Source organism: Chryseobacterium formosense (assembly GCF_900116415.1).
Taxonomy (GTDB): Bacteria; Bacteroidota; Bacteroidia; order Flavobacteriales; family Weeksellaceae; genus Chryseobacterium; species Chryseobacterium formosense.
Genome location: NZ_FPAP01000007.1, coordinates 1 through 57,671 on the forward strand (window position 1 = coordinate 1; position 57,671 = coordinate 57,671).

The following is a 57,671-nucleotide window of genomic DNA, read 5'->3' on the forward strand; positions in this document are numbered from 1 at the left end:
TATGTTTATAATGAATATAACCAGCTTGCCTTTGTTATTCCGCCTTTGGCTTCAATTGCTTCACTTGACGAAACCACACTTAATAATCTTTGCTACCAGTACCGTTACGACGGTAGAAACCGTCTGGTGGAAAAAAAGCTTCCGGGCAAAGGCTGGGAATACATGGTGTATGATAGGCAGGACAGGTTAGTCTTAACGCAGGATGCCAATTTGAGAGAACAGGGAAAATGGCTTTTTACAAAATATGACCAATTTTCAAGGTCTATATATAGCGGAATTCTTGATAGTCCTCCTGGAAGAGTCCAGCAACTAGCTGCTGTTGAATCTTTTGGGCCAAATAATGAAACAAGATCATCCTTTAGTTGGAATAACAATAATATGGATGTCTTTTATACAACCGGTTCAGCTTATCCTGGTGGTAATTTTAAACTTCTTTCAGTAAATTACTACGACACTTATCCGGCAGGAACACCAGGTTTTACCCCGACACTTCCAGGCAATGCAGCAATCACGGATAATTTTACGCAAAACGTAAATACCAAAAGTTTACCTGTAGCTTCTTATGTAAAAAACATTGAAGACGATAACTGGACGAAGAACTACACCTGGTACGACAATAAAGGAAGAGCCATTGCAACCCATTCGATCAATCATTTGGGAGGTTACACGAAGACAGAATCCCAGCTTGACTTTTCGGGAACTCCGAAACAGGTTGTAACAAGGCATAAAAGGCTTGATACCGATGTTGAACGTTTGATTACAGAAAATTTCACGTATGATCATCAAAACAGATTGTTAACGCATACGCATCAGGTTGATGGAAATACTGTGGAATATCTAGCCCAAAACGAATACAACGAACTTTCACAGCTAAAAAGCAAGAAAGTAGGCGGAACAAGTGCAGGAAACGAACTTCAGACGGTAGATTATACCTATAACATCCGAGGCTGGATGACAGGAATCAACAATCCGAATGATTTAAGCGGAGGTGATTTGTTCGGATATAAAATTAAATATAACAACCCTGAAAATACAGGTATCTCCGCAGGAAGATTCAACGGAAACATTGCCGAGATCGATTGGGCAAAGAACCATGCGAGTTCTCCCAATGTAAGACGATATAATTATGATTATGACGGTCTTAACCGACTAAAACATGCCGGATTTTCGGAACCTTCCAGTTATAATCTTTCAGAAAAATTTTACGATGAAAAAATTACGTACGATCTGAATGGAAATATTCTCTCATTATCCAGAAATGCACCATCACATTATAATACACCGGAACAGATAGACGATCTTACTTATGAATATGGAGGAAACCGGCTTATCAGCATTAATGATGGGACAACAAATCCTTCGGGCTATGAAGGCGGAGGAAATACTGTTGATTACGATGACAATGGCAATATGATCAAAATGCCAGATAAGATGATTGAAGAAATTCATTACAACCACCTTAATCTTCCTAATAAATTCATAATTAATAATCAATCGACGAGTAACAGTTACCTTTATCGTGCGGATGGAACAAAACTTCACAAAGCTTACATCTCAAGCTCAAATGGTGTAATGTATGCGACATCCACAGAATACCTTGACGGATTTCATTATGCAACCTCCAATGGCAATGAACTTGGGGCGATGTATGCAGAAGCCGGCGGCACGGCTTACGAACCCGAAGCATTTATGCAAATTTTACAAGAAATAGGATATGCAAATGAACTAAAATTTGTACCCACAGCTGAAGGCTTTTATGATTTCGAAAATAATGAGTACATTTATCAGTATAAAGATCATTTAGGAAATGTGAGAATAAGCTACAAGAAGGAGGGGAACGATCTCTTGGTTACCGACAGTAATGATTATTATCCTTTTGGGATGAGTTTCATCAGAAATGAAGAGGAGGAAGCATATTTTGGTACTGGAAGTTATAAAAATTACAAGTACAATGGGAAGGAACTCCAAGAGACTGGAATGTATGATTATGGCGCAAGATTCTATATGCCCGATATTGGTAGATGGGGTGTGGTAGATCCGCTGGCGGAAAAATACCGTCGATGGTCACCTTATAATTATGTGGTGAATAATCCAATTAGATATATTGATCCTGATGGTAGATTTATAATCGATTCAAAAGCTACCAAAGAGCAAAGGGTAATTATTCAAAAAGCTATTGAACTTGCAAGATCTTTTTTGAAAGATAATCAGGTATTAAATAGTGTTATGAAAAGAGGTAATTTATCTTATAGTCAATTAAAGAGAGATTTTACAAATGGAAAGGGACCTACGATAACATTAGACAAATCTCTCAATGGTTATGCTTTTGGAGAGTATGCAACCAATGGGTTAGGTACAAATAATTTAACACTAAATGAAATCACAGTTGATAACGCTTCCGATTATGATGGTGAAGACAAAGCAGATTTGATTTTCAAAATTGCAATGACCATTCTTCACGAAGATATTCATAGAGGAAATGATGAAGCAAAGGTGATTGAAAAACAAGATCACGGTGACCTTTTTGAGTTAGATATATTTAAAGAAGATCTTCAATATTCTAATGTTAGAAAACATCGAAAGGCTGCTGAAAAACGGTTGGATAGAATTATTGAAAAAATGGTGAAAGACTCATTTAAGATGAAGCAGGAGAAAGATAAATATGAAGAATTCAAAAAAGTAATTGATAATGTTCGAGTTAAAAAACAAAAAGATGAAGAAATTAAATAAACAGTTACTGTATTTGTTATTTGTTTCGTTTTTTTTGATAATCTGTTGCCAAAAAAAGAAAAGATTAGACAATTATAACAAAATAGAAAAGAGTCGAGAGCTAACTGAAATAATAGAGGTTGCTTTTAATATATGTGAGGAATCTAAAAAAAAATATTTTTTTGAAAATGAAGATTCTAAAATAAACATTATAATTGGAAAAAAAAATGATCCCTTTACCAGAAGTATCAAAATTTTTAATCACACTACTACAATCAATCACTCACAGTTAAAAGAAAACGGTATTTGGGTAATAATATGGACTTATCAATTCAATGAAAACTTTGATAAGTTTTATATGCTTTACAAAATAAAAAGCTCGGAAACTTTTGTAGAAGTTAATATGAAAAAGATAAATAATAAATGGCATGCTAGTAAGTGCAAAATTACAAGTGAAACTCCTCACGCTGGTGCGAGCTTTTAGCTCCTGTCAGTAGATACCTACACTACCGCACGATTTAATCATGTGACAGATAAAATAAGTAACCTCGTATTTTATGAGGTTACTTACATTATAAGTACAACGGAAAGGAACTTCAAGAAACGGGAACGTATGATTACGGCGCAAGGTTCTACATGCCGGATATTGGGAGATGGGGAGTGATCGATAATAAGGCTGAAAAATATAATTTTATGTCGCCTTACAATTACGCAGCAAATAATCCCATAATGTTTGTTGATCCAGGTGGAAATGAAATTATTTTTGTATTAACCAATTCAAAAGGAGAGACTACGGGACAGCTTCAATATTGAAAAGGAAATTTCTATTACATGAATGGAGATAGAAAAGGTCAAAAGTATGATGGTCGAAACCAAAAAGCGAGTGCTAATTTATTTAGGCTTGCAAAAGTATATAGAAAAATTGAACATTCAAACAATGCAATTTTAAAAGATAGATTACATACACTTGAAAATAGCGAAATAAGCATTATATATTTGATCCTCAAACTCCAGATCAACCTTCGGGAATGGAAGGACTTCCGGGAGGTGGCTCAAAAAGTATATATAATTTTGGGAATAAAAGTGAAAAAGAAAGGTTTGAAGATGTAGAAGGAGTTCCGCTTAGTGATTTAAGTTTAGTTGCTCATGAAATGGAACACCAATATGATAAAGAAAAAGGTAATCAATCTGACGCTACAGATTCTAATAATGCAGATGATCCATCGGAACAAAGAGCTGTTAAAACAGAAAATGAAGCAAGAAAATTAGAAGGATTACCTTTAAGAACCACTTATGGCGGAAGAAAAGTACCTACAAATCCTCAGAATTATATAATGCCAACTCCACAACCAAAAGAAAACAAGATTAAAAAAAAGTAATATGAAAAATTATTTAAAAAAAATAGCTTTATTAGTTTTGTTTATATTCTCTTTTTCTTGCAAACAAGAAGTTAGAAATAAAAATTTTATAGATAGACTATCATCAATTCAAAATGGTTTACCTTCTCTATATTTTAATTATTATTTATATTTTAAAGTGAATAATGGAAAAATATTAGAAACTAATATTGATTTAGTATATGAAATATATAAAAATTATTATTCTGAAGATTACAAAAATTTTAACAGCTACCTAAAAAATCTATTTAATGAAAAAGAGACTATAAAAGCTGAACACATAAGTACTCTTAAGAAGAAAGGAGATGTTTTAGCGAATATGAGTGTCATTGATAATGGTATTGCAATAATGTCTATTGAGAATTTAGAAAAACAATATTTAAATTTAGAACAACAAAATACTTTTATATTAAGAACGGGTAAAATAGAACCCATAAAAGTAAAAACAATACTTTATAAAATGTTTATTAATGATTATATAATTACTTTTAGTGATTATGGTGGATATTACATTATAAAAAAATATAATGAAAAAGATTTTAAATAGCTTTTCCTCGCTGCTGATTGTATCGTGTGGCAGATTACAAATACAACGGTAAAGAACTTCAGGAGACGGGAATGTATGACTATGGAGCAAGGTTCTTTATGCCAGATATTGGAAGATGGGGTGTTGTAGATCCATTGGCGGAAACTTCGAGAAGATTTAATCCTTACCTCGCTACCGCACGATTGTATCGTGTGGCAGATAATAAGAAAACCCACCGTAATTGCGATGGGTTTTGTTTTTTATAGAGCAGCTACATTTTTATTAAAAAAAGTCTTTGAATTTTTTATGGGTGAGCATTTTATCGATGATTTTAAAGACAATGCTTTTATCTTCTTCGTCCCGTCGCTTCACATGATTGTATCATGTGGCATAAATTATACCGTCGCTAAAGTGTGGTTATTTTTTTACCCTAATGACACGTTGCCGGATCATGCCTATGATTCGGATCCGTATTATGACAATCAATATCATGTCCCGGCGAAATTTTCATGGCTTCGGCTCTTGGAGAAATGTAAGGAATACCTAATTCTAAACCTCTTAATATAAAAAGTCCGCCCAAAAGGATCATGAGAACAGGGATGGCTTTTAAAATTTTTGTTCTAAATGCCTGATTAACGAGATTTCCGACCAAAACAATGGCAAACATGAATGGAAGTGTTCCCAATCCGAATAATGCCATGTAAGAAGCGCCCTGCCAGATTCCTCCACTTGCAAGACTTGCGGTGAGAGCCATGTAGACCATTCCACAAGGAAGAAATCCATTCAGAATTCCGGTGGTGAATCTTGAGCGGTAATCAGACTTCTGAAGCAATTTTCCTAAATTGGATTTAACCTTAAAAAGAAATTTAGAAATAAAAGGAATTTTTGAGGCAAAATCTTTTCCACCAAAAGAAAATAATGCCATAATGATCAGTAAAACGCCCACTGCAATGGTAAGATATTGCTGGAAACCTGCCATTTCAAATCCTTCGCCGATAATTCCCAAAACTGCTCCCAGAAATGCATAGGTGAAAATTCTTCCGAACTGATAGGTAAGATTCTGAAGATAATAATTGGTAGCCTGTTTTTTGGTTAACCCCATCGACAGCGCAATAGGACCACACATTCCGATACAGTGAAAACCGGATGCGAAGCCTAAACCAACGGCCGATATGATGAGTGCTATTTCCATATCACATCATAGTCGAGACGGTAGTCGGTTTTATCTTTTTTCCAGGTCAGTCTTAGCGTATAATTTCCATTCTTCAGAACTGCTGCCGGAATGGTGAAAGAATTGGCTGCATCCAGAGTGATCTCTTTTTTGATGTCTAAATTCTGGTCATCCGAACGGTTCAGCACGAAGCTTACTTTTGTGTTGGTATTGTTGATTTCTGCAGGAAATTTGATAGTAATTCCGGAAGTGCTTTGAGAGTAAACAGGCTTTTCTTCAAGATCGTCTGCTCGCTTTTTAGCATCAATTACACTTTGATACTGAAGTTCTTCTTCGTAATATTTGTCGGTAACCATTTCAGAATTTTTCTGTCCGTTTGGAAAAAGAAAAACCATCGACAAAATAAATATAATAAATGAGGCAAGTGCTAAAAAAATACCGTGTCCCCAAGTGAAATTTTTCATAATTGATAAGATTGATGTTGTATGAAGTGTTTAATTAAATTAATAAAACAATTCATTTTAGATTTAATTTTTAAAACTGAAGCTTGAAAGGTCCTTCAAAATAGGTTTGATAAGAATCAATTAACTTCCCTTTCATATCGTAAACTCCGATGGTGATATTCTGTTTTGATAAATTCATTTCAGCTTCCGGGAAACTGATATTGATCGTTCCTTTTGAGATTTTATCACGATCTACCGTAATTTTACTTGAAGAACTGAATCCGATTTCAGCATGAGCCGGATCAATGACTTTAATGGTTACAATTTTCTTGTCGTTGGTTTTGTTTAAGAAAGTGTAATTGTACGTATTGATAATTTTTCCGTCTCTTACAAAGAATGTACTTCCTGCGGGTTTGATGAATTTTGCTTCCATTTCGCCACGGCTGGAAAGCAGAAATCCTAAAAATCCTACCAGTAAAACAAGAACAACGGCAAAACCTTTCATTCTTCCGGTAAATTTATATGGAGCTCCGGTTTCAATTTCTTTTTCGGATGCATAACGAATCAATCCTTTCGGAAGACCCACTTTCTCCATTACTTCATCACAGGCGTCAATACACGCTGTACAGTTTACACATTCTAATTGCTGTCCGTCTCTGATGTCGATTCCGGTCGGACAAACCACTACACACTGATAACAGTCTATGCAATCACCTTTTCCAACTGCTTTTCTGTCTTCACCTTTTCTCCATTTTGAACGGTTTTCACCTCTTTTAAAATCATAAAAAACATTAATCGTTTCTTTATCAATTAAAACACCCTGTAATCTTCCGTATGGACATACCAATGTACAAACCTGTTCTCTGAACCATGCAAATACAAAATAAAATGCCGCCGTAAAGAGAATCATCACCATAAAATTGGTGGGGTTGGCAAACGGACCTTGTGACACGATATTCAATACCTCTTCATACCCGACAATGTACATAAACATAAAATGGGTAATGATTAGCGAAATAACAATGTAAACCGACCATTTCAGACTTCGTTTCCAGATTTTTTCGGTATTCCATTCTTGTCTGTCCAGCTTCATTTGCTTATTACGGTCTCCTTCGATCAGGTATTCTATTTTACGAAATACAGATTCCATAAAAATTGTCTGAGGGCAGATCCACCCGCAGAAAATTCTTCCGAATGCTATCGTAAACATGATAATGAAAATAAGAGATGCAATAGCGCCTAAAGTAAGGATGAAAAAATCCTGTGGATAAAAAGGCTGTCCTACGATGAAAAATTCTCTGTCGATGACATTGAACATAAAGAACGGATTTCCGTTGATCTTGATAAACGGAACAGCAAAATATACGATAAGCAAGATATAGCTTACCAGATTTCGGTAATTGGTATATTTTCCTTTTGGTTTTCTTGGAAAAACCCATTTTCTTTTTCCGGATTGTTCCATTGTTCCTATAGAATCTCTATAGGTTTCAGGGTCTAAAACCTGTCCCTGTCCGCCGCGAGCGGCTTCTTCGTCTATTTTTGACATTTTCTCTAGGTTTTAAAAACGAAAAAACATAATTCGTTACTATTTTATTTAATAACAAATTATGTTTTTTCATATACTTTTCTATTTTTTTAATTACTGTTTTTCCCAATGCGCTTCGTCACCGTATGGAGGTGCACCGCCTTCAGCCGGAGTAATTGGTTTTTTCATCTGGTTGATCGAGTAAACGTAAGCTGCAACTTTCTCGATATCGCTTCCGGTTAAGACTCCGTTTTTACCCCAAGCCTGCATTGCCGTTCCTGTTACCCCATTTTCAACAACGTGGAATACGTTTTTGAATAATGTTTTTTCAGGCTGATTGTGCCAGAAATTATCGGTAAGGTTAGGACCAATACCTCCTTTACCTCCATCTGAGTGACAAGATACACAGTTTGATTTGAAGATTTCTTCACCTGCTGCAATATTGTCTTCAGAAAATTTCGCCGATTCTATAGTCACCGGTGGCTGTTCTGCAAGATACTTCGCAATGGCAGCTTCCTGTGTTTTATATTCCTGGTCATATTCGCTTAGCGGATGTGCAAAATCTGTAAATGAATAAGCACAGATATATACGATACAGAAAACCGTACCAAAGTAGAATAAACCGACCCACCATTTTGGCAACTGGTTATCCAGCTCCATAATTCCGTCAAAACCATGGTCGATAAGAATATCTTTCTCTTCCGTATCAGACTGCTTTTTGAAAGCTGCTGAATATAATCTTGTGAAATAAGAAATCTTTTTCTCAGCCAAATATGCTGATTTCTCTTCAGCAGTTAGCTTTTTAAATTTATTGTTTTCAATTAAATCTCCGATTGCAGAGTGGATGTATGCTAAAACCGCACTGATCACCACCGTACCCCAGAAATAAGGAGAAGTTAAAAACGAATAGCTTTGTACAAACAAATAATAAAAAATTACTAATAGTACCGTAATTATTAAGATGTTTACAAAAACCGGTGTTCTTTGTCTCATAATAAATAGTTTAATTTTTTAAATTAAAATCATCTTCATCATCCTCAAGCGGAGCGTGTTCTTCTTCTCTGTAGTATTTTTTAGGTCTGCTGAAGACATAAATTAACAGTGCTACGAAGAACAGCATAAAGAATATCAGAGCCAATGTCTGGTAAAAACCTGCGTTTTCGGTATTGGATAATATGTCTTTAAAGTTTTGAGGAATCATCGGAAACTTTTAATAATTTTAGTTAGTACTTGCTGTTTTAATTTCAGTTGTTTTAATATCTGTACCCAATCTCTGAAGATAAGAGATCAATGCTACGATTTCTTTTTTCTCCAATTCTCCTTTTGGTCTCTTTGCATAAGCATCTTTCAAATCAGCTGCTTCTACAAAAATATCTTTTACGATTTTCGCTGCCTGATTGTCTGCCCATTGATCTGCAGAGTCAATTTGCGCTTTTGTATAAGGTACATCGTAAGTATTCTTCATGAATTTCAGCTTGTCGACCATTTTAGATCGGTCAAGATTATTTGAAATCAACCAAGGGTAACGAGGCATGATAGAACCTGCAGAAGTTGATCTTGGGTTATACATGTGCTTGTAGTGCCAAGAACTTGGGTTTTTACCACCTTCTCTGTGCAAATCTGGTCCTGTTCTCTTAGATCCCCAAAGGAAAGGTCTGTCGTAAACGAATTCACCTGCTTTAGAGTACTGTCCGTTTTTACCGTTAAATCTTACGATCTCATCTCTGAATGGTCTTACCATCTGAGAGTGACAAGCGTTACATCCTTCTCTGATATATAAATCTCTACCTTCAAGTTCCAGTGGTGAATAAGGCTTCACTGCAGAAATTGTCGGAACACTTTTCTTTAATGATAAAGTAGGAATAATTTCTACCATACTTCCGATCGAAATCGTTAAGAAAGATAAAACTCCTAATAATAAAGGCATTCTTTCCAACCAAAGGTGAGTACCTTCTCCTTCTTTTCTCTTGTTGCTGATGTTTGCCAATGCAGGTGCTTCAGCAGGAACTTCTTTCTGGAATGATCCTTTCTTGATTGTCATGTAAAGGTTTACCACCATAAACAGACCTCCGGTAAGATAGAATAAACCTCCTACGAATCTCATTTTAAAATAAGGAATGATCGCCGTAACGGTATCCAACCAGTTTTTCCATAATAAGGTTCCGTCCGGGTTGAATTGCTTCCACATCAAACCTTGTGTAAATCCTGAAATATACATCGGAACTGCATAGAAAATGATTCCTAAAGTACCTAACCAGAAATGCCAGTTAGCCATTTTTACAGACCAAAGTTTTGTTCTCCACATGATCGGTACCAAATAATAGATCACACCGAATGCCATGAAACCATTCCATCCTAATGCGCCTAAATGTACGTGACCAATTACCCAGTCGGTAAAGTGACCGATTTTGTTGATGTTTTTTGTTGCCAATAATGGTCCTTCGAAAGTTGCCATACCATAACATGTAACTGCAACCACAAAGAACTTAAGAATAGGATTCTCTCTTACTTTATCCCAAGCTCCTCTCAAGGTAAGAAGTCCGTTTAGCATTCCTCCCCAAGATGGTGCGATAAGCATGATCGAAAAACCTGTTCCCACTGCTTGTGCCCAAGCTGGTAAAGCGGTATACTGAAGGTGGTGAGGACCAGCCCAGATATATACGAAAATTAAAGACCAGAAGTGAATAATTGATAACTTGTATGAGAATACAGGTCTGTCTGCCGCTTTTGGTAAGAAATAGTACATCAAACCTAAAACCGGAGTCGTTAATACGAAAGCAACCGCATTGTGACCATACCACCATTGAACGATAGCGTCTTTTACACCGGCATACGCTGAATAAGACTTCCATCCGCCGAATGATAACGGCACTTCAAGATTGTTGAAAATATGAAGCATCGCAACCGCAATCCACGTTCCGATATAGAACCAAATCGCAACGTAAAGGTGACGAACTCTTCTTTTCCCAATGGTAAGGAACATATTAATTCCAAAAATAATCCATGAGAATGCAATTAAAATATCAATTGGCCACTCGTGCTCAGCATATTCTTTTGAAGTATTGATCCCCATAAAGAATGTGATGAAGGTAGCTACAATCATGATTTGCCACGTCCAGAAATGAATCCAAGATAACGTGTCGCTGTACATTCTTGTTTTTAAAAGTCTCTGTAAAGAGTAATAAACTCCCACATAAACGATGTTACAAACGAATGCAAAGATTACCGTGTTGGTGTGTAGCATTCTGATTCTACCAAAGCCTAGTGCACCGTTGGTATTGATTAAACCTTGTATGTTTCCTGATGCCAGACTGTTGATTGTTGTATCATCGGTCCCGAACAAAAATTCAGGAAGCTCAGGATAGAAAAGCATCAATGCTGCCGTAAGTCCAAACACGAAACCGATAATTCCAAAAACTATGGTAGCGTATAGGAATGCACGAACAATACTGTTGTCATAACTAAACTTTTGTGTCTCCATATTAACTATTCACTTTTTTCTTCAAATTTATTATTATCTCCTTTTTTCTCTTCGTCTTTGTTGCCAGTTTCTTCTTTTTCCTTTATTTCATCGGAGTCAAAGAGAATTCTTACAGCTGGTGATTCATCATCTTCAAACTGTCCTTTTCTGGCGAAAACTATAAATACGACCAGAAAAACCGCAGCCAAAGAAACGCTGCAAAGGATCATTAAATATAGAATATCCATTTGACAACAAAATTAACCTATTTTCGGGGTTCAAATTTAGTGAAAAATAATGACATTCATCACGAAATAAGGTTTTCAGCTAATTTAAAATCAGTCTAAATAAGGGCTTTTACGCCTGTTTTTTGAAATATTTCTTCCCGAGGATCCAGGTTGAAACTGTTGTGAAAGAAATGACAGTGATCGAACTTGCTGGCATAATTAAAGCGGCAAAAAGAGGATTCATATTTCCAGATACAGCATAGGTTAAACCCACAACATTGTACAGGAAGCTGATCAAGAATGTTAATTTTACGATGGTAATCGAACCTTTACATACATTCAGATAACGGTCAAGCTGAGAAACTTTTTCGCCATTCATAATAACATCGGAAGAAGGTGTAAAGCTGTTGCTGTCGTCAGAAATTGCAATTCCCACGTTGCTCTGTTTTAAAGCTCCTGCATCATTCAATCCGTCTCCAAGCATGATTACTTTTAAGCCTTGATTTTGAAGGTTCTGGATGTAGTTCAGTTTGTCTTCCGGGTTTTGGTTAAATGCCATTGAGCTGTAGTTCGGAATGATGTCTTTAAGCTGATTTTCCTCAGAAGAATTGTCACCACTAAGAATGAAAATTTTATAGTTCAACAGCTTTTTGAAAAGATCTTTCAGGTTTTCCCGGTATTCGTTTTTGAAGATGAATTTACCAATAAATTCATTGTTTTTACTGATGTAAACAGCGGTCTCGAGATTTTTAGACTCCTGATTATTGTATTTTGCCGAACCAATCTTGTACATATTTCCTCTTACGGTTGCTTCGTAGCCTTTACCTGAAATTTCCTCAAAATGATCAACAGGGAAATATTCATCCTGAACTTCCAAAAATTCATATAAAGATTTTGAAAGCGGATGATTGGAGTTTTTAACCAGACTTTTAATGTTCAATAAATCAAATTCCTGAATTTCAGAACCTTCGTATTTGATGTTTGATTTTTTTCTATGGGTAATGGTTCCTGTTTTATCAAAAACCAACGCATTCACTTTTGCAATTTTTTCAATGGTCAGAGTATCTTTTACATAGAATTTGTTTCTGCCTAAAATTCTCATAATATGTCCGAAAGTAAATGGAGAAGACAAAGCCAATGCGCACGGACAGGCAATAATTAGTACCGCAGAAATTACCTGAAACATGGTTTCAAGATCGATGAAATACCAATAAATTCCTGCAACCAAAGCAATTCCTAAAATAATGAATGTGAAATATTTACTGATGTCGTTGATTAAGGTGTCAAGTCCGGTCTCATGCTTTTTGAATGCTTCTTTGTTCCAAAGCTGGGTAAGGTAGCTTTGATCCACGTTTTTAATCACTTCAAGCTCTAAAGAAGAACCAACCTGTTTACCTCCGGCAAAAATTTTATCACCCGGATTTTTAGTAATGCTTTCGCTTTCGCCCGTGATAAAGCTGTTGTCGATATTTCCGTTTCCGCTGATCAGAATCGCATCAACCGGAATAATTTCCTGATTTCTTACTAAAATCCGGTCACCGATTTTAATTTCAGAAAGCAAAATGTTTTCCTGTTTTCCATTAAAATCTACTTTGGTTACCGCGATCGGATAGAAAGATTTGTAATCTCTGTCATAAGAAAGCGAGCTGTACGTTCTTTTCTGGAAAATTTTACCCAAAAGCATGAAGAATAAAAGTCCGCATAAGGTGTCAAAATATCCAGAGCCGTAATCGGTGGCAATCTCATAGATGCTTCGTCCAAAAAGAACGAAAATTCCCAAAACAATCGGAACATCAATATTCACAATCTTGTTTTTTAAACCATACCAAGCTGATTTATAATAATCTGAAGCAGAATAAAATACAACCGGAACGGAAAGAAGAAACATCAGAATTCTGAATAATCCTTTATAATGATCCATCCAGAAATCTTCACCACCAATATATTCGGGGAAGGCTAGAAACATTCCGTTTCCGAAAGCAAATCCAGCAATTGCCAGTTTTACCAATAAAGATTTGTCTAGATTGTCCTCGTTTTTATCAGCGGTCTCAAGATTGATGGCAGGTTTATAACCAAGATTCGTTAAAAATTTAGCTAAGTCGCTTAATTTTAAATGATTATGGTTGAAAGAAATCTGTAAGGTCTTTCTTGTGAAATTCACCTGAGAATAATGAATGTCTTTATTCAGTGTATGAAGACTTTCTAAAAGCCAGATGCATGACGAACAATGAATAACCGGAATTCTGAAAGTTACTAAACTCGTATTTCCTTCCGAAAAATCTGTGATTCTGTCAAAAATTTCAGGCGTGTCGAGATAATCATAATGTGAAGCGTTTTCATCCGGACGGATTCCCGCTCTTTTATTGAGTTCATAGAAGTTGCTGAGATTATTGGTATTCAGGATTTCATAAACAGATTTACAGCCTGTACAGCAGAAAATTTTTTCATCGAAAGAAATTCTCTCTTTTTCTATCCCTTGTCCGCAATGAAAACAGTTCTCGCTCACCTTCATAAATTATTGAGTCACAAAATTATAACAATTTTTTTTTGTTTATCGATTTAAAATGTTCTATTTTTGTGACAAATGTCATAAAAATGTCGCAGGAACAACAAATTGCTATTGAAGAGAGATTTGCAAGAGTTTTTAACGATAAATCATTTAAAGAAAGGTTAACCAGTGCAGATTTTGATAAGTATATGAAGGCAAAAAAGAGCCTTACTTTTCAAAAGCACGATATTATTTTCGAAGATGGTGAAACTCCGAAGGGAGTTTATTTTTTGGAAAAAGGTGCAGCCAAACTTTCTAAATCAGGAGCTTTTGGTAAAGATCAGATTTTAAGATTTATTAAAGAAGGGGATATCATTGGGTATCGTGCGTTACTTTGTGGCGAAAATTTTCAGGCAAAAGCCGAAGCAATGACGGATGTGGAAGCTACTTTCCTTCCTGCTGAAATTTTTATGGATTTACTTGAAGTTGATTCACGGTTATCTTTTGTGATGCTTCAGAAGATCTCTTACGAATTGGGAGAATCTTCCAACACGATTACATTCCTTGCGCAAAAAACGGTAAGAGAAAGACTTGCTGAAATTTTACTGCTTCTCGAGCAGAAATTAGGAACTGATCCGGAAGGATTCATCAAAATATCTTTAACAAGAGAAGAGATTGCCAACATCATCGGAACAGCTACCGAAAGTGCAATTCGTCTGATTTCTGAATTTAAAGGAGATCAGCTCATCGAAGTAGATGGTAGAAATATAAAAATTCTCAACCACGACAAACTCATGAAACTGGGTCACGTGGTTTTATAGAAATTCAAAAAATATAAGTCGGCTCAGTGCCGACTTTTTAACTTTTAAATAATCATAAATAGTATGTCTGTTCATTCTGAAATTAAAAAAGTTACGACCGAAACCTTGCGAAAAATGAAATTCGACAAGGAAAAAATAACAATGCTTACTGCTTACGATTTTACAACCGCGAAAATGGTTGATGCAGGTGGAATTGATGCAATATTGATCGGAGATTCTGCTGCGAACGTCATGGCTGGTTTTGAAACAACGCTTCCCATTACTTTAGATCAGATGATTTATCATACGCAAAGCGTTGTGAGAGGAACCGACAGAGCTTTGGTAATTGCCGATCTTCCTTTCGGAACTTACCAGAGTAATCCGGATATTGCTTTGGAATCTGCCGTGAGAATGATGAAAGAAGGTGGCGCTCATGCCATTAAAATAGAAGGCGGAAAGGGAATTTCTAAATCGATTAAGAAAATCATCAATGCCGGAATTCCGATTATGGGACATTTGGGATTGACTCCGCAATCGATCTATCAATTTGGAACCTATAAAGTAAGAGCAAAAGAAGAAGCAGAAGCTGAAAAATTAATCAGTGATGCAAAATTGCTTGAAGAGCTAGGTTGTTTCGGAGTTGTTCTTGAAAAAATTCCGGCTGATCTTGCAAAACAGGTTACAGAAAGTATCTCAATTCCCACCATCGGAATCGGGGCGGGACCTCATTGTGACGGCCAGGTTTTGGTTTATCATGATATGGTTGGGATGAATAAAGGTTTTTCGCCTAAATTCTTAAGAAGATATTTAGATTTGTATTCAGAAATTACAGGAGCAGTTTCACAGTACGTAAAAGATGTGAAGAGTGCTGATTTTCCTAATCAAAATGAAAGCTATTAATGGACAGGAATAATTTGCAGACCGTACAGGGAATCATCTCTATTTTGGCAATTATTTGTCTGGCTGTCGGATGGTTTAAAATCTTTCCGGGCGATATTAATTATTTTTTATCGGGAAGATTATTTTATATTTTAATCGGCATCAGCTTTATTGTTCAGGCGAGAATGTTGACATTGATCAATTCTAAATTTGTTTACCCTTTATACGCCGCAGCAGGATTGTGTATTATAGGAGCTTTTTTACCGGTTGATTCAGGTCTTAATGTGATGAAAACGATTGGTCTTTTGGTTGGGGTTGTCATTTCTTTTATGAGCAGATCGCAGTACCGTCAGTAATTATGGAAGAACAAATCGTCTACGAAGACAATCATCTTTTAGTCATCAATAAAAAAGTCGGGCAGCTCGTTCAGGGAGATAAAACCGGAGACGAATCTCTGCTCGATTCTATTAAAAATTTTATCAAAAAAAGAGATAACAAACCCGGAAATGTTTTTCTGGGTTTGGTGCATCGTATTGACCGGCCGACTTCAGGTTTGGTTATTTATGCTAAAACATCAAAAGCACTTTCAAGACTTACTCAAATGGTGAAAAATCGTGAGATTGAGAAAACGTATTGGGCGGTTGTGGCTAAAGAAATAATTCCTCAAAGCCAGAAATTGGTTCATTATTTAAAGAAAAACGAGAAAAATAATAAAGCAATTGTTTTTCCAAAAGCGACTGATGGAGCGAAAGAAGCTATTCTTACCTATAACATCATTAAAAGTTTAGATAATTATCTTTTATTGGAAATTGATCTTGAAACAGGAAGGCATCATCAGATCAGAGCCCAATTATCAAAAACGGGAGTTCCGATCAAAGGTGATTTGAAATATGGTGCTCCAAGATCCAATCCGGATGGTGGAATTAATCTTCATGCAAGAAAACTTCAGTTTATTCATCCAGTAACCAAAGAACCGGTAGAAATTGTTGCTCGAGTTCCGCAAAATGATGCGATTTGGAGGGCTTGTGAAGAATAGAAAATTTTGAAAACAAAATAATACAAGCGGTTCTGAATTTCAGAACCGCTTGTATTTAAAGTAGATTTCTCAATATCAAATCTCAAATCTCAAATCTCAAATCACAGTTATTGTCCCTGTTGCAAAATACCACCATTGCTGTCACTTTGCGTCGTATTTTTGATCATATTCGGATCTTCTTTAGCAAGCTTATTTTTGGTTGGAATTTTGTAATTCACAGAGATTCCGAAACTTCTGCTGTCAAATTTATTGGATGTAAACACTTTTCCACCCAAAGAATTGGCTACGATGACACTTTTATTCTGATTAAAAATATCTCTTGCATAAAGTGAAAGATTAAGACGATCGCTCATAAACTTTTTAGATATGGTAATATCCAAAGCGTTGTTTAATGGTTTTTCAATTTCAAAATAATAGAAATTTCCTCCTTTTGGTATTACGTTGTAATTTGCCTGAAGTCTGATGTCTTTTGGTAAAATAAACTGTCCCATCAAGCTGAAGATCCAGAATCCTTTAGTCTTAAGATCCGGCATTTCCTGAATCTGATAACCTGTATAAACATACAATAAATTCATTTTGTCAGGATTCACATTAAATTTCATCAGCTCGCTGAACGGTGTCGTGAAAAGCATGAACGGAATAGGCATTCCTAAATTAAAATTATGCGTTCTGATGCTGTTGACTTGTACCTGTTCGTTTGTGATTAAATTATTTTCTCGGGTAACTTTCTGTACAATTTGGTTTTTTACCCAGCTTGTGTTATAGCCGATGTAAGCATAATCAAATGCGCTGATCTTGATCTCTGCATTGTCATAAATCGTTGGCTGAAGATTCGGGTTTCCGCTCGAATTTAAAGTTTCGGTACGAAGCACCGTGTTATTTGGGTTCAGAAGCGAAACACTTGGCAAACTGATCTTTTTGTTGTAATTAATATTTACAAAAAGCTGTTTCATCAGGTTATATTGCACACTTGCATTTGGAAAAATCTTGAATTTTTTAAACGGATTTAAATTATCCTGTTTTACATTCCCGTTATCATCAAGCACTCGGGTAACTCCCGTGATGTCATAGCTTTCAGCTCTTGCTCCGGCAATGAAATCAAATTTTTTCAAAGTTGCCTGAAATTCAAGATATGCAGAAGCTGTCTGTCTTGTATAATCTAGATTGACAAGATTTCCGTCTTTCGTTTCAAAATTCTGCTGGTCATATAAACCTCCGAAACTCATTTTTCCTTCGTCAAGAATCTTCAAAGGCTGAGAATAATCAACCCGGAAATTATATAGATTGAATAACGAGGAGTTGTTTAGTGAAGTCTCCCCAAACTGATCAAATTCAGAATTACTGTTTGTGTAAATTGCTTTAAAATCAAGCTTTTTATTTTTATCATTAAATTTCTTCTGATAAGTTGCAGCAACTTCCTGTCTTAAACCTTTAGAATCACTTGTTAAATTTGATTTTGTTACCTCATTTAAAAATTGGTCAACTGTAACCGACGAGCCTCCATTATTATGATTGATGTCGTAATTCAGCAACAATCTGTCTTTTCCAAGATCAAATGTAAATGCAGAATTCAAATAATACGTTCTTCCCAAAGAATTGGATTGGTTTCTGCTTAATGCATCAAACTCAGAAAGCGATAAGCTTTCGCGGTAATACTGTCCTAAATTTACCTGCCACCCAAACCATTTATTCCTTGAATTTAGCGAAAGTGAATTATTAAATCTGCTTCTGTATTTATCGTAATCTGAAAAACGGTAACCTCCGTTATAAACGGCAGTAAGATAATTTTTCGCTGACTTGCTTGTGATGATATTCAAAATTGCTCCGCCGGAAGTCGCCGGAAATTCTGCGCCGGGTTGTGTGATAATTTCAATTCTTTCGACCGAATTTGCAGGCATTCCTTCAAGAAAAGCGTTCAGCTCATTGCTGGACATATTTAAAGGACGGCCATCCATATAAACATCAAGCGGTTTTCCCTGATACATCATTCCCACCATGTCTGAAACAACCAGACCTGGAAGTTTTTTTACCCCTTCCATTAATGATCCGGAATTTAAGCTTGGCTGTTCAGAAAAATCAAAAATCGTACGGTCTGCTTTTTGTTCAACGGCTTTTTTAGTTTTAGTAATAACTACCCCTTCGATTTGTTTTTCTTTTTCTGTGGCTTCTTTGTTGTCTTTGTTTTCCTGTGCAAAACCAAAAACCGAACTAAAAATTGAAAGCGTAAGTAATGTTTTCTTCATGATGTGAGTTAAAAATCTATTCAGTTAGACGCCGAAAAATCAGTTTTGTTACAAAATCTTATTGTGCTCTGTCTTTTTCATCAAATTTGATATTTTTTGTATTGACTTTCTTTTTGTTGTTTCCAAATGTATAATTTACGCTCAAACGAAAACTTCTTCCGTCCCAATAATTATTGAAATGCTGACTGTTGTCACTGAAATACATATTTCCACGGTATTTTTGGGCGAAGATATTGGTTACAGTTGCATTGATCTGAAGCTGTTTTTCCATCAGAGAAATTTTTATCCCCGAATTTAAATTAGAAAAATTCTGAAAGGAAGAATTTACATTTTTATAAGGCAAATCCTGGCTGTAATTAGCGAAGAAGAATAATGTTTTGCTTTTGTTTAAAGTGAATGTGTTATTAAATGAATAGCTTAAAGAATGCCCTTTCCAAGTTTCAGCTTCAATATTGTAAACTTTTGAATCGGTTAGTGAACCGTTTACCGAAAGACTTGCTTCCCAGAATTTGAAAAATTTACCGGTGTAGGAAACATTAAATCCATAAAAATCATTATTATAATAATTAAGATAAGTTCCTATTTGTGAAAGCCCGTTAATCATAGATATTTGTCCGAAACCATTTTTTAGTTTTAAATAATAAATACTTGCGGAAAATTTGCTGTTGTAAGTATATCCGAGCTCTAAATTATTGATATAAGACGGCGTTAGCAGAGGATTTCCGGATGAGTAAGAGTACGGATTTGAATACCATCGGAAAGGATTCAGGTTGCTCATGCTTGGGCGGTTGATTCTTCTGGAGTAAGATAGATTGAAAATATTTTTATCTTGTTTGTAAGAAACGAAAGCCGACGGAAACCATTGTCCGTAATTGTAAGAATTACCTGTGTTTGTTGATGGTGTGAAGCTTTGTGCATGCGTATTTTCGTAACGAAGTCCTGCTTTTGTTTCCCAGTGTTCACCGAAACTTTTTGTATAACTCACATAAGCAGCATAGTTTTCTTCCTGATAATTAAACAAATTGGCTCTCTGCAAATCCGGAATATATTGGTTATTAATGATGTTAAAATATTGAAGATCGGTAGAGTTTTTAAACTGATTGAATTTTAAACCGGTCTCGATAGTTCCGAATGAAAAAGGTAATTTCAGGTCGCCCTGTAAAGAGAAAACCTGTGGTGAAATAATGGAAGTTGTTTTTACATCCTGAACGGAATTATCATTCACTTTCAAAGTTGAGAAATTTACATCTGTATCCGAATTATTTTTGAAAAAATTCCCTGCGAAGCTCAGTTTTTTTCCTAATGTATCTAACTTTAAATCATAATAGGCGCTCAAAGTGTGGGCTGGAAGTTTTTCGCGATGGAAGGTGTGGGTCAAAAGATTTTCGACTGTTGAATCTGGATTTATATTTTTTGTTTCATTGACGATGTTCATCGCCGATTTTTGATGAGCATAAATGTATTCCACCCCGATTTCAGAATTTTTATTGAGCTTGTACGAAAGATTTAGGTTTGGTGTCAATTCATTCCACATATCTTTTCTCACCGATCGGCTGTAGTTTTGCGTGGCTCCTAAAATGGTATAGTTTTCTTCTGAGCGTTTGGCACTGTCGTAATAATTGAACTTTACACTACCACTAAATCTTTCAGTTTGATAATTAAGTGTTCCGCTGTTGCTAAAACCTGAATAGGTTCTTTGAATTAAAGTAGAATTGATATTCCCGCTGAAACCAAGATTAGGATTTTTTTTCAAAACAATATTTATCAGTCCGCTGTTTCCCTGGGCTTCGTATTTTGCTGGAGGAGTTGTAATGACCTCTATTTTAGCGATATTTTCAGAACGAATTGTTTTCAGATAATTGAGAAGCGCTGTTCCTGAAAGATTCAGCATTCTTCCGTTGATCATCACATTTACACTGCTTTTTCCGGTAATAGAGATATTTCCAAGATTGTCATCTACTTTAAGCATTGGTACATTGGCTAAAGTTTCTGCCCCATCCATTCCTTGTGATGCGATTGATGCTTCAACATTGAAGATCAGTCGGTCAGCTTTTCTTTCTAGAAGTGCTTTCTTCTTTCCGTTAATGGTTACCGTTTCTATGTTTTTTATTTGTAAAGAGTCTTTTTTTTGGGCATATGAAAAAATAGATAATAGTGAAGCAGCAATAAGGAATATCTTTTTCATGAGGTTGATTATTTTTTTTGACAAATTTATATCTCACACTTATCAGACAAAATATCGTTTCGACCAATAAGGAGATATGTCGGTTTAAAATATTTTCGTCGGGAAAAAACGGGGGTTCATAGATTTGGAAGTTTTAGATTGGCTTTTGTATCTATTTTTGGTCAATGAAAAATATAATTCTTCTTATAAGTATGATTTTACTGCAGCTCTTTGCAGGCAATCACAAAGTAGATGTTTGGAAAACAATTACAATAGCTCCAAACGAAAGCATTGATATTGATAAAGTAAAAGCACCGGTAACTTTAGAAATAAAGAATCTTTCAGATGAAAAGATAAATTTGGTTTCTGATATTAAAATACCTGCTGAAATTTCAGGTAAGTCTGAACTTAGCTACAGATTGCCTAAAAAAAGCAGTTTAAAGCTGGAGAATAAAAACGCAACTTCGGTTTCAATATATTTGCATTATTACTCTTCTAAAAGTATTTTTATTAACAACAAAGAATTAAGATGAGAGCAAAGCAAATTTTATTTTTACACATTTTTTATTGGATTCTTAATTTAAGTTTTTCCATCGTCACCCCGGTTATAGCCGGTAAAACAGAGTTCTTCGTTTTGAATGTTACTTTCTTTGCGGTTAGTTTTATTGCTTTTTATATCAATTATTTTTACATCGTTCCGTTTTTTTTCAATATTAAAAAACTCTATTTCACTATTTTCGGTTTTTTTGTAAGTGTAGGTTGTTTCGTATTCTTCCGTTATATGGTAGAAGAATTGATCTTGCCTCTTTTCATAGGACATGGCAATTATGCTGAAGGTACTTCGCTTTTGTATTACTATTATGATAATGTCTTTTATAGTTCTACCACGCTGTTCATCAGTACTGTGCTGTCTTTGTTCAATATATTTTTTAAAAGAGAAGAAGAAAGGCAGAAATTGATCGAAGAAAAAAAATATGCCGAACTCAAAGCTCTGAAAACTCAGATTAACCCTCATTTTATCTTTAATTCGCTTAATAATATATATTCTTTGGTATTCCAGAATTCTGAAAAAGCTTTGCCTGCTATTGAAGAACTCAGTAAGTTATTGCGGTATTCAACCAAAGATTTAGAGCAGGATTTTATTCCTTTGGAACGAGAAATCGGTTATGTGGAAAGTCTGATTGAGCTGGAAAAATTAAGAATCAAAAATCCTGAGAAAATTATAATTTCAAATCAAATTAAAAATCCTGCTTTGAAAATTTCACCGATGTTAATTGTTCCTTTTGTTGAAAATGCTTTTAAGCACGGTGATTTCAGAGATAAAGGTTTTGAAATGAATATTTCTGATGAAAATACAATTCTGCATTTTTATCTTTTAAATTATAAAAAAGAAAAGATGAAAGATTCAGTCTCAGGAATCGGAATTGATAATGTCAGAAAACGTCTTGAGATTTTGTATCCAAAAAAACATGAACTCAAGATTACGGAAACCGAAGCAGATTTTACCATAGATTTAAAGATCGATTTGAAGAATGAAGAAAAATAAATGTATTATCGTTGATGATGAGCCGCTCGCTGTTTCTCTGATTGGAAGTTATGTCGAAAAAACTCCCTTTTTAGAACTTGTTTTTTCTACCGAAAACCCTATTGAGGCTTTGGAATTTATCAAGAAAAATGAAGCAGAACTTGTTTTTCTTGATATTCAGATGCCTGAAATAACAGGAATCAACTTCATGAAAATTGTTGGTGATAAAATGAAGTATATTCTCACAACAGCTTATTCTGAATACGCTTTGGAAGGTTATGAGCATAATGTAGTGGATTATCTTTTAAAACCGATTTCTTTTGACCGTTTTAATAAAAGTATCCTTAAAGCTAAGGAACGTTTTCCTTTGGATGATGCTAAAGAATCAGGGCATTTTTTTGTAAAATCTTCCGGACAGCAACATCGTATTAACTTTAATGAAATCCTTTACGTAGAAAGCATTAAAGATTATGTCAACATCAAAACTGAAGCTCAGGAATACATTGTTTTAGACACTTTAAAATCCTTGGAAAACCAGCTTCCTGAAAATTTCAGAAGAGTGCACAAATCTTTTATACTAAATACAGAAAAGGTGAAAAGTATTGGTTTAAAAAAAGTGATTCTTACTTCTGAACAGGAAATTCCGATTGGAGAAAGCTATAAAATGAATCTTCTGGATAAGATAAAATAAAAAAGCAACTTCAAACTGAAGTTGCTTTGGCAATATTATAAAAATTAAATTCTAATTTTCCTGTTGTTTGATTAAATTCAAAGCAGAACCTGCTTTAAACCAATCAATTTGCTGATCGTTATACGTATGATTTGCCATGACAATATCTTTAGTTCCGTCTGTATGAACAAACTCTAAAGTCAGTTGTTTTCCCGGAGCAAATTGTTCCAAATCCAAAAAGTTTACCACATCGTCTTCCTGAATCTTGTCGTAATCTGCTTCATTGGCAAATGTAATTCCCAACATTCCCTGTTTTTTCAGGTTGGTTTCGTGAATTCTCGCAAAAGATTTCACCAAAACAGCTTTCACACCTAAATGTCTCGGCTCCATGGCAGCGTGTTCTCTTGAAGAACCCTCACCATAATTTTGGTCTCCCACGACAATTGAAGGAATTCCTGCTGCTTTATATTGTCTTTGTACAGCTGGAACTTCGCCGTATTCTCCGGTCAGTTCATTTTTAACCTTATTGGTTTCCATGTTGTAAGCATTTACTGCTCCAATCAGCATATTATTTGAAATATTATCGAGGTGTCCTCTGTATTTCAACCAAGGTCCTGCCATAGAAATGTGGTCGGTTGTACATTTTCCGAAAGCTTTGATTAAAACTCTTGCTCCTGTAATATTTTTTCCGTCCCAAGCCGGGAATTCCTCCAATAACTGAAGCCTGTCAGAAGTCGGACTTACTTTCACCTCAACAGTAGAACCATCTTCAGATGGAGCCTGATAACCATTATCATCTACAGCAAAACCTTTTGCAGGTAACTCAAATCCTTTAGGCTCATCTAATCTGATTTGCTCACCGGATTCGTTGGTTAAAGTATCTGTAATTGGATTGAAATCTAATCTTCCTGAGATAGCAACTGCAGCCACCATTTCTGGCGAAGCTACGAAAGCGTGAGTATTTGGGTTTCCGTCTGCTCTTTTTGCAAAGTTTCTGTTGAAAGAATGAATAATAGAGTTTTTCTCTCCTTTTTCAGCACCTTCTCTGTCCCATTGTCCGATACAAGGTCCGCAAGCATTGGTGAATATTCTTGCGTTCTCAAATTTTCTGAATGAATCTAAAAATCCGTCTCTTTCTGCGGTAAACTTTACCTGCTCAGAACCTGGATTGATACCTAAAATTGCTTTAGGTTTTACTCCTTTAGCAACAGCATCTTCCACTATAGAAGCAGCTCTTGATAAATCTTCATAAGATGAGTTGGTACACGAACCGATTAAGGCCCATTCCACTTCAAGAGGCCATCCGTTGGCTTCAGCTTTTGCTCTGAATTCAGAAACCGGTGTTGCCAAATCCGGAGTGAAAGGTCCGTTTAAGTGAGGTGTTAATTCAGAAAGGTTAATTTCAATTAATTGATCGAAATATTGCTCTGGGTTTGCATACACTTCAGCATCACCTGTTAAATGTTCAGCAATTTTGTCAGCAGCATCTACAACATCCTGTCTTCCTGTAGCAGCCAAATATCTTCTCATGGAATCATCATACCCGAAAGTAGAAGTCGTCGCTCCGATTTCTGCACCCATGTTACAGATGGTTCCTTTTCCTGTAGCGGAAAGAGACTCTGCACCTTCACCGAAATATTCTACGATGCATCCGGTTCCACCTTTTACCGTAAGAATTCCTGCTACTTTTAAGATAACATCTTTTGCGGAAGTCCAGCCGGACATTTTACCGGTTAATTTTACCCCGATTAATTTTGGCATTTTCAATTCCCAAGCCATTCCTGCCATAACGTCTACTGCATCTGCACCACCAACTCCGATGGCAACCATACCTAAACCTCCTGCGTTTACCGTGTGAGAGTCGGTTCCGATCATCATTCCTCCCGGAAATGCATAATTTTCAAGAACAACCTGGTGGATAATTCCAGCTCCAGGTTTCCAGAAACCGATTCCGTATTTGTCGCAAACCGAGCTTAAGAAATTGAAAACTTCTGAATTTTTATTGATACCTTCCTGTAAATCTGCTTCTGCACCGACTCTTGCCTGAATAAGGTGATCGGCGTGGGCGGTTGAAGGAACGGCTACTTTGGCTTTTCCGGCCTGCATAAATTGTAAAAGTGCCATCTGTGCAGTGGCATCCTGCATGGCAACTCTATCCGGAGCAAAATCTACATAAGAATTTCCTCTTTCATGTTCTTTTGTTGCGTTGCCTTCCCAAAGATGGGTGTAAAGGATTTTTTCTGAAAGTGTTAATGGCTTACCTGTGATTTGTCTTGCTGCTGCAATTCTTTCAGGATAACGCTCGTACACTTTTTTGATCATGTCAATGTCGAATGTCATATCTATTTTAATTTTTCTTTTTCAATAAATTTTCCCGGTATTTTTAATTAAAACTTAAACCGAAAGTTCTTTGTAGTAATTCATCAAAATCTGTTCCTACCAGTTATGGTAAACATAAATAAGATGTATGATGAATATTTTTTTCAACTATCAAGTTAAGGAAAAATAAAATTGCTGTTATTGACATAGGTTAAAATAATCTTAATCATCCTAAAATGGAAAGATTCTAAACAAAAAATGGAAGACTTCAAAAGAAATCTTCCATTTATATTTAAAAGGTCTTTCGACTTTAATTTAAAATCTATTAATGACCAACGGTTACCAATTCTTTAATCGATGGAACGAAAGTCGTTAAATCTATTCCCTCAACAGCTTCTTTGTATTCTTCAATGCTTGGAATTCTACCGATAATAGCCGATAAAACTACTACAGGAGTTGAAGCTAATAAAGATTCTCCTTTTTTACGTTCAGAATCTTCAACCACTCTTCCTTGGAAAAGACGGGTAGAAGTTGCCAAAACAGTATCTCCTTTCTCCGCTTTTTCCTGGTTACCCATACAAAGGTTACAACCTGGACGCTCAAGGTACATCATATTTTCATATTGCGTACGAGCTTCGCCTTTCGGAGCAGCATCATTGAACTCGAACCCTGAATATTTTTCTAATAATTCCCAATCGCCTTCAGCCTTCAATTCGTCAATAATGTTGTAAGTAGGAGCAGCTACAACCAATGGAGCCTGGAATTCTACTTTACCATTCTGCTTTTCGATATTTCTCAACATCTGAGAAACAATTTTAAGATCTCCTTTGTGAACCATACAAGAACCTACGAAACCAAGATCAACTTTTTTCTCACCACCGTAGAAAGTAAGATCTCTGATCGTATCGTGCGTATATCTTTTAGAAACGTCGTCGTTATTTACATCCGGGTCAGCAATCATTGGCTCAACGATGATGTCTAAGTCAACCACTACTTCTGCATAATATTTTGCATTTGCATCCGGAGTCAAAGCTGGTTTGTCACCCGTTCTGATTTCCTCGATTCTTTTATTTGCTTTGTTGATTAGACCTTGAAGAACATGATTATGATTATCCATTCCTTTGTCGATCATAATCTGGATTCTGCTTTTCGCAATTTCCAGTGATTCAATCAAAGTATCGTCTTCAGAAATACAGATAGAAGCTTTAGCCTTCATTTCTGCAGTCCAGTCTGTAAATGTAAACGCTTGATCAGCAGGAAGTGTTCCGATGTGGACCTCGATAATTCTACCTTGGAAAACGTTTTCTCCATCAAATTGCTTCAACATCTGAGCCTGAGTTGCGTGAACCACATCACGGAAGTCCATGTGCTCTTTCATGTCTCCTTTGAAAATCACTTTCACAGATTCAGGAATCGGCATTGAAGCTTCACCTGTTGCCAAAGCAAGAGCTACTGTTCCGGAGTCAGCTCCGAAAGCAACCCCTTTAGACATTCTTGTGTGAGAGTCACCTCCAATGATGATTGCCCATTCGTCAACCGTAATATCATTAAGAACTTTGTGAATAACGTCTGTCATTGCGTGATATTCACCTTTCGGGTCACGAGCTGTGATCACTCCGAAATCATTCATAAATTTCATTAATTTAGGGATATTCGCCTGCGCTTTTTTATCCCAAACCGAAGCTGTATGGCAACCTGACTGATAAGCTCCGTCTACGATTGGAGAAATCACGGTTGCAGCCATTGACTCCAATTCCTGAGCAGTCATCAAGCCTGTTGTATCCTGAGAACCAACAATGTTTACTTCTACACGAACGTCTGAACCTGCATGTAATAATTTACCTTCAGTAACACCTACTGCATTTCTGTTGAAGATTTTTTCAACCGCAGTCAAACCTTGTCCTTCGATAGAAATTTCTTTAGAAGGAGCGAAAACTGTCGGCGCTGTAATCCCTAAAGTTTTTGCCGCAAAAGTCTGGATTTTTTTACCGAAAACGATGGCATAAGAACCACCTGCTTTGATAAATTCTAATTTTTGAGGAGTAAATGATTTTGAAATGTCTTTCAGTTCAGTTTCTCCGTTGTATAATTTTTTTTCTTTGGTATTGATTGTCAGAACAGTTCCTGTAGCAACAGAATATTTTTCTTCCAAAACAATATCACCATTTTCGTTACGAACAGGGTTTCCGTTTTCGTCAACTTTTTTCACCCAGTTTTGTAGGTCAATTCCGATACCTCCGGTTACATCAACTGTCGTTAAGAAAATTGGAGAAATACCGTTTGTTCCTGCTACAATCGGGGCAATGTTTACGAAAGGTACATAAGGACTTGCCTGTTTTCCTGTCCAAAGTGCTACGTTGTTTACACCCGACATACGAGATGAACCAACACCCATTGTTCCTTTTTCTGCAATAAGCATTACACTTGCATCAGGATGTTGAGCCTGTAAAGCTTTGATTTGTTCCTGAGCTTCAGGCGTAATCATACATTTCCCGTGAAGCTCTCTATCTGAACGGGAGTGCGCCTGATTTCCCGGAGACAATAAATCAGTAGAAATATCACCTTCACCAGCGATGAAAGTAACCACTTTGATTTCTTCCGCAACTTCCGGAAGTTTAGTGAAAAACTCTGCCTTTGCATAGCTTTCCAAAATATCTTTAGCGATAGCGTTACCCGCTTCGTAAGCTCCTTTCAAACGAGCTGTATCAGCATCATACAAATAAACTTGAGTTTTAAGAACTTCAGCAGCCTGTTTTGCAACAACTTCATCATTACTTAAAGCCAAATCAAGTAAAACTTCAATTGACGGACCTCCTTTCATGTGAGATAGAAGCTCAAAAGAAAAAGCCGGAGTGATTTCTTCAACCACAGATTCGCCAAGAATAATTTCTTTTAAAAATTTAGCCTTTACACCTGCAGCACTTGTTGTACCCGGTAAAGTATTGTAAATGAAAAATTTTAGAGAATCAGTTCTGTGCTCGTTAGCTGTGTCTTTAATCTGCTCAATAATTGCGCTTAGCAATTCTGCACCGTCGATTGGTTTTGGGTGAAGACCCTGTGTTTTTCTTTCCTCGATTTCTTGGATGTAATCCTGATAAATATTCATAATGATAGAAGTCTTTTCAAATTTAAATAGACCATAGAACAATGTCGTGTTTAATCCTTGCGGTATTTGTAGCGAATGAGCTATAATCTGTAAATTTTAAGTGTTGTTTGATTTTGTTTTTAAACCTATTAAAGATGGCGGTTCCTATAACTGTAATGTCAAAAATCAATTCTTTAAAATGTTTTTCTATATCAAACACTTAAAAATGTTCCCAAAAATACGGAATTTTAATTTTTTTTTTGGTTTAAATTATTTAGATTCTATATAAATATCAATTTTATATTTTCTATTTTTGACACAAAATACATTGAGTGATGATTTTAGGAAAACTGAAACTTGGATTTTTTATAACATTAGCTGTTTTTGCTTCTGCTCAGTCTAAGTATTTGAAAGGTAAAGGTTTAGCTAAATCGAAAACTGCTGTTTCTTCAAAGGTTTCAAAAAAATCGGGATCTGATTTACCGGTTGTTAATGAAAATATACCATTGCTGATTCCGCAAAAAAAGAACGGAAAATCTGGTTTTGTTAATCAGAAGAGCCGATTTGTGATTCAGCCGGAATATGATTTGGTGATGTTTTTTGGTGAAGACTGTAATCTTCTGAACTCTCCGAATGAGAAAATCAGAAAGTTCGGAACTAATGATTTTGCAACTGTTGAGAAAAACGGAATTACTTTCAGGATCAATAAATCCGGAAAAAGGGTCTATCAGTATAAAAATGATGATTTGGGAAAGTGTAATCTTACGTTGCAGAAAGCATTATTCCATGCCTATATTCTTCACGGAAAATATGGGATTATTGAAGATTCAAAGTTTAAAAATCCTTCAGACCGCAGCCAGTTTGCAATTTATCCTGATTATCAGTATCTCTATATTATGGAGGGAGATGATGTTGCCAATCCTATGATTGTTGCCACTTATAATGATAAATTTGGAGTGATTGATGTCAATAATAAAATTGTAATTCCTTTTGAATATTCAGATATAAAAAGAAATTACAGCTGGAAATTGGGGAAAATGTTTGAAGTAACCAAAGACGATAAAAATTATTATTATATCGATTCCGACAACCGTTCGTATTAGATTTAAATAAAAATTTAGGCAAAAATATTTTCGTTGATCTAGGTTTAAATATTTTTTGTAATTTTGCCGCTGAAATTAAAGGGGTGCCCCAATCGGAGCTGAGATTATACCCAATGAACCTGGAACAGGTAATGCTGTTTAGGGAAATTTGAAAATGAGCAATGAATAATAAGCAATTAGTAATACAATAAATTACTTATTACCAATCACTCATTACTTATATCATAATCGCCCCTTTTATTCCATTAAATTTTTAAAATTTATAAGAATGAAAGGATTATTTTTTTTAGGACTTACCGCAAGTTCGCTGAGTTTTGCACAAACTCACAATTCCGATTCTCTGAAAGCCAGAGATATTGAAGCTGTAAACTTCACCAAAAGACTTCCTGTCGCAAAAGAAATCATCAATGTTCAAAAAGATGTCGACAGTAGAAATCTCGGACAGGATTTACCGATTCTTCTGAAAAATCAAACCTCAATTATTTCAACTTCCGATGCCGGAAACGGAGTAGGCTACACCGGTTTTAGAATTCGTGGAGTTGCCGGAAGGGGAATTAATGTCATGATGAACGGTGTTCCGTTCAATGATTCCGAAAGCCAGGGAACTTTTTTTGTGAATGTTCCGGATTTAACGAGCTCTGCGTCGCAAATAGTTATTCAAAGAGGAGTTGGAACTTCCAACAACGGTGTTTCTGCCTTCGGAGCGAGCATCAATGTGATTTCAAAAGAACCGGAAGACAAGTTTTATTTTAAAACAGATGACAGTTACGGTTCATTCAATACCTACAAATACTCTGCAGAAATAGGTTCCGGAAAATTCTGGAAAGACCGTATTTCTGTGATGGGAAGATATACCAATATTCATTCTGACGGATATATTGATAGAGCTGCTTCGGATTTGAATTCTTACAACTTCACTGCTTTATTTGAAGAAGGAAAAACAAAACTTCGCCTGATGGCTTTTGGCGGAAAAGAAAAAACATACCAAGCTTGGAATGGCGTAGACAGACAAACCTGGGAAACCAACCCAAGAACCAATTTGTCAGGAGCAATTTATGATGCAAACTGGGAAAATGTAGTTGATTTTTATGATAACGAAACGGATAATTACAGGCAAAATCACTATCAATTACTTTGGGAGCAAGGTTTAAACGAAAAGTGGAATCTTGAAACAACGCTTCATTACACAAAAGGAAGAGGCTATTATGAAAACTACAAACAGGGTGATCCTTATGCAAGATATAATTTGCCTGATTTTAACGGAAATGAATATTCAGATTTTATCAGAAAAAAATGGCTGAATAATGATTTTTATGGGATCGTTTCTACGTTATATGGGAAATTCAACAATCTGGATCTGAATTTTGGAGTTGTTGGAAACCAATATTACGGAAGACATTATGGAAACGTGAAAGATGTTTTCTTTGCTGAAATTCCGCAACATGAGTATTACCGAAATCGTTCGGTGAAGAATGAAGTTGCAGGTTTTGCAAAAGCTTTGGTGAAAGTAAATGATTTTGAATTCTTCGGAGATTTGCAATTGAGAAATATCGATTATGACACCAAAATTTTAATGGAAGGTGATGGTGAAGGTGCAGATCTGAAAAAGAACTGGCTGTTCTTCAATCCGAAGGCGGGAATCAATTATAGATTAGGAAACGGAAAAGTATTTGTTTCTTATGCTCATGCGCAAAGAGAGCCGAACAGAGATGATTTAATTTCCGATAATGATGTTAAAGCAGAGAAACTGCACGATTTCGAAGCGGGTATTGAAAAACAGTTTGGTCCGGTTGCTTTTACCGCAAACCTTTATTATATGTATTATCTGAATCAGTTGGTTTTAAACGGACAGATCAGTAACATCGGAGAATTTATCAGAACCAATTCCGGGAAAAGTTATCGAAGAGGAATTGAGGTGGGCGCTTTGGCGAAACTTTCAAAACAATGGGAAGTTTCCGGAAATGTAAGTTTAAGCCAGAACAGAAATCAGGATTTCAGAATTGAAAATGAAAAAGGAACAACAAACCTTGGAAATACAGAAATCTCTTTTTCACCTAATGTTATTGCCAATTTAAGTTTGAAATTTAATCCGACGAAAAATTTCCAGTTCTCTTTGATGAATCAGTATGTAGGAAAACAGTATCTGGATAATACGGAAACTGCCGATTTACAGCTGAAGGATTATCTTCTTACAGATTTTAATGCACAATATCAGTTTAAAATTTCGAAACACGATGTTGCTTTGAAGCTTTTGGTAAATAATATTTTCGATCAGAAATATGTGAATAACGGTTATGTTTACAACGGTCCGATTTATTTTGCTCAGGCAGGAACCAATTTTATGTTCGGAATCAGCTGGAAGATTCAGTAATATAATAAGACACCATTTTACATTTTATATAGTAGTTAGATTTTCTAATTAAATTTTTTTAAGACTGTTTCGGCAGTCTTTTTTATTAGATTTAAATTTAAAATTAAATAAAAATCTGTGTAAATCAGTGTAATCTGTGGGAGACTAAACAACAATATTCATTTATGATTTTAACATTTTAAACTCAAAATAAATCTCTCAAAAAGTCACGAAAAAGTCATAAATTTGCGGTCAAATGAATATTTCAGCTTACATTTTAGAATATCTGAAGCAATTCGGAACAGTTGTAGTTCCGCAGTTTGGTGTTTTCTCACTCGAAAATTCCAAGGCAGTTATCAATTCTGAAAACGGAAGTATTCTTCCGCCTTCAAGCAAAATTGCTTTTCATTCAGATTATCAGGTTACGTCGGATGATCTGGTCAATTTTATCAGTACTCAGAAAAGTGTGTCTAAAAATTCTGCTGAAAGCGAACTTCAGGTTCAGACCGATTTCTGGAAGAAAAAGCTTCAGGCAGATCAGGTTTTAGAAATTAATAACCTCGGAACGATTTATATTGAAGACGGTCATTTGACATTCAAAGGAAACCGTTTGGAATCCGATCATCCGGATTTTTATGGTTTGGAAGAAATTCGCTTTTCGGATATTAAAAATAATGAAAGTACGATTCCGACGGTTGACAGAGAAAAAGATTACAAATTCAACAAATCTATTTTGTGGATTTTTCTTTTCATCATTCCTGTTTTGGGAATTTTATATTTCGGTTATACACAACAAGAGTTGATTTTCGGTAAGAAATCATTCGACAGTGTTTCTGTGCAAACCACCACAAAAAGAATTGAAAAACCCGTTCCTGTAAAAATAGATTCTGCTCAGATGAAAATTGCAGATTCTATTAAGCAGATTCAATTGAAAAAAGATTCTTTAATTCAGGATTCTATTAAAAAAACAGCCGTGAAATCTGTGAAAGTTCCGGCAACTCAAAAATCAAAACCTCAATGGCAAAAATAAAAAAAGCGTCAGAATCGCTTACAGTGATGACGAATATCGTTCTTCCGAATGATACCAATCAACTTAGAAACCTTTTCGGTGGAGAATTGTTGGCAAGGATGGACAGATGTGCATCAATCTCAGCAACGAGACACTGCGAGAGAAGAGTAGTAACAGCTTCTGTGAATCACGTTTCTTTCGATCATCCGATTCCTGAAGGCGGAATTGTAGTAATGGAATCTAAAGTTTCCCGTGCTTTTTCAACTTCAATGGAGATTTATGTGGATGTTTGGTTGGATGATCCGATTAATCATAAAAAAATCCAGACCAATAAAGGAATCTATACTTTTGTAGCGGTGGACGAATTCAACAGACCGATTCCGATTCCTGATATGGAGCCGGAAACAGATCTTGAAAAAGAAAGATTTGCTGCAGCCTTACGAAGAAAAGAATTATCTCTGATTCTTTCAGGAAGAATGAAGCCTACAGATTCTGTGGAACTGAAAAAATTGTTTGCAGGAGATATTGAACAATAATTGACAACGGAAGAATTTTTTTCTTCCGTTTATTTTTAAATGTAAGTTACAAAAATGAGAATCTTATTATTAGATAAAAACCATCCTCTTATCACCGATCAGCTTTTAGACAAAAACTTTATTCTGGAAGAAGACTTCACGTCTTCTTATGATGAGGTTTGTGCTAAAATTCAAAATTATGATGGGGTAATTATTCGCAGCAGAATTCCTTTAGATAAAAATTTCCTTGAACATGGAGAAAATCTGAAATTCATCGCAAGAGTAGGAGCCGGAATGGAAAATATAGATATTCCTGTCGCTGAAAAACTTGGAATTCAATTGATTAATTCTCCTGAAGGAAACCGTGATTCTGTGGCTGAACACGTTATCGGAATGCTTTTAATTTTAATGAACCGGCTTTTCATTGCTTCTCAGGAAGTAAAAAACGGAATTTGGCTTCGTGAAGAAAATCGTGGCGACGAATTATTAGGAAAAACGGTAGGATTAATTGGCTATGGAAATATGGGAAAAGCCACCGCAAAAAGACTTTCGGGTTTTGGTTGTAGGGTAATTTTTTATGATATTCTTCCCAATCTTTCCGATGAATTTGCGACTCAGGTTTCTTTAGAAGAATTAAAAGAAAAAGCTGAAGTTTTAAGTTTACACATTCCTTTGACGGAGGAAACTCACTATTTAATTGACGAAAATTTCATCTCAGAGATGAAAAATGATTTCTATTTCGTCAATACAGCAAGAGGTAAAAATATTGAAACGAAATATTTAGTTGAAGCTTTGAAATCAGGAAAAGTAAAAGGAGCTTGTTTGGATGTTTTAGAATATGAAAAGTCATCATTCGAAAATCTTGACACTTCGACTTCGCTCAGTACAAGAGAAAATGAAGATCTGCAATATCTTTTAAACTCAGAAAAAGCAATAGTAACGCCTCATATCGCAGGGTGGACTCATCAGAGCAAAGAAAAACTGGCGCAGGTAATTGTAGATAAAATTGTAGCTGCTTTTTGTTATGATTAGGAGGTTAAGAAAATTACTCATTTAGGGTGTGAAATTTTATGTTAAATAATTCATAATTGATAATTGCCTTTTCATTTTTGAACTGAGTTTTATTAAATTGCCACTCATTTTTTGAACGCATGAAGAAGCTTAACCTGGTATTTGTTACAACCTTTTTTTTATTTCTTTTTTCCTGTAAAAATAAATCTGAAAGCAATATTGCAGCCTCAGAATCTACAACCAACCTTCCTAATTACGGAAATGTAGATCTAAGCAAAGTTTTTGCGGATGAAAACTTTAGTCTGGTCGATAAAAAATACGCAGTAAATTACATCGATCAATACTATAAAAAAGTTTGGGAGGGAAGCAACCTGAGCGGAAGCTTTCTTGTGGCAAAAGGAGATGACATTCTGTACGAAAATTACAGAGGCTTTGCGAGAGAAGGAAACCAGAATCCTATTGATAAAAATACGGCACTTCACGTTGCTTCGGTTTCAAAAACAATGACAGCAATGGCGATGATGAAATTAATCGAAGCCGGTAAAATAAAATTAACAGATCATCTAACACAGTTTTTCCCCGGATTTCCTTATCCTAATGTAACAGTTCAAACTTTATTAGACCAAAGAAGCGGACTTCCAAAGTACGAATATTTCATTACTAAAATTCAACCTGCTCCTGCAGAGCTTTCCAAAACTTTCATTACGAATCAGGATGTTTTAAATATGATTATTAAATACAAACCTGAATTAGCAAGAGATACTGATACGGGTTTTATGTATTGCAATACCAATTATGCGCTTTTGGCTTTATTAATTGAAAAAATCACCAAAACTCCTTTTCCTCAGGCGATGCAAGAAATGGTTTTCACACCGTTGAAAATGAAAAACACTTACATTTTTCAGGAGAAAGATATTCCGACCGCGTCACAATCATTTTATTTTGGTGGAAACAGATTGTATCCTTTAGACCGATTGGATTTGATTTACGGTGATAAAAATGTGTATACAACACCCAGAGATCTCCTCAATTTTTCGAAGGCTATGTTTTCAAAAGATTTTTTAAAACCAGAACTGATGGAAATGGTTTTCACACCATACAGCAATGAAAAAGCAGGACAAAATAATTATGGTTTAGGTTTCAGGATGAAAATTTTTGATAACGGTGAAAAGCTGACCTATCACAACGGTTGGTGGCACGGAACAAACTCTGTTTTTGCTCATCTTTTAAAATCAAAAGTGACGATTGTTGCCATTGGAAATAAATATTCGGGAAGAGTGTATACCGCATTGGCTTTGTCCGGATTATTTGAAGATTTTCCGGCTCAGAAAGACAAGCTCCACAGCATTATGAATGATAATCAGGACACTTTGAAAACCCAGACCGAAGTTTTTGGAGAATAATGTTTATTTTTGCTCAAATAATTTCATGAAAAGATTTCTTCTTTTATTTATCATTGGGATTCTTGTGCAGTCTTGTGCAAGAGTAGGTTCACCAGTTGGAGGCGCAAAAGACAGTTTGGCTCCGGAAGCTATCGGTTCGAATATCGATACGACGAGAGTGAATGTGAGAAGAGATATCAAAGAACTTCGTATCGATTTCAATGAGTATATTACGCTGAAGGATATCAATAAAAACCTTAATATTTCTCCACCCATAAAAAATATCAAGCGAATTCTTCCATCGAATATTGCCAATAAATTTTTGGTGATTCAGTGGACAGATACTTTGCAGGCAAATACAACCTATAATTTTAATTTTGGTAATGCGATTGTTGATAACAGTGAGGGCAATCCTCTGAGATATTACAATTTTGCATTTTCAACAGGCGAAAAACTTGATGATCTCTACATCAGTGGAGAAGTAACTGATGCTTTGGCTCTTAAAAAGAAAACCAGCTCAGAAAATAAAATGGTTGTTGGTCTTTATCAGTTGAAAGACAGTATGGACTATCGACAAAAACCTTACTATATTACAAAGGTAGATGATGATGGTTATTATGAATTAAACTATCTCGCACCGGGAAAATATAAAATCCTGGCTTTCGATGATGATAATGAAAACTCAATTTACAATCCCGGAAAAGAAAGAATTGCTTTCAGAAAAGATACAGTTGTTGTAGAGAAATCAATTTCAGGGTTAAATTTAAAATTATTTCCGTCTAAAAAACCTTTCAAAAAACCTGAGTTTAAAGAAATGGCAGGCGGAATTATGATGCTGTTTGAAGGAAATCCTGATGAGGTAAAAGTGCTACCGGTAAGTGAAAAACTTAAAAATATTAAAGTTACTCATATTCCAAAATCAGATTCGGTGAAAATTTGGTTCGATGCTGTAAAAAGTGATCTGGGACAAACGACCAACGAAAAAGTGGAGTTTAGCTATGATACAGGAAAAGTGCAGGATACCGTTTCTACTTTTTATAAATACAATAAGAAGAATGTGATGGAGCTTAATAATGACAGCGGTGGTTCTCTGCTACCTCCTAAAACCGATTTCACACTATCTTCAAACTTTATTATTGATAAAATAGATGCTGAAAAATGGACTTTAAAAATAGATAGCACAGTAACGGTACCTTTCACGGCAAAAATATCAGAGACAAACCCGTATCATATTTTGGTAAAAGCAGATTTTGAAAGTGGTAAAAAATATCAGCTGACTGTTCCTAAAACTACAGTCTCTTCATATTACGAGAAAAATCCTGATTCCAAACGTTTCGACTTTGAAATTGATAAGATTGAAAATTACGGGAAGCTTATTATAAAACTTAAAAACGCTCCGACAAAAAAATATTGGTTACAGCTGTTAGATTCAGGAGAAAAACCAATTTATCAGAAATATACAAGCGGAAACGAAGTCACTTTTGATATTCTAAAACCCGCGGAATATATCGTTCGTATTTTGGTTGATAATAATGAAAATAAATATTGGGACGAAGCCGATTTCGAAAACGGAGTTTTTGCCGAAGATGCCTATACTTACTATAAAACAGCAGTGATCAGACCTTTATGGACTTCCAATGAAGACTGGGATTTGACAGATACCAGAACTTTGGATACCAGTAAAATGGGAACAAGCAGTGGTTCTCCAAAGAATACGCCTTCTCAACCAAGTCAGAACAGACAGTCAACAACGAATCCTACAAGCACAACAATTCAAAACGGTAATACCAATACAAGAAGCACAAACAGACAGCTTCAAATACAGAGATAATGCAGAAGTTTAAGAAAATAGTTTTTTGGTGTCTGGTTGGTTTTGCAATGATTCAGTTTATTCCGATTGATAAAGTGAATAAGCCGGTGGATAAAAGAAAGAACTTTATAGAAGTTAAAAATACTCCTGCTAAAATTTCTGAATTGATAAAAAACGCTTGCTACGATTGTCATTCCGATGAAACGGTTTATCCGAAATACGCTTATATTGCGCCGTTTTCCTGGTCAGTAAAAAGTCATGTGAATGAAGGAAGAGAACATCTTAATTTTTCAGTTTGGGCAACTTATAATGATGATCTTAAGAAAAATATGCTGACGAAATCAATTCAGACGATAGAAAGTAAGATTATGCCGATGCCTGCTTACATTATTTATCATAAAGAAGCCAATCTTACCGATGCGGAAAGAACTTTACTGATAAAGTATTTTGAAGAGATATTAAAATCTGAAACATACTAATTTTAAATAAAAAACTCTCGCAATTTGCGAGAGTTCTATTTTTGATGATTATTTGTTGTTCTTAATATAGCTTTCAAAAAATATCTTCTGAGAATCAAAAGCAATGTCATCCAGATTGATTTCCGGAATTTTAATCCAATACGTCTCTGAAATTTCAGATAACGCTAATTGAGCTTCAAACTTCTCTGCAACGTTATATTCATAAAAAAGGTCGATCGTATTATAATCTATCTCTTTGTACTGATAAACATTCGGAAGGCTTGTAAGATATTTTAAATTATTAATATCAACATCAATCTGAAGCTCTTCAAAAAGCTCTCTTTTGCAGGTGTTTTCTGCACTTTCTTTAGGATCGACAAAACCACCCGCAAGATCGAGTTTTCCTTTTTTAGGCTCCTGATTCCTTTTCGTTAAATAAATTTCATCCTTGCAACGGATAACAACGGCAACGGCTCCTGCAACATTATTATATAAAGTAAAACTACATTCGGGGCAGCTCCACTTTTTTTCTCCATCCCATTTTAGGGTTTCTTTTCCGCAGTTCGGACAAAATTTTAATATTTTCATTAAGCAATATGAGAATTTCTCGGATGATAATTTAAAATCACATCACGAAGTTCTTCAGTTTTTAAATGGGTGTAAATTCCGGTCGTTGTAATGCTCGAATGTCCCAACATTTCTTGTATATACCTTAAATCGGCACCATTCTGCAACAGATGAGTCGCAAACGAATGTCTGAATGTGTGAGGCGAAATTTTCTTGCTTACTCCGGCTTTATCGGTAAGTTCTTTAATAATAATAAAGACAATCACACGAGACATCGAAGTTCCTCTGCTATTAAGGAAAAGAATATCTTCATGTTTTTTGTTTACCTTACTCTTAGAACGGACTTCATTAATATATTCCTTCAAAAGTTTAGCGGTGTATTGTGCCAAAGGAACAAAACGCGTTTTTTCACCCTTTCCGGTAATTTTAATGTAATTTTCTTTAAAATTGATATTTGAAATCTTAATATCAATCAATTCCGAAACTCTCAGACCACAACCGTAAAGCACTTCAATAATGCAGTGATTTCTTTTTCCAAGATCAGAACCCCTTTCGATAGCTTCAATTATCCTTTCGATATCGGTAAGGCTTAAAGTATCGGGTAAGTACAATCCCAATTTTGGTCCTTCCAGCAGAGCAGAAGGGTTGTCATCACGAATTTCATCTTCCAGAAGATACCTGAAAAAAGCTTTAATGGAAGAAATCCATCTCGCCTGTGATCTTTCACTGAATTTTTGTTTCGATAATTTGAAAATGTATTCCTGCAGATTGTCGTAGGTAATCTTCTCAGGCCCAGTGTTTTCAAGGTCGCCAACGGCATAATCTTTTAGTTTCTTGATGTCGCGAATGTAGGCGTCAAGTGTGTTTTCTGAAAAGTTTCTTTCGAAGCGAAGAAAGATTTCAAAATCTTTAATTTTTTCATCCCAAGTCATTGTGTTTTATTTTTTTAATTCATTCTCTGATACTTGTATTATTTCAATCCGATGTTCTTTTAAAAAAGCGATACCTTCATTATCTGAATAAGCATTAATATAGACAAGTCTTGAAATACCGGCCTGTAAAATCAGCTTACTGCATTCTTTACATGGCGACAAAGTAAGATACAGTGTAGCGCCACGAGCAGACTGTGTAGAGCCCGCCAATTTCAAAATTGCATTTGCTTCTGCATGAAGAACGTACCAGTGTGTTTTACCGTTTTCGTCTTCGCAGCAATTCTCAGATCCCGATGGGGTACCATTGTATCCATCTGAAATAATCATCCTATCTTTTACGATAAGAGCTCCTACCTGCTTTCTTTCACAGTAGGAAAGTTTTGCCCACTCCTGAGCCATCTTTAGATAAGCTTTGTCAAACTTATTGTACATCTGCATCGTTTATTTTCGAAATAATTTGTGATGTGGTATTTAGAAATTCGGCTTTCTTTTTTCTAAAAAAGCTGAAACTCCTTCTTGTTTGTCTTCCATATCAAAAAGCTCTCCGAAAAATTTTATTTCGGTTTCAAAACCTTTATCAGTATCCGACAGATTGGTTGCTTTAATCGCTTTTGAAATCGCCATAGGAGAATTTAACGCTATTGTTTTTGCTAATTCTTCTGTTTTGGAAAGAAGCTCACCAATTGGGAAAACTTCATTTACCAAACCGATTTCTTTTGCTCTTTGTGCAGGAATCATTTTTGCTGAGAAAATCATTTCATTCGCAATACCTTTTCCTACTAATTTTGGAAGTCTTTGGGTGCCCCCATATCCCGGGATCAATCCTAAAGTTACTTCAGGAAGACCAAGTTTAGCATTTTCGGAAGCGTATCTGATGTGGCAGGACATCGCCAGTTCTAAACCTCCTCCTAAAGCAAAACCGTTTACAGCAGCAATAACAGGTTTAGAAAGGTTTTCAATTTTATCAAAAAGAATATTTTGTCCGTTTCTTGCCAGCTCTTCTGCTTTTTCTTGATTAAAGTTACTAAATTCTTTTATATCTGCACCAGCTACGAATGATTTTTCTCCACTTCCGGTTAAAATAATTGCTCTTACTTCATGGTCAGACTGTAATTCATCAAGCGCCGAACTGATTTCCTTTATGGTCAATGCGTTCAGTGCATTCAGGCTTTCTGGTCTGTTTATGGTAATTACAGCTATTTTATTTTCTTTTTTTAGCAGTATATTTTCGTAAGTCATTATTTCTTTAATCTTTAAGAACCTGCAAATTAAAAATTTTTTACAAATAAAAAGGGAAAAAATTAATTTTTTCCCTTTTAAATGTTTATTATTTAATAGTTTACTTTGAATGATTCATCATATTTGCATCAATATTGACACTTAAACCTGAAGCTACTTTCATGCCAAGCTCAATATTTGCTCTGAAAAAATGACATAATTGACGGTTGATAATTTCATCTTTTTTTGGTCCGTCTATTCCACTCATACTACCAATAATATTATTTACAAGATGATCTCTGTCTTCCTGATTCATTGCTTTTGTATATAGAAGGCCGGGTTGAGTATAATGATCGTCATCGTTTTCGTTTCTATTGAAATTAGCAACATGATTGCTGTCTAATTCATATTCATAATTCTTGTAAGCAGAATCGGGTACAATATCATCGAAACTATTAGGATGATAATTCGGTTTGTCCTGATATTCACTTGAATCTGCCATAAAACCATCTCTCTGATAATTATTTACGGCAAAAGGACACCTGTTAACTTCGAGCTGATGAGCATTTACGCCAACTCTGTATCGGTGCGCATCCGGATAAGAGAATAGTCTTCCCTGAAGCATTTTATCAGGAGAGAAACTAATACCGTTTACTAAATTACTTGGTGAGAAAGTAGATTGCTCTACATGTGCAAAATAATTTACAGGGACTTCATTCAGTTCCATTTCTCCAACTTCGATAAGCGGAAAATTTCCCTGAAACCATACTTTTGTAATATCAAAAGGATTCCATCTGAATTCTTTTGCCTGCTCTTCAGTCATTACCTGGATGTACATTGTCCATTTTGGGAAATCGTTGTTATCAATTGCATTGCAAAGATCTTCCTGTGCAAAATCAGGATTTTCACCTGCCATTTTCACGGCATCATCATTGCTGAAATTTTTGATTCCCTGTTTTGTTTTAAAATGAAACTTTACCCAGACTCTTTCATTCTTATCATTAATCATTGAAAAAGTATGAGAACCAAATCCGTGCATATGTCTGTATCCGTAAGGAGTTCCACGATCTGACATTAAAATTAAAACCTGGTGAAGAGATTCGGGATTTAAACTCCAGAAATCCCACATCATGGTTGCGCTTTTCAGATTGGTTTTTGGAACACGCTTTTGAGTGTGAATAAAATCTGGGAATTTTTTGGCATCCTTAATGAAAAAAACGGGAGTATTGTTTCCTACAAGATCCCAATTTCCGTCTTCAGTATAAAATTTTAAAGCAAATCCTCTCGGGTCTCTTGCTGTATCTGCGCTTCCTTTCTCTCCGCCTACGGTAGAAAATCTCGCAAACATTCTGCATGAATTTCCAACTTTAGAAAATATCTTTGCTTTCGTGTACTGCGATATATCGTGTGTTACCGTAAATGTTCCGTAGGCTCCTGTTCCTTTTGCGTGTACAATTCTTTCCGGAATTCTTTCTCGTACAAAATGAGCAAGGTTTTCCTGTAATATAAAATCCTGTAATAATACCGGACCACGTGCGCCGACGGTCTGTGAATCCTGATGTTCAAAATAAGGTGCGCCGCTTCCTGTGGTTAATTTCTTTGAATCCATATAGTTATGATTTGAGGTTTATTTCCAATTTTCAGTATCAAATTTAGTTGAATTTTTAATTGCTTCTGCCAAAAACATCATATCTTTGTCATAGATAATATTAATCAGATGAACATTCAGCAATTGGAATATCTTATCGCTGTAGATAAGTACAAACATTTTGGTAAAGCGGCTCAGGCTTGTTTTATTACCCAGCCTACACTAAGTGCAATGATACAGAAGTTTGAAGATGAACTGGATGTAAAGGTTTTCGACAGAACAACTCACCCGATCAGAACCACGGATGTCGGACTTCAGATCATTGATCAGGCAAAGGTGATTATAGAATCTGTCAATGAGCTGAAAAACAAGGCGAATTTGCTGAACAATATTTTAGGAGGAACTATTAATCTGGGAATTATTCCTACCGTTTCGTCATTTATTTTACCGACCGAAATTTTCCATTTTCTCCAGAATAATCCTAAAATTCAGATGAATGTAAAGGAAATGACAACCGATAATATTATCAAAGCTTTGAAAGCAGGTGAATTGGATGCAGGAATTATTTCTACACCTTATGATAATGCCAATGAATTTTATCAGGATTTCTTGTTTAATGAAGAACTGATGATTTACAGTTCAGATACGGAAGCAAATAAGAAAAACACATTTATTGTTCCTGAAGAGATGAATGTAGAAAAAGTTTGGCTTCTTGAGGAGGGAAACTGTCTGAGAAGTCAGTTTGAAAACATCTGTCATTTAAAAGAAAATACATTAAAACCTAAAAATCTGGATTTCTTGGCATCAAATATTCAGACTTTGGTACATATGGTTGATAAAGTAGGCGGAATCAGCATTTTACCGGAATTGGCTTTAAACCAACTTTCAGAAGAACAGAAAGGTAAAGTGTTCAGATTTAAGAAGCCTTTCCCTTACAGAGAAATCAGCATCATTTATTATAAGCCGACATTTAAACAGAAAATTATCGATGAGCTCGGGTCTTTTATTAAATCTTCTTTAGAATCAAAATTAAATTACCACGAAGCCCCAAAAGATTTTGTAAGCATTAAACCTCAATAAATTAAAGACCGGATTTTTATTCGGTCTTTTCGTTTTTTATTTATCTGCGAAAAGTTTTGAGTATTAGAAAAATAGTACTTAAATTTGCAAACGTTTATTAACGAGGAAAAATTTGACCTGATTGCAACCTCTATAAAAAAATGCTAAAACAGTATAATTCTTTTTAGCTTTTTCCGGGCAATTATTCTATCTTTTTCTTCATATTTTAATTAAAAATACAAAGATATATGTCTTATTTATTTACATCTGAATCAGTTTCAGAAGGACATCCGGATAAAATTGCCGACCAGATCTCCGACGCACTTATCGATAACTTTTTAGCATACGACAAAACTTCAAAGGTTGCTTGTGAAACTTTGGTGACAACAGGACAGGTTGTTTTAGCAGGAGAGGTAAAATCTGATGCTTACTTAGATGTACAGACTATTGCAAGAGAAGTAATCAACGGAATTGGTTATACAAAAGGTGAATATATGTTTAATGGTGATTCTTGTGGAGTTATTTCTGCAATCCATGAGCAGTCGCCGGATATCAATCAAGGAGTTGACAGGATTGCTGCTGATGAAACTTTCGAAACAAAAGCAAATGCACAGGGAGCAGGAGATCAGGGAATGATGTTCGGTTATGCAACCAACGAAACGGCAAACTACATGCCTTTGGCTTTAGATTTGGCACATACAATTCTTAAAGAACTTTCTGCGATCAGAAGAGAGAATTCTGAGATTACATACCTTCGTCCCGATGCAAAATCTCAGGTTACGATTGAGTATTCTGATGATCACAAACCGGTAAGAATTGATTCTATCGTAGTTTCTACTCAGCATGACGATTTCGGAGCTGAAGAAGAAATGCTGAATAAAATCAGAGAAGACATCAAAAATATTTTGATTCCTAGAGTTGTGGCTTTACAGACAGAAGAAATCAAAGCTTTATTTAATGATCAGATTAAATATCATATCAACCCAACAGGAAAATTTGTAATCGGTGGGCCTCACGGAGATACAGGTTTGACTGGTAGAAAAATCATCGTTGACACGTACGGTGGAAAAGGAGCCCACGGTGGTGGTGCTTTCTCTGGAAAAGATCCTTCAAAAGTTGACAGAAGTGCGGCTTATGCAACCAGACATATTGCTAAAAACTTAGTGGCTGCAGGTGTTGCAGATGAGGTTTTGGTACAGGTTTCTTACGCAATTGGTGTTGCTGAACCTTGTGGTTTATATATTAATACGTACGGAACTTCTAAAGTTGGTTTAAATGACGGTGAAATTGCTAAAAAAGTATCTACAGTTTTCGATTTGAGACCTTATGCAATCGAGCAGAATTTGAAATTAAGAAATCCTATTTATCAGGAAACAGCTTCTTACGGTCACATGGGAAGAGAGCATTTTGTTGCTGATAAAACATTCAATAAAGGTCACAAAAATGAGTTGACTCTTACAGGTTTAGAATTCTTCACTTGGGAAAAATTAGATAAAGTGGAAGAAATAAAATCCGCTTTCGGAATTTAATTCTGGTTTTCGGTATAGAAACTGCTTTAACATGAAAATGCTAAAGCAGTTTTTTTTATTTTTACACTTAAATATTTTATAATGAATATGCGATCTGCAATCACAATACTTTTTCTCTTTTTTATCGGAACTCTGGTAAAAGCTCAATACACGGTTCATAAGATGATTAATGTAGGCTATGTTTACCAAAATCAAAGTTTTGGAGAAATAGGAGGTAAATTAATGTTTCTGAAAAATGATGATGTGATCTACAGATTGGGTGCTTCGGCTTTGATGGGATCTGCAAATTCTGAATTTGCGATTATGCCTAAATTACAAGGTGATATTTTATTCAATTTTGAAAGAAACGTAGACTTTTATCATTCCTATTACTTCCTTGCCGGAGTAGAAGGAACCAATAAATATGTTGCTCCAAAAATCGGAGTTACTCTTTTCGGAATTTTAGACCTTACCGGAGGTTATGCTTTTCCTGTTGGTAACTCAGGTTTAAATGGAAAAGAACTAAAAGGACTAAATGTAAATTTCACATTAAATATTCCTACAGCCTTCTTACATGATATGTTAAAGTAATTTTTTTTGCATAATTGTTGTAAATATTTAATAATTGCTTAACAGTTATTAAAATTTTATTTATATTTACAACATAATTTCTATGCTTATTGATAAGACTCTACTTTAATACCCGTTTACGCAAACAAAATTAAGCTTGATCCTAGTCAGGGAAAGTTTGTCAGCGGATAATAAATATTTGAGAAGAGTTATGAAATCAACAGACAGTCAATTAATAACCTTGTACCAAAAAGGTGACGAAGAAGCATTATCTATATTAATCCATCGCCATCAACGAGAGCTTTTTACATTTATTTTGTATAAAATAAATGATCAGGATCTTGCGAATGATGTTTTCCAAGATACATTCATCAAAATTATTGTAATGCTCAAAGAAGGGCGTTACAACGAAGAAGGTAAATTTATTCTATGGGCAAAAAGAATTGCTCAGAATCTTATTATTGACCATTTTCGTGCCAAAGCAAAAAATATAAAAGTTTCAGAGACTACTTTCAATAGCGACGAGTTTTCAATATTTGATTTGATAAGAGAACCTTCGGAAAACATTGAAGATCAGTTGGTAAGTATTCAGATCCAGGAAGATTTGCTGAAAATGTTGCAATTCCTACCACAAAACCAGCAGGAAGTGATAAAACTCAGGTTTTTTGACGGATTGAGCTTTAAAGAAATTGCAGAACATACGGATATGAGCATTAATACGACTTTAGGACGTGTAAGGTATGCGCTGATCAACCTCAGAAAAATCATGGAAGAGAATAATATTATTCTTACGAGATAATAATTCACAATGTTTCACGTTTTAAAGAAAAAACTTTTTTCGCCTATGAAAAAAAACGATTCTTTAAAAATGAAAAGCTTGAAACCCAAAAAGCAAACCATTGATTTTTTGCTCAGTTTCTCAAAAAATCTTGAAGTAGTGAAGATTAAGAACAATCACATTCACCTTTCAAAAAATTAATCATTAATTTTGTGCTGTATGAAAATTCAGCACATTTTTTTTGATCTCGACAATACCCTTTGGGATCATCGCCGAAACGCTTATCTTACCATCAAAGATCTTTTCGAAAAAGAAGAAATCACTTTTAAATACAATATTGATTTTGAAGAATTTCATTCTGTTTATCATGAAATTAATGAAAGACTGTGGGAACAGATTCGTGACGGAGAAATTGATAAAGAATATCTGAGAAAGCATCGTTTTTATGATACTTTCAATCGTTTTGGAATTGATGACCTCAAACTGTCAATGTTTTTTGAAGAACATTTCTTAGATAAGATTCTTAATTATAATCATCTTGTTGAAAGTGCTGATGTTATTTTAGACTATCTGAAAGCTAAAAATTATACGCTTCACATTATCTCAAACGGTTTTCAGGAAGTTACCGAAAGAAAGTGTATTCTTTCAGGAATTGACCATTATTTTCAAACGATTACCAGCGCAGATTCTGTCGGCGTAAGAAAACCGAATCCTGCTATTTTTGAATATTCATTTGGGGTTGCTGAAGCAAAAAAAGAAGAAAGTATTCTGATTGGTGACGATTGGATCGCGGATATCATCGGATCACAACAGTTTGGAATAGATTGTATTTTCTTTGATGTTTTAAATGAAAGTAAAGAGGTTGAAAATTTAAAAGTGGTCAAACATCTTTTACAGATTAAAGATTATTTATAAAAATATATTTAAATAGTTTCGGCGGCACCAAAGGTGCCGCCGAAACTTTATTCATTAAGAAATATTCAGAATTAAATTCCCAGACTTTCTCTTACTCTTTTAATGGTTTCTGTAGCAATTACTCTTGTTTTTGCTGCACCTTCCTGAAGTTTTGCTTCCAACTCATCAAGATTGTTCATATAGTAAGAAAATAATTCTCTTTCTTTTTCAAATCTTGTTAAAATTAAATCCAAAAGCTCTTTTTTAGCATGACCGTAACCGAAGTTTCCGGCTAAATATTTTGCTCTCAGTTCTTCGGTTTGTTCAGGCGTTGCAATCAATTCGTAAATTGCAAAAGTCTTATCGGTTGACGGATCTTTCGGTTCTTCCAAAGTTTTAGAATCACTTTCGATGCTCATCACCTGTTTTTTCAGTTCTTTTTCAGGTAAGAAAATATTGATGATGTTTCCTCTTGATTTAGACATTTTGTGACCATCAACTCCGGGAACATATTTCGTGTTTTCCTGCAATTCAGCTTGTGGTAAAACCAAAACTTCACCCATCTGATTATTAAATCTTGAAGCTACATCACGCGCAATTTCTAAGTGCTGAAGCTGGTCTTTTCCTACAGGAACAATTTCGGCATCATACAATAATATATCTGCTGCCATCAAAATCGGATAAGTAAATAATCCAGCATTCACGTCTTGTAAACGATCTGCTTTATCTTTAAAAGAATGCGCTAAAGTCAATCTCTGATAAGGAAAAAAACATGATAAATGCCAAGATAGTTCACAGGTTTCAGGGATGTCACTCTGTCTGTAAAAGAATGTTTTTTCGGTATCTAAACCACAAGCAAGCCAAGCCGCAGCTATTTCGTAGGTGTTGTTTTTAAGTTCTTTTGCATCTTTAATCTGCGTTAACGAATGTAGATTCGCAATAAATAAAAATGATTCGTTTCCTGACTGCTTAGAAAGCTCTACTGCAGGAATAATTGCACCCAAAAGGTTACCAAGGTGCGGTGTTCCGGTGGCTTGAATGCCGGTAAGAATTCTTGACATTTGTTTAAAATTATTTTAAAAAATTATTGAATTGCAAATTTAGGTATTTCTCCCACAGATTTGCATGGATGATTGTGAATTTATATCAATAGGGGCGGACTTTAGTCCGCTCTAATAATTTAATGCCGATTGGCTTTAGCCAAAATTTAAAATGTCTCACGCAGATTTTGCTGATTGAGCAGATTTCTTATAGGTAAAATATTTAGACGAAAAATCTGCGTAATCTCCGAGATCAGCGAGAGATTAAATTTAAGGAATCACAATTTTCTCTCCTCCAAACTTCGGCTCAACTCCAAACATAAAATCCCAAAAAACTTTAGCTCTTGCCAGTTTTTCTCTTGCATTGGTTTTTAAACCGGCATATTTGTTCACATCTTTTGCATTATAAGCCCACGCTTCAATATTGTTTTTCCTTGCAAGATAAACCGCTCTTTCATTGTGAAATCTTTGTGAAATGATAATGTATGAGTTTTGACCAAAAATTTCTTTCGCTCGTAAAACAGAATCTAAAGTTCTGAAACCTGCAAAATCCTCGAAAATTTTATCGGCAGGAACTCCGGCTTTGATGAGCTCGTTTTTCATTTCTTCCGGTTCGTTGTAATCTTCTTTAGAATTGTCTCCGCTTACAATAATATTTTTGATTTTTCCAGATTTATATAAGTCTGCAGCAGCTTCAATTCTGTTGAAAAAGTAAGCATTTGGTGCTCCGTTTGATAAAGTTTTACTTGTTCCTAAAAGAAGTCCGGTCTTTTCATCAGGCAACTTAGAAACATTAGAAGTTACGTAATCTTCCGTCTGATTATTTATCGTAAAATTTGACCAGACGATAAAAATAATTCCTGCCACGAAAAGCAGCAGGAAAATTTTGATTGTATTTTTTATAATTTTTCTCATACATTTTAACCTTGAAGGTTTCATAAAAGTATGAAATCCCCATGAGTTGGCAACACAAAAAACCGATAGAGATTATGGGATTAAATGTGTCCTTTAAAAGACAATAAAAATCTACATATTAAATATTTTAAAATTCAAGTCCGTTCGGGAAAGCTTTTTTTCTGAAAATTAAAAGTAATGCAGCTCCTACTGTAATGGCTGAATCGGCAACATTAAAGATGTATTTGAAAAACTCAATATGTTTTCCTCCAATTAGAGGCCAGCTTTCAGGAACGTACCAATCAACGATCGGAAAGTGAAGCATATCAACCACACAGCCTTTCATAAAAGTAGAATAGCCTTGTCCGAAAGGAACTAGTTTGGAAACTCCGCCATAACCAATCCATCTTCCGGTGCTTTCATCGAAAACGGTTCCACTGTCGAAAATCAATCCGTAAAACATCCCGTCAATTAAATTTCCGATGGCTCCGGCAAAAATCATTGCCATTGGAATCAGTAAGTAATTGGATTCACCTCTTTTTAGCCATTTTTTAAACAGATAAACCATTCCGCCAATCAGAAAAATTCTTACAATAACCAGAAAATATTTACCGATAATTCCGCCAAAATGAAAACCATACGCCATTCCCGGGTTTTCGACAAAAGTCTTATTGAAAAAGCCATTGATTACGGGAATACTTTCATTGAGTTCGAAATTTGTTTTCACATAAATTTTTGAAACCTGATCGATCAATAAAATAAGTAAGGTTACTAATGCTACTTTTTTCATTACTTATCTTTCTTAGGATTGTCTTTAAAATTTTTTACAGGTTTTTCTTTTTTCGGAGTACGGGGTTCGAAATTTTGAGTTTTTGCTCCTCTTGTATGAAATTTTTCATAGCGAATTCCCATATCTTTCATAACACTTTTCAGTGCATTCAGCTCCATCTGGTTTTTTGGGTGTACAATTAATGCTTCCATTTTAATTAATTTTTTGTAGTTCCGAGTGAGGCTTACTTTTTTGATAGTTCGTCGAGTCTTTTTCTGTCTTTTGCAGACAAATCATTGATTCCGTTTTTGCCCATTTTGCTCAGAAGACGGTCTATTTCTTTTTCTCTTTCTCTTTTGTCTGAATTAAATTTATCGTCAATCGTGAAATTTTTTTCCTTTTCAGGGAAGAATCTTTGCTTTATTTTTTCTCTGTTGAAAAACCATAAAACAGCAATAAGAATGACAGCTAAAATGATGAATTCAGTCATAGATATATTACAAATTAGGTTTATAAAATGTCGTAAAACAAATTATAAACCTAATTAATTATTTACAAAAATAAGATAAAAATTTTATCTCTGCATATTTTTAGCTTCGATGCTCAAAGTAGCGTGCGGAACTGCCAAAAGTCTTTCTTTCGGGATCAGTTTTCCGGTTACTCTGCAAACGCCGTATGTTTTGTTTTCAATTCTGATTAAGGCATTTTTCAGATCACGTACAAACTTTTCCTGTCTTCCTGCAAGAATAGAATTCTGCTCTTTGCTTAGTGTTTCTGCACCTTCTTCAAAAGCTTTGAAAGTAGGCGAAGTATCGTCTGTACCGTTATTTTGATCGTTAATAAAACTTTCTCTTATCAGCTGAAGATCTTTTTCGGCTTTATCTATTTTTTCTTTAATTATCTTTTTAAATTCCTGTAAATCAGCATCGCTGTATCTTACTCTTTCGTCTTGCATGTTCTTTTTTCTTTTTAATAAAATTATGAATTGGAATTTGAAAAAACAATAACTAATTATTAATTTTTTTCAACATTCACCTTGAATTTAATGTCATCTATGTCGATTTCGTTAAAATTTGAAAGTGAAGATACAATTTCTATTTTATTTGACAAGACTTCAGATGAAATATATTCTTCATTTTCTTTAATTTGATTTAAAAATGGAGAATTTTCTTCCAAAAAGATGTTGATTCTGTCTGTTAATTCAAAATCTTTATCTTTTCTGATGTTCTGAATTCTGTTAATAAACTCTCTTGCAATCCCTTCAGATTTTAACTCTTCTGTCAGTGTCAAATCTAATGCCACAGTTGTTTTTCCATCTGAAGTTACCGTCCATCCCGGAATATCTTTTGTTGAAATTTCTACATCGTTCACAGTAATTTCATATCCCTGAATATCTATTTTCCCTTCTTTTTCTAAAGACGAGATTTGTTCGGCAGAAAGATTAGTAATTTCATTACCAACTACTTTCATGTCTTTTCCAAGTCTCGAACCTAAAGTTTTGAAGTTGGGCTTAATCTGTTTTACAATTAAATGTGAGGCTTCTTCAGCGTTAATTAATTGCAATTCTTTAACATTAACTTCTTGTTTAATTAATTCTGCAACCGCCAAAATCTGCTCTTCAGTTTTAGCATCCAACACAGGAATTAAGACTTTTTGTAACGGTTGACGCACTTTTAAGTTTTCTTTCTTTCTTAAAGAGAAAACCATACTTGTAATATTTTGCGCCAAATGTGTTTTTTCAACCAAATCCTGATCGATCAAACTTTCGTCTGCAACCGGGAAATCTGTTAAATGTACAGATTCATTGCTGTCTTTTCCTGTTACTTTATTCAAGTCCTGATACAATTGGTCCATAAAGAACGGAGCAATTGGTGCAGATAATTTGGCAACTGTTTCAAGACAGGTATATAAAGTCTGGTAAGCAGAAATTTTGTCATCAGAATAATCGCCTTTCCAGAAACGTCTTCTGCACAATCTTACGTACCAGTTACTCAAATTATCATTGACAAAATTGCTGATTGCTCTTGCTACTCTTGTAGGTTCATAATCTTCGTAGAATGCTTTTACTTCTTTAATTAATAAGTTTAATTCAGATAAAATCCATCGATCGATTTCCGGTCTGTTTTGAATCTCTTTTTCAGAATAATTAAATCCGTCAACATTCGCATATAAAGCAAAGAATGAATAGGTATTGTAAAGCGTTCCGAAGAATTTTCTTCTCACTTCATCGATTCCGTCTTTGTCGAACTTCAGATTTTCCCAAGGATTAGCATTGGAAATCATATACCAACGCGTCGCATCAGGACCGTAATCTGAAAGTGTCTCGAACGGGTCAACTGCATTTCCTTTAGATTTTGACATTTTCAGACCGTTTTTATCCAAAACAAGTCCGTTACTCATTACGTTTTTATAAGCAATTGAATCAAAAACCGCTGTTCCGATAGCATGAAGCGTATAAAACCATCCACGAGTCTGGTCAACTCCTTCAGCAATAAAATCTGCCGGAAAAGCTTTATGGGTGTCAATTAATTCTTTATTTTCAAAAGGATAGTGAAGCTGCGCATAAGGCATTGAACCTGAATCGAACCAAACGTCAATCAGGTCACTTTCACGGTTCATTGCTTTTCCTGAATCTGAAACTAAAACAATTTTATCAACAATGTTTTTATGCAAATCAACCAAAGAATAGTTTTCTTCAGACATATTTCCGATCTCAAAACCTTTGAACGGATTTTCTGTCATGAATCCTGCTGCGATTGATTTTTCAATCTCATTGTACAATTCTTCGATAGAACCGATGATTTTTTCTTCTTTTAAATCTTCTGTTCTCCAGATTGGCAACGGAATTCCCCAATATCTTGAGCGGGAAAGATTCCAGTCGTTCACATTTTCAAGCCAGTTTGCGAAACGTCCTTCACCGGTAGATTTCGGTTTCCAGTTGATTTCTTTATTTAAATCAACCAACCTGTCTTTTACTGCAGTCATTTTCACAAACCAGGAATCTAACGGATAATACAAAACAGGTTTGTCAGTTCTCCAGCAATGAGGATAACTGTGAACATATTTTTCTACTTTGAAGGCTTTGTTTTCTGTTTTCAACAAAATCGCAAGTTCCACATCCCACGATTTTTCCGGTGCGGTTCCTTCGTCGTAATATTCGTTTTTGATGTATTTTCCAGAGAATGTTTCCGGAACATTTTCTCCTTTAATAAATCTACCTTGTAAATCTACCAATGGAACCAAATTATCATTCTCGTCTTTAATCAACATCGGCGGAATTCCTGCTTCTTTTGCAACTCTTGCATCATCTGCACCAAAAGTCGGAGCCGTATGAACGACACCTGTACCGTCTTCAGTAGTTACGAAATCTCCTAAAATTACTCTGAAAGCATCTTCAGGATTTTCATTTGGTGTAAACCAAGGAATTAACTGCTCATATTGAGTTCCAACCAATTGTTCACCAGTAAATTCTTTTAAAATTTTAAAAGGAATTGTTTTACTGTCTGAAGTATAGTTTGCTAAATCTTCATCAGTTCCTTCCACATATTTTTTACCAAAATTCTTTTCGACTAAAACTCTTGCCAAAACAACAGTTACAGGTTCAAAAGTATATTGGTTGAATGTTTTTACTACAACATATTCAATATCTCTTCCAACCGTCAAAGCAGTGTTTGAAGGCAAAGTCCAAGGCGTTGTCGTCCAGGCTAAAATGCTTACATCACCGTCAACATCGTTGAATAATTGAGAAGATTCTTTTTTAACTTTAAACTGAGCAACAATCGTTGTATCGGTAACATCATGATAGGTTCCGGGCATATTTAATTCTGCAGAAGAAAGCCCGGTTCCTGCTTTTGGAGAATAAGGCTGAATGGTGTAACCTTTGTACAATAAATCTTTGTTGTACAATTGCTTCAACAACCACCAAACCGTTTCCATGTATTTTGATTTGTACGTGATGTACGGATCTTCCAAATCTACCCAATATCCGATTTTTTCGGTAAGGTGATTCCAAACATCCGTATAACGCATTACCGCTTCACGGCAAGCTTTGTTGTAATCCTCGATCGAAATTTTTTTGCCAATATCCTCTTTCGTGATTCCAAGTTCTTTTTCAACTCCTAATTCAACAGGAAGACCATGCGTGTCCCAACCCGCTTTACGGAAAACCTGTTTCCCGTTTTGAGTTTGGTAACGACAGAAAATATCTTTCAACGCTCTGGCCATTACGTGGTGAATTCCTGGCATTCCGTTCGCTGAAGGCGGCCCTTCGTAAAATACAAACTCAGGTTTTCCCTGACGTGTTTCCACGCTTTTTGCGAAAGTATTGTTGGCTTTCCAGAATTCCGAAACTTGTCCGGCGATGTCGATAAGATTGAGGTTTTTATATTCTTTAAATTGGCTCATTGTAATTCTCAATTTGTTGATGATTAATCAAGTTGGCAAATTTAGTGATTTTTGTCGGTTTATAATATATGTTTTATTTTGATAACGTCTATGAAAAAGTTGTTTAAAACTTTATGGTGAAAATTTGCGAATTGTCAATTGTGAAATGTGAATTTTAGGATATGTTATTAAACAAAATTTGTGGCTTGCGAGTCAATAGAGGCGGGCTTTAGCCCGGCTTCAGTATTATATTTTCGCATTGGCTTTAGCCAAAACTTATTTTTTTCTCGCAGATTTTGCTGATTGCGCAGATTTAATTTTTAACATTATCATCTGTAAAATCTGTATAATCTGTGGGAAATAATTAATTTTAAATTAAATAAATTTGTCTTCTAAATTTAAACTATTGGAACTTTTCCCATCCATCGAAAAATCAAGCGTTCAGGAAATAAAAACTTTTCAGGAAGAAAAACTGAAAGAGCTTTTGAAATACCTTGAAAACCATTCGCCTTTTTATCAAAGAATATTCAAAGAAAATAACATTGCTATTTCTGAGATTCAGACTTTGGAAGATTTACAGAAAATTCCGACTACCGCAAAGAATGACATTCAACAGAATAATGATGATTTCTTTTGTGTTCCAATGACCGAAATTGTTGATTTCAGTACAACTTCCGGAACATTGGGCGATCCTGTGACTTTCGGACTTTCAGAAAAAGATATGGAGAGAATTGCCTACAATGAAGCTATTTCTCTTTCGTGTGCCGGAATTTCTAAAGGTGATGTTGTTCAGATGATTACCACGATTGACAAGCGATTTATTGCCGGTTTAGCCTATTTGCTAGGACTGAGAAAAATTGGAGCCGGAGTTGTAAGAATGGGACCTGGAATTCCTGAATTACAGTGGGATTCTATTTTCAGGTATAAACCGAAATATCTGATTACTGTTCCGTCTTTTTTATTAAAAATGATTGATTACGCCGAGAAAAATGGTTTAGATTATGAAAATTCAAGTGTAGTTGGTGCGGTTTGCATTGGAGAAAGTATCAAAAATCAGGATTTTACCGATAATATTCTTTCTCAGAAAATCAAGGAGAAATGGAATATTCAATTATATTCTACTTATGCTTCCACTGAAATGAGTACGGCGTTTACAGAATGTGAATTGCAAAATGGAGGACACCAACATCCTGAATTAATCATTACAGAAATTCTTGATGACGAAGGCAACCCAGTGAAAGAAGGAGAAAGTGGAGAACTAACGATAACAACTTTAGGCGTTGAAGCGATTCCTTTGCTGAGATTTAAAACCGGAGATATTGTAAAACCTCATTATGAACCTTGCCATTGCGGAAGAAATACAATGCGATTGGGCCCGGTTATCGGCAGAAAACAGCAGATGATCAAATACAAAGGCACAACTTTATATCCGCCTGCGATGAACGATATTCTGAATGATTTTAATGGGATTTCGTGTTATCAGATTGTGATTCATTCCAGCGAAATTGGTTTGGATGAAATTATTATCAAATTGAGCACAGAAAACAGTGACGAAAATTTTGTAAATGAAGTGCGAGACCATTTCCGTGCAAAATTAAGAGTAAGTCCTAAAATTGAGATTGTTGATTTTGATATCTTGTCTAAAATAGTTTTTCATCCGAACAGCAGAAAACCTATTACATTTATCGATTTAAGATAAATTTTATTCTATAAATATTGAAATATTGTTATTTAGTTAAGTTGGAATTTCTTTTCTAATGCTATATTTGCTGCTTTAATTATAATCTATGAAAAAAATATTTTTGCTTTTGTTTGTAGCAATAGCAACAACAACTTTTGCTCAAAATCTTACCGTAACTTCTGGAAATCTTAGTTTTTTAAAAGGACAAACAGAAGTTAATGTTGAACGGAATTACGGAAGCCCACTTTTTCAGGCTGATAATTTTTCGGAAACCGAATATTTAGAAAGAAGACATAAAGAAACAGTGGCTAAGAAAGGCGAAGCTGCCTGGAAAACATGGATTGACACGTGGGAACAACATGTGGAAACAATCTGGACAGAAAAGTTTATTGAAGGTTTAAATAAATCAAAAAAAATTAAATTCAGCCAAAATATTGAAGCTAAATATACTTTAATCATTCATCCAACATGGATGTACGCTGGTTGGAGCGGTTTTGTAACACAACCCGGAAAATTGTCTGCAGACATTACGATTGTGGAAACAGCAAATCCTTCAAACGTTTTGGTGACAATGAAAGGTGATAAAATTGAAGGAGTGGGAAGCAAGGTAGATTACGGAATGGAATACGGTAGACTTTCTGCTGCTTACGAAAAAACAGGTAAAGAAATAGGAAAAGAAATCAAAAAAGCTTTGAAATAAAACAAAACGGCCTGAAAATTCTCAGACCGTTTTTTTTATGCTTTTTCTTTTTCTGCCTTGATGAAATTGGCGAGGTTTACAATTGCCGTATCGTGAATTCTCACAAAAGTATTTTTCTTATCCCATACATAACCTGCCAAAACTGCACAAATTTTTCTTTTCACATCAGGATTTTCGGGTTGATGGAAGAATAACTCCTGAAGATTTCCGGTGTACCATTCTTTTACATACGTTGTGAAAACATTCACGCCATATAAAATATAATCTGCAAATTCTTTTTGCCAGTCTACTTTTTCGCCATTCAGTTGTCTAATTGCCAGTTTTGCTGCGGTCATTCCGCCTTCTGTGGCAAAAGCCATTCCTGATGAAAAAACGGGATCAAGGAATTCTGAAGCATTTCCAGTCAACGCAAATCCGTCTCCGTACAATTTTTTCACAGAACAGGAATAATCTTTCAAATGTTTTGGCTCAAATAAAAATTCTACATCTCCAAAGCGTTTTACATAATAATCAGACAGAGAAATTGCTTTTCTGAGCGCTTCTGCAGGATCTCCGTTTTCAGATAGTTTTTCAATATATTCGGTCGGGCCAACAATTCCTACACTCGTATTTCCATTAGAAAAAGGGATTACCCAAAGCCAGACTTCAGTTTCAATAATATCAAAAGAAATCAAAGTTCCTTCCACGCCTTCTTCTCTGTTGATGTCTACAACATGAGAAAAAATGGCAGAATGTGGAGAAAGTTTTGATGGCTTTTCCAAATCTAAAAGTCTGGGTAAAACTCT

The 57,671-nt window shown here is 35.2% G+C and carries 51 protein-coding genes and 2 pseudogenes (1 of these 53 running past the window's edge); 28 read left to right on the plus strand and 25 right to left on the minus strand.

All coding sequences use genetic code 11. From position 1 onward, the window contains the following. The 6 genes and pseudogenes from BM371_RS18995 to BM371_RS21025 form a co-directional block, all read left to right on the plus strand. The coding region (locus tag BM371_RS18995; RefSeq protein ID WP_074958875.1) for an RHS repeat-associated core domain-containing protein at window positions 1–2,730 on the plus strand (2,730 nt) is incomplete at its 5' end. After that, complete coding sequence (locus BM371_RS19000; RefSeq protein ID WP_143106495.1) at window positions 2,714–3,193, plus strand: hypothetical protein; 480 nt, start codon at window positions 2,714–2,716, stop codon at window positions 3,191–3,193. The genes BM371_RS18995 and BM371_RS19000, both read left to right, overlap by 17 nt. 98 nt (window positions 3,194–3,291) lie before the next feature. Further along, window positions 3,292–3,522, plus strand: a pseudogene (locus BM371_RS20305) (RHS repeat-associated core domain-containing protein); the annotation flags it as partial. Window positions 3,523–3,737: 215 nt separating this feature from the next. Then, window positions 3,738–4,088: a M91 family zinc metallopeptidase gene (locus tag BM371_RS19010; RefSeq protein WP_074958879.1), complete on the plus strand. Its 351-nt coding sequence runs from the start codon at window positions 3,738–3,740 to the stop codon at window positions 4,086–4,088. 1 nt (window position 4,089) lies between these two features. Beyond that, a complete protein-coding gene (locus BM371_RS19015; RefSeq protein ID WP_074958881.1) occupies window positions 4,090–4,653 on the plus strand; it encodes a hypothetical protein in 564 nt (187 codons plus the stop codon). 35 nt (window positions 4,654–4,688) lie between these two features. Next, window positions 4,689–4,820, plus strand: a pseudogene (locus BM371_RS21025) (RHS repeat-associated core domain-containing protein); the annotation flags it as partial. A 242-nt stretch (window positions 4,821–5,062) separates the two neighbouring features. On the opposite strand, the gene BM371_RS19025 reads toward BM371_RS21025, so the two are convergent. The 8 genes from BM371_RS19025 to BM371_RS19060 form a co-directional block, all read right to left on the minus strand. Then, complete coding sequence (locus BM371_RS19025; RefSeq protein ID WP_074958885.1) at window positions 5,063–5,824, minus strand: sulfite exporter TauE/SafE family protein; 762 nt, start codon at window positions 5,822–5,824, stop codon at window positions 5,063–5,065. Continuing rightward, complete coding sequence (locus BM371_RS19030) at window positions 5,815–6,267, minus strand: FixH family protein (RefSeq protein WP_074958887.1); 453 nt, start codon at window positions 6,265–6,267, stop codon at window positions 5,815–5,817. The genes BM371_RS19025 and BM371_RS19030 overlap by 10 nt, the downstream gene beginning before the upstream one ends. 70 nt (window positions 6,268–6,337) lie before the next feature. Continuing rightward, window positions 6,338–7,792, minus strand: a complete 1,455-nt coding sequence (ccoG, locus tag BM371_RS19035) for a cytochrome c oxidase accessory protein CcoG (RefSeq protein ID WP_074958888.1) — start codon at window positions 7,790–7,792, stop codon at window positions 6,338–6,340. Between the two features lie 93 nt (window positions 7,793–7,885). After that, window positions 7,886–8,764 carry a cbb3-type cytochrome c oxidase N-terminal domain-containing protein gene (locus tag BM371_RS19040; protein WP_034672722.1) on the minus strand — a complete coding sequence of 293 codons (879 nt, stop codon included), beginning with the start codon at window positions 8,762–8,764 and terminating at the stop codon, window positions 7,886–7,888. A 10-nt stretch (window positions 8,765–8,774) separates the two neighbouring features. Beyond that, window positions 8,775–8,972: a cbb3-type cytochrome oxidase subunit 3 gene (locus BM371_RS19045; protein WP_034672719.1), complete on the minus strand. Its 198-nt coding sequence runs from the start codon at window positions 8,970–8,972 to the stop codon at window positions 8,775–8,777. Window positions 8,973–8,990: 18 nt separating this feature from the next. After that, window positions 8,991–11,252, minus strand: a complete 2,262-nt coding sequence (gene ccoN, locus BM371_RS19050; RefSeq protein ID WP_034672716.1) for a cytochrome-c oxidase, cbb3-type subunit I — start codon at window positions 11,250–11,252, stop codon at window positions 8,991–8,993. A 5-nt stretch (window positions 11,253–11,257) separates the two neighbouring features. Next, window positions 11,258–11,479, minus strand: coding sequence for a cbb3-type cytochrome oxidase assembly protein CcoS (gene ccoS / locus BM371_RS19055; RefSeq protein WP_034672713.1), 222 nt, complete (start codon window positions 11,477–11,479; stop codon window positions 11,258–11,260). A 109-nt stretch (window positions 11,480–11,588) separates the two neighbouring features. Next, window positions 11,589–13,964 (minus strand): heavy metal translocating P-type ATPase, encoded by a 2,376-nt coding sequence (locus tag BM371_RS19060; RefSeq protein ID WP_177225360.1) that lies wholly within the window; start codon window positions 13,962–13,964, stop codon window positions 11,589–11,591. A gap of 89 nt (window positions 13,965–14,053) precedes the next feature. Between BM371_RS19060 and BM371_RS19065 the strand changes: the two genes are divergently transcribed. The 4 genes from BM371_RS19065 to BM371_RS19080 all read left to right on the plus strand — a co-directional run bounded on the left by BM371_RS19065 (window position 14,054) and on the right by BM371_RS19080 (window position 16,661). Continuing rightward, window positions 14,054–14,767, plus strand: coding sequence for a Crp/Fnr family transcriptional regulator (locus tag BM371_RS19065; RefSeq protein ID WP_034672708.1), 714 nt, complete (start codon window positions 14,054–14,056; stop codon window positions 14,765–14,767). A gap of 63 nt (window positions 14,768–14,830) precedes the next feature. Then, window positions 14,831–15,646, plus strand: a complete 816-nt coding sequence (gene panB / locus BM371_RS19070; RefSeq protein ID WP_034672706.1) for a 3-methyl-2-oxobutanoate hydroxymethyltransferase — start codon at window positions 14,831–14,833, stop codon at window positions 15,644–15,646. Further along, window positions 15,646–15,981, plus strand: a complete 336-nt coding sequence (locus tag BM371_RS19075) for a hypothetical protein (protein ID WP_034672702.1) — start codon at window positions 15,646–15,648, stop codon at window positions 15,979–15,981. Before panB ends, BM371_RS19075 begins: the two co-directional genes overlap by 1 nt. Beyond that, a complete protein-coding gene (locus BM371_RS19080; protein WP_034672701.1) occupies window positions 15,981–16,661 on the plus strand; it encodes an RluA family pseudouridine synthase in 681 nt (226 codons plus the stop codon). Before BM371_RS19075 ends, BM371_RS19080 begins: the two co-directional genes overlap by 1 nt. Window positions 16,662–16,768: 107 nt before the next feature. On the opposite strand, the gene BM371_RS19085 is transcribed toward BM371_RS19080, so the two are convergent. Together BM371_RS19085 and BM371_RS19090 are read right to left on the minus strand one after the other, a co-directional pair. Then, the gene (locus BM371_RS19085) at window positions 16,769–18,904 is read right to left on the minus strand and encodes an outer membrane beta-barrel protein (RefSeq protein WP_034672698.1); all 2,136 of its coding nucleotides are present in this window, start codon (window positions 18,902–18,904) and stop codon (window positions 16,769–16,771) included. A gap of 58 nt (window positions 18,905–18,962) precedes the next feature. Next, window positions 18,963–21,089, minus strand: a complete 2,127-nt coding sequence (locus BM371_RS19090; protein ID WP_034672695.1) for an outer membrane beta-barrel family protein — start codon at window positions 21,087–21,089, stop codon at window positions 18,963–18,965. 164 nt (window positions 21,090–21,253) lie between these two features. Here BM371_RS19090 and BM371_RS19095 point away from each other — a divergent pair, with 164 nt between their 5' ends. The 3 genes from BM371_RS19095 to BM371_RS19105 are packed head-to-tail and all read left to right on the plus strand — an operon-like array spanning window position 21,254 to window position 23,284. Next, on the plus strand, window positions 21,254–21,601 hold the full coding sequence (locus BM371_RS19095) for a hypothetical protein (RefSeq protein ID WP_034672692.1): 348 nt from the start codon (window positions 21,254–21,256) through the stop codon (window positions 21,599–21,601). Next, on the plus strand, window positions 21,598–22,614 hold the full coding sequence (locus tag BM371_RS19100) for a sensor histidine kinase (RefSeq protein WP_034672689.1): 1,017 nt from the start codon (window positions 21,598–21,600) through the stop codon (window positions 22,612–22,614). The genes BM371_RS19095 and BM371_RS19100 overlap by 4 nt, the downstream gene beginning before the upstream one ends. Further along, on the plus strand, window positions 22,601–23,284 hold the full coding sequence (locus tag BM371_RS19105) for a LytR/AlgR family response regulator transcription factor (RefSeq protein WP_034672686.1): 684 nt from the start codon (window positions 22,601–22,603) through the stop codon (window positions 23,282–23,284). The genes BM371_RS19100 and BM371_RS19105 overlap by 14 nt, the downstream gene beginning before the upstream one ends. A 51-nt stretch (window positions 23,285–23,335) precedes the next feature. On the opposite strand, the gene BM371_RS19110 is transcribed toward BM371_RS19105, so the two are convergent. Then, a complete protein-coding gene (locus tag BM371_RS19110) occupies window positions 23,336–25,603 on the minus strand; it encodes an aconitate hydratase (RefSeq protein ID WP_034672683.1) in 2,268 nt (755 codons plus the stop codon). A gap of 304 nt (window positions 25,604–25,907) precedes the next feature. Next, on the minus strand, window positions 25,908–28,688 hold the full coding sequence (locus BM371_RS19115) for a bifunctional aconitate hydratase 2/2-methylisocitrate dehydratase (RefSeq protein ID WP_034672680.1): 2,781 nt from the start codon (window positions 28,686–28,688) through the stop codon (window positions 25,908–25,910). A gap of 314 nt (window positions 28,689–29,002) precedes the next feature. Between BM371_RS19115 and BM371_RS19120 the strand changes: the two genes are divergently transcribed. From BM371_RS19120 to BM371_RS19155, 8 genes are all read left to right on the plus strand, one after another. After that, complete coding sequence (locus tag BM371_RS19120) at window positions 29,003–29,770, plus strand: WG repeat-containing protein (RefSeq protein ID WP_051882510.1); 768 nt, start codon at window positions 29,003–29,005, stop codon at window positions 29,768–29,770. Window positions 29,771–30,038: 268 nt separating this feature from the next. Continuing rightward, window positions 30,039–32,141: a TonB-dependent receptor gene (locus BM371_RS19125; RefSeq protein ID WP_034672678.1), complete on the plus strand. Its 2,103-nt coding sequence runs from the start codon at window positions 30,039–30,041 to the stop codon at window positions 32,139–32,141. A gap of 235 nt (window positions 32,142–32,376) precedes the next feature. Beyond that, window positions 32,377–33,150: an HU domain-containing protein gene (locus BM371_RS19130; RefSeq protein ID WP_034672675.1), complete on the plus strand. Its 774-nt coding sequence runs from the start codon at window positions 32,377–32,379 to the stop codon at window positions 33,148–33,150. Then, complete coding sequence (locus BM371_RS19135; protein WP_034672672.1) at window positions 33,138–33,665, plus strand: acyl-CoA thioesterase; 528 nt, start codon at window positions 33,138–33,140, stop codon at window positions 33,663–33,665. The genes BM371_RS19130 and BM371_RS19135 overlap by 13 nt, the downstream gene beginning before the upstream one ends. 54 nt (window positions 33,666–33,719) lie before the next feature. After that, a complete protein-coding gene (locus BM371_RS19140; protein WP_034672669.1) occupies window positions 33,720–34,676 on the plus strand; it encodes a 2-hydroxyacid dehydrogenase in 957 nt (318 codons plus the stop codon). Window positions 34,677–34,795: 119 nt separating this feature from the next. Next, window positions 34,796–36,058 carry a serine hydrolase domain-containing protein gene (locus BM371_RS19145; protein ID WP_051882509.1) on the plus strand — a complete coding sequence of 421 codons (1,263 nt, stop codon included), beginning with the start codon at window positions 34,796–34,798 and terminating at the stop codon, window positions 36,056–36,058. A 25-nt stretch (window positions 36,059–36,083) separates the two neighbouring features. Beyond that, complete coding sequence (locus BM371_RS19150) at window positions 36,084–37,868, plus strand: Ig-like domain-containing domain (protein ID WP_081874514.1); 1,785 nt, start codon at window positions 36,084–36,086, stop codon at window positions 37,866–37,868. Beyond that, the gene (locus BM371_RS19155; protein ID WP_034672667.1) at window positions 37,868–38,326 is read left to right on the plus strand and encodes a heme-binding domain-containing protein; all 459 of its coding nucleotides are present in this window, start codon (window positions 37,868–37,870) and stop codon (window positions 38,324–38,326) included. Before BM371_RS19150 ends, BM371_RS19155 begins: the two co-directional genes overlap by 1 nt. A gap of 48 nt (window positions 38,327–38,374) precedes the next feature. Here BM371_RS19155 and BM371_RS19160 read toward each other — a convergent pair whose 3' ends face one another. From BM371_RS19160 to BM371_RS19180, 5 genes are all read right to left on the minus strand, one after another. Continuing rightward, the gene (locus tag BM371_RS19160) at window positions 38,375–38,893 is read right to left on the minus strand and encodes an NUDIX domain-containing protein (protein ID WP_034672664.1); all 519 of its coding nucleotides are present in this window, start codon (window positions 38,891–38,893) and stop codon (window positions 38,375–38,377) included. Further along, the gene (gene xerD, locus BM371_RS19165; RefSeq protein WP_034672661.1) at window positions 38,893–39,804 is read right to left on the minus strand and encodes a site-specific tyrosine recombinase XerD; all 912 of its coding nucleotides are present in this window, start codon (window positions 39,802–39,804) and stop codon (window positions 38,893–38,895) included. The genes BM371_RS19160 and xerD overlap by 1 nt, the downstream gene beginning before the upstream one ends. Window positions 39,805–39,810: 6 nt before the next feature. Beyond that, window positions 39,811–40,242, minus strand: coding sequence for a deoxycytidylate deaminase (locus BM371_RS19170; RefSeq protein ID WP_034672658.1), 432 nt, complete (start codon window positions 40,240–40,242; stop codon window positions 39,811–39,813). Between the two features lie 33 nt (window positions 40,243–40,275). Beyond that, window positions 40,276–41,043, minus strand: coding sequence for an enoyl-CoA hydratase/isomerase family protein (locus BM371_RS19175; RefSeq protein ID WP_034672655.1), 768 nt, complete (start codon window positions 41,041–41,043; stop codon window positions 40,276–40,278). Between the two features lie 100 nt (window positions 41,044–41,143). After that, the gene (locus BM371_RS19180; protein ID WP_034672653.1) at window positions 41,144–42,631 is read right to left on the minus strand and encodes a catalase; all 1,488 of its coding nucleotides are present in this window, start codon (window positions 42,629–42,631) and stop codon (window positions 41,144–41,146) included. Window positions 42,632–42,739: 108 nt separating this feature from the next. Between BM371_RS19180 and BM371_RS19185 the strand changes: the two genes are divergently transcribed. The 5 genes from BM371_RS19185 to BM371_RS19205 all read left to right on the plus strand — a co-directional run bounded on the left by BM371_RS19185 (window position 42,740) and on the right by BM371_RS19205 (window position 47,440). Beyond that, window positions 42,740–43,690, plus strand: coding sequence for a LysR substrate-binding domain-containing protein (locus BM371_RS19185; protein WP_034672650.1), 951 nt, complete (start codon window positions 42,740–42,742; stop codon window positions 43,688–43,690). Window positions 43,691–43,917: 227 nt separating this feature from the next. Continuing rightward, window positions 43,918–45,198: a methionine adenosyltransferase gene (gene metK / locus BM371_RS19190; RefSeq protein WP_034672647.1), complete on the plus strand. Its 1,281-nt coding sequence runs from the start codon at window positions 43,918–43,920 to the stop codon at window positions 45,196–45,198. Window positions 45,199–45,285: 87 nt separating this feature from the next. After that, window positions 45,286–45,768 carry a hypothetical protein gene (locus BM371_RS19195; RefSeq protein WP_081874555.1) on the plus strand — a complete coding sequence of 161 codons (483 nt, stop codon included), beginning with the start codon at window positions 45,286–45,288 and terminating at the stop codon, window positions 45,766–45,768. Between the two features lie 190 nt (window positions 45,769–45,958). After that, complete coding sequence (locus BM371_RS19200) at window positions 45,959–46,546, plus strand: RNA polymerase sigma factor (RefSeq protein ID WP_034672641.1); 588 nt, start codon at window positions 45,959–45,961, stop codon at window positions 46,544–46,546. A gap of 198 nt (window positions 46,547–46,744) precedes the next feature. After that, a complete protein-coding gene (locus tag BM371_RS19205) occupies window positions 46,745–47,440 on the plus strand; it encodes a YjjG family noncanonical pyrimidine nucleotidase (RefSeq protein WP_034672639.1) in 696 nt (231 codons plus the stop codon). 71 nt (window positions 47,441–47,511) lie between these two features. On the opposite strand, the gene trpS is transcribed toward BM371_RS19205, so the two are convergent. The 7 genes from trpS to ileS form a co-directional block, all read right to left on the minus strand. After that, the gene (gene trpS, locus BM371_RS19210; RefSeq protein WP_034672637.1) at window positions 47,512–48,480 is read right to left on the minus strand and encodes a tryptophan--tRNA ligase; all 969 of its coding nucleotides are present in this window, start codon (window positions 48,478–48,480) and stop codon (window positions 47,512–47,514) included. Between the two features lie 249 nt (window positions 48,481–48,729). Next, window positions 48,730–49,374, minus strand: coding sequence for a SanA/YdcF family protein (locus tag BM371_RS19215; RefSeq protein WP_034676875.1), 645 nt, complete (start codon window positions 49,372–49,374; stop codon window positions 48,730–48,732). Between the two features lie 127 nt (window positions 49,375–49,501). Continuing rightward, window positions 49,502–50,143 (minus strand): lipoprotein signal peptidase, encoded by a 642-nt coding sequence (locus BM371_RS19220; RefSeq protein WP_034672635.1) that lies wholly within the window; start codon window positions 50,141–50,143, stop codon window positions 49,502–49,504. Then, window positions 50,143–50,334, minus strand: a complete 192-nt coding sequence (locus tag BM371_RS19225; protein WP_034672634.1) for a DUF2683 family protein — start codon at window positions 50,332–50,334, stop codon at window positions 50,143–50,145. Before BM371_RS19225 ends, BM371_RS19220 begins: the two co-directional genes overlap by 1 nt. Window positions 50,335–50,366: 32 nt before the next feature. Next, entirely contained in the window at window positions 50,367–50,612 is a 246-nt protein-coding gene (locus tag BM371_RS19230; RefSeq protein ID WP_034672630.1) for a DUF6576 domain-containing protein, read from the minus strand. An 84-nt stretch (window positions 50,613–50,696) separates the two neighbouring features. After that, window positions 50,697–51,077 (minus strand): TraR/DksA family transcriptional regulator, encoded by a 381-nt coding sequence (locus BM371_RS19235; protein ID WP_034672627.1) that lies wholly within the window; start codon window positions 51,075–51,077, stop codon window positions 50,697–50,699. A 59-nt stretch (window positions 51,078–51,136) separates the two neighbouring features. Continuing rightward, entirely contained in the window at window positions 51,137–54,526 is a 3,390-nt protein-coding gene (gene ileS / locus BM371_RS19240; protein ID WP_034672624.1) for an isoleucine--tRNA ligase, read from the minus strand. A 385-nt stretch (window positions 54,527–54,911) separates the two neighbouring features. Here ileS and BM371_RS19245 point away from each other — a divergent pair, with 385 nt between their 5' ends. Further along, complete coding sequence (locus BM371_RS19245; protein ID WP_034672622.1) at window positions 54,912–56,204, plus strand: flexirubin biosynthesis putative acyl-CoA ligase FlxY; 1,293 nt, start codon at window positions 54,912–54,914, stop codon at window positions 56,202–56,204. Between the two features lie 88 nt (window positions 56,205–56,292). Beyond that, window positions 56,293–56,886 (plus strand): hypothetical protein, encoded by a 594-nt coding sequence (locus BM371_RS19250; protein ID WP_051882508.1) that lies wholly within the window; start codon window positions 56,293–56,295, stop codon window positions 56,884–56,886. Between the two features lie 35 nt (window positions 56,887–56,921). Here BM371_RS19250 and BM371_RS19255 read toward each other — a convergent pair whose 3' ends face one another. After that, window positions 56,922–57,671: the 3' portion of an NAD(P)/FAD-dependent oxidoreductase gene (locus BM371_RS19255; RefSeq protein WP_034672619.1), read on the minus strand. 495 nt of this gene lie beyond the right edge of the window; the window shows 750 of its 1,245 coding nt (coding positions 496–1,245); the start codon falls outside the window, past its right edge — the gene reads right to left on this strand; its stop codon occupies window positions 56,922–56,924.

Excerpts from the sequence above, each read along its gene's own strand:
- panB (WP_034672706.1), top strand. The coding sequence starts at position 14,831 with ATGTCTGTTCATTCTGAAATTAAAAAAGTTACGACCGAAACCTTGCGA.
- BM371_RS19175 (WP_034672655.1), bottom strand. The coding sequence starts at position 41,043 with ATGACTTACGAAAATATACTGCTAAAAAAAGAAAATAAAATAGCTGTA.
- BM371_RS19145 (WP_051882509.1), top strand. The coding sequence starts at position 34,796 with ATGAAGAAGCTTAACCTGGTATTTGTTACAACCTTTTTTTTATTTCTT.
- BM371_RS19180 (WP_034672653.1), bottom strand. The coding sequence starts at position 42,631 with ATGGATTCAAAGAAATTAACCACAGGAAGCGGCGCACCTTATTTTGAA.
- BM371_RS19000 (WP_143106495.1), top strand. The coding sequence starts at position 2,714 with ATGAAGAAATTAAATAAACAGTTACTGTATTTGTTATTTGTTTCGTTT.
- BM371_RS19110 (WP_034672683.1), bottom strand. The coding sequence starts at position 25,603 with ATGACATTCGACATTGACATGATCAAAAAAGTGTACGAGCGTTATCCT.
- BM371_RS19135 (WP_034672672.1), top strand. The coding sequence starts at position 33,138 with ATGGCAAAAATAAAAAAAGCGTCAGAATCGCTTACAGTGATGACGAAT.
- BM371_RS19235 (WP_034672627.1), bottom strand. The coding sequence starts at position 51,077 with ATGCAAGACGAAAGAGTAAGATACAGCGATGCTGATTTACAGGAATTT.
- BM371_RS19130 (WP_034672675.1), top strand. The coding sequence starts at position 32,377 with ATGAATATTTCAGCTTACATTTTAGAATATCTGAAGCAATTCGGAACA.
- BM371_RS19170 (WP_034672658.1), bottom strand. The coding sequence starts at position 40,242 with ATGCAGATGTACAATAAGTTTGACAAAGCTTATCTAAAGATGGCTCAG.
- BM371_RS19215 (WP_034676875.1), bottom strand. The coding sequence starts at position 49,374 with ATGAGAAAAATTATAAAAAATACAATCAAAATTTTCCTGCTGCTTTTC.
- BM371_RS19150 (WP_081874514.1), top strand. The coding sequence starts at position 36,084 with ATGAAAAGATTTCTTCTTTTATTTATCATTGGGATTCTTGTGCAGTCT.
- BM371_RS19105 (WP_034672686.1), top strand. The coding sequence starts at position 22,601 with ATGAAGAAAAATAAATGTATTATCGTTGATGATGAGCCGCTCGCTGTT.
- BM371_RS19250 (WP_051882508.1), top strand. The coding sequence starts at position 56,293 with ATGAAAAAAATATTTTTGCTTTTGTTTGTAGCAATAGCAACAACAACT.
- BM371_RS19160 (WP_034672664.1), bottom strand. The coding sequence starts at position 38,893 with ATGAAAATATTAAAATTTTGTCCGAACTGCGGAAAAGAAACCCTAAAA.
- BM371_RS19075 (WP_034672702.1), top strand. The coding sequence starts at position 15,646 with ATGGACAGGAATAATTTGCAGACCGTACAGGGAATCATCTCTATTTTG.
- BM371_RS19010 (WP_074958879.1), top strand. The coding sequence starts at position 3,738 with ATGGAAGGACTTCCGGGAGGTGGCTCAAAAAGTATATATAATTTTGGG.
- ccoN (WP_034672716.1), bottom strand. The coding sequence starts at position 11,252 with ATGGAGACACAAAAGTTTAGTTATGACAACAGTATTGTTCGTGCATTC.
- BM371_RS19025 (WP_074958885.1), bottom strand. The coding sequence starts at position 5,824 with ATGGAAATAGCACTCATCATATCGGCCGTTGGTTTAGGCTTCGCATCC.
- BM371_RS19040 (WP_034672722.1), bottom strand. The coding sequence starts at position 8,764 with ATGAGACAAAGAACACCGGTTTTTGTAAACATCTTAATAATTACGGTA.
- ccoS (WP_034672713.1), bottom strand. The coding sequence starts at position 11,479 with ATGGATATTCTATATTTAATGATCCTTTGCAGCGTTTCTTTGGCTGCG.
- BM371_RS19120 (WP_051882510.1), top strand. The coding sequence starts at position 29,003 with ATGATTTTAGGAAAACTGAAACTTGGATTTTTTATAACATTAGCTGTT.
- BM371_RS19095 (WP_034672692.1), top strand. The coding sequence starts at position 21,254 with ATGAAAAATATAATTCTTCTTATAAGTATGATTTTACTGCAGCTCTTT.
- BM371_RS19030 (WP_074958887.1), bottom strand. The coding sequence starts at position 6,267 with ATGAAAAATTTCACTTGGGGACACGGTATTTTTTTAGCACTTGCCTCA.
- BM371_RS19045 (WP_034672719.1), bottom strand. The coding sequence starts at position 8,972 with ATGATTCCTCAAAACTTTAAAGACATATTATCCAATACCGAAAACGCA.
- BM371_RS19195 (WP_081874555.1), top strand. The coding sequence starts at position 45,286 with ATGCGATCTGCAATCACAATACTTTTTCTCTTTTTTATCGGAACTCTG.
- BM371_RS19065 (WP_034672708.1), top strand. The coding sequence starts at position 14,054 with ATGTCGCAGGAACAACAAATTGCTATTGAAGAGAGATTTGCAAGAGTT.
- BM371_RS19125 (WP_034672678.1), top strand. The coding sequence starts at position 30,039 with ATGAAAGGATTATTTTTTTTAGGACTTACCGCAAGTTCGCTGAGTTTT.
- BM371_RS19230 (WP_034672630.1), bottom strand. The coding sequence starts at position 50,612 with ATGACTGAATTCATCATTTTAGCTGTCATTCTTATTGCTGTTTTATGG.
- trpS (WP_034672637.1), bottom strand. The coding sequence starts at position 48,480 with ATGTCAAGAATTCTTACCGGCATTCAAGCCACCGGAACACCGCACCTT.
- BM371_RS19085 (WP_034672698.1), bottom strand. The coding sequence starts at position 18,904 with ATGAAGAAAACATTACTTACGCTTTCAATTTTTAGTTCGGTTTTTGGT.
- BM371_RS19015 (WP_074958881.1), top strand. The coding sequence starts at position 4,090 with ATGAAAAATTATTTAAAAAAAATAGCTTTATTAGTTTTGTTTATATTC.
- BM371_RS19115 (WP_034672680.1), bottom strand. The coding sequence starts at position 28,688 with ATGAATATTTATCAGGATTACATCCAAGAAATCGAGGAAAGAAAAACA.
- BM371_RS19225 (WP_034672634.1), bottom strand. The coding sequence starts at position 50,334 with ATGGAAGCATTAATTGTACACCCAAAAAACCAGATGGAGCTGAATGCA.
- BM371_RS19090 (WP_034672695.1), bottom strand. The coding sequence starts at position 21,089 with ATGAAAAAGATATTCCTTATTGCTGCTTCACTATTATCTATTTTTTCA.
- ccoG (WP_074958888.1), bottom strand. The coding sequence starts at position 7,792 with ATGTCAAAAATAGACGAAGAAGCCGCTCGCGGCGGACAGGGACAGGTT.
- BM371_RS19140 (WP_034672669.1), top strand. The coding sequence starts at position 33,720 with ATGAGAATCTTATTATTAGATAAAAACCATCCTCTTATCACCGATCAG.
- metK (WP_034672647.1), top strand. The coding sequence starts at position 43,918 with ATGTCTTATTTATTTACATCTGAATCAGTTTCAGAAGGACATCCGGAT.
- BM371_RS19205 (WP_034672639.1), top strand. The coding sequence starts at position 46,745 with ATGAAAATTCAGCACATTTTTTTTGATCTCGACAATACCCTTTGGGAT.
- BM371_RS19100 (WP_034672689.1), top strand. The coding sequence starts at position 21,598 with ATGAGAGCAAAGCAAATTTTATTTTTACACATTTTTTATTGGATTCTT.
- ileS (WP_034672624.1), bottom strand. The coding sequence starts at position 54,526 with ATGAGCCAATTTAAAGAATATAAAAACCTCAATCTTATCGACATCGCC.
- BM371_RS19220 (WP_034672635.1), bottom strand. The coding sequence starts at position 50,143 with ATGAAAAAAGTAGCATTAGTAACCTTACTTATTTTATTGATCGATCAG.
- BM371_RS19155 (WP_034672667.1), top strand. The coding sequence starts at position 37,868 with ATGCAGAAGTTTAAGAAAATAGTTTTTTGGTGTCTGGTTGGTTTTGCA.
- BM371_RS19200 (WP_034672641.1), top strand. The coding sequence starts at position 45,959 with ATGAAATCAACAGACAGTCAATTAATAACCTTGTACCAAAAAGGTGAC.
- BM371_RS19185 (WP_034672650.1), top strand. The coding sequence starts at position 42,740 with ATGAACATTCAGCAATTGGAATATCTTATCGCTGTAGATAAGTACAAA.
- xerD (WP_034672661.1), bottom strand. The coding sequence starts at position 39,804 with ATGACTTGGGATGAAAAAATTAAAGATTTTGAAATCTTTCTTCGCTTC.